This is a genomic window from Dyadobacter luteus, from assembly GCF_003383615.1.
GTDB classification, from domain to species: domain Bacteria; phylum Bacteroidota; class Bacteroidia; order Cytophagales; family Spirosomataceae; genus Dyadobacter; species Dyadobacter luteus.
Map to the genome: position 1 here is coordinate 1 of NZ_QNUL01000032.1, position 57,671 is coordinate 57,671.

Annotated in this window: 49 protein-coding genes and 1 tRNA gene (1 of these 50 running past the window's edge); 28 read left to right on the forward strand and 22 right to left on the reverse strand. The window is 41.9% G+C overall.

Going from position 1 to position 57,671, the window contains the following annotated elements; all coding sequences use genetic code 11:
- Positions 1 to 792 (forward strand): hypothetical protein (locus DSL64_RS29045; protein ID WP_199539499.1); only part of this gene is annotated, 792 nt, incomplete at its 5' end.
- An 85-nt stretch (positions 793 to 877) separates the two neighbouring features.
- On the opposite strand, the gene DSL64_RS25115 is transcribed toward DSL64_RS29045, so the two are convergent.
- From DSL64_RS25115 to rpoN, 4 genes are all read right to left on the reverse strand, one after another.
- The gene (locus DSL64_RS25115; protein ID WP_229217225.1) at positions 878 to 2,335 is read right to left on the reverse strand and encodes a hybrid sensor histidine kinase/response regulator; all 1,458 of its coding nucleotides are present in this window, start codon (positions 2,333 to 2,335) and stop codon (positions 878 to 880) included.
- A gap of 6 nt (positions 2,336 to 2,341) precedes the next feature.
- Positions 2,342 to 3,808, reverse strand: coding sequence for a sensor histidine kinase (locus DSL64_RS25120; protein ID WP_158547979.1), 1,467 nt, complete (start codon positions 3,806 to 3,808; stop codon positions 2,342 to 2,344).
- 82 nt (positions 3,809 to 3,890) lie between these two features.
- Positions 3,891 to 5,363, reverse strand: coding sequence for a sigma-54-dependent transcriptional regulator (locus DSL64_RS25125; protein ID WP_115833715.1), 1,473 nt, complete (start codon positions 5,361 to 5,363; stop codon positions 3,891 to 3,893).
- Positions 5,364 to 5,389: 26 nt separating this feature from the next.
- Entirely contained in the window at positions 5,390 to 6,838 is a 1,449-nt protein-coding gene (rpoN, locus tag DSL64_RS25130; RefSeq protein WP_115833716.1) for an RNA polymerase factor sigma-54, read from the reverse strand.
- A gap of 273 nt (positions 6,839 to 7,111) precedes the next feature.
- Here rpoN and DSL64_RS25135 point away from each other — a divergent pair, with 273 nt between their 5' ends.
- Both DSL64_RS25135 and DSL64_RS25140 read left to right on the forward strand, forming a co-directional pair.
- Positions 7,112 to 8,539, forward strand: coding sequence for an ATP-binding protein (locus DSL64_RS25135; RefSeq protein ID WP_115833717.1), 1,428 nt, complete (start codon positions 7,112 to 7,114; stop codon positions 8,537 to 8,539).
- A gap of 11 nt (positions 8,540 to 8,550) precedes the next feature.
- Positions 8,551 to 8,964 (forward strand): response regulator, encoded by a 414-nt coding sequence (locus DSL64_RS25140; RefSeq protein WP_115833718.1) that lies wholly within the window; start codon positions 8,551 to 8,553, stop codon positions 8,962 to 8,964.
- On the opposite strand, the gene DSL64_RS25145 is transcribed toward DSL64_RS25140, so the two are convergent.
- Together DSL64_RS25145 and DSL64_RS25150 are read right to left on the reverse strand one after the other, a co-directional pair.
- On the reverse strand, positions 8,948 to 9,259 hold the full coding sequence (locus DSL64_RS25145; protein WP_115833719.1) for a hypothetical protein: 312 nt from the start codon (positions 9,257 to 9,259) through the stop codon (positions 8,948 to 8,950). The genes DSL64_RS25140 and DSL64_RS25145 overlap by 17 nt on opposite strands.
- Before the next feature lie 49 nt (positions 9,260 to 9,308).
- The gene (locus DSL64_RS25150) at positions 9,309 to 9,596 is read right to left on the reverse strand and encodes a YtxH domain-containing protein (protein ID WP_115833720.1); all 288 of its coding nucleotides are present in this window, start codon (positions 9,594 to 9,596) and stop codon (positions 9,309 to 9,311) included.
- 361 nt (positions 9,597 to 9,957) lie between these two features.
- On the opposite strand from DSL64_RS25150, the gene DSL64_RS25155 reads away from it, so the two are divergent.
- Positions 9,958 to 10,329, forward strand: coding sequence for a response regulator (locus DSL64_RS25155; RefSeq protein WP_115833721.1), 372 nt, complete (start codon positions 9,958 to 9,960; stop codon positions 10,327 to 10,329).
- Positions 10,330 to 10,410: 81 nt separating this feature from the next.
- Here DSL64_RS25155 and DSL64_RS25160 read toward each other — a convergent pair whose 3' ends face one another.
- The 4 genes from DSL64_RS25160 to pgmB all read right to left on the reverse strand — a co-directional run bounded on the left by DSL64_RS25160 (position 10,411) and on the right by pgmB (position 16,634).
- On the reverse strand, positions 10,411 to 12,681 hold the full coding sequence (locus DSL64_RS25160) for a tetratricopeptide repeat protein (protein ID WP_115833722.1): 2,271 nt from the start codon (positions 12,679 to 12,681) through the stop codon (positions 10,411 to 10,413).
- Between the two features lie 120 nt (positions 12,682 to 12,801).
- Positions 12,802 to 13,527, reverse strand: coding sequence for a 3-keto-disaccharide hydrolase (locus DSL64_RS25165; RefSeq protein ID WP_115833723.1), 726 nt, complete (start codon positions 13,525 to 13,527; stop codon positions 12,802 to 12,804).
- Positions 13,528 to 13,566: 39 nt separating this feature from the next.
- The gene (locus tag DSL64_RS25170; RefSeq protein WP_115833724.1) at positions 13,567 to 15,888 is read right to left on the reverse strand and encodes a glycoside hydrolase family 65 protein; all 2,322 of its coding nucleotides are present in this window, start codon (positions 15,886 to 15,888) and stop codon (positions 13,567 to 13,569) included.
- 77 nt (positions 15,889 to 15,965) lie between these two features.
- A complete protein-coding gene (gene pgmB / locus DSL64_RS25175; protein WP_115833725.1) occupies positions 15,966 to 16,634 on the reverse strand; it encodes a beta-phosphoglucomutase in 669 nt (222 codons plus the stop codon).
- Positions 16,635 to 16,760: 126 nt separating this feature from the next.
- Between pgmB and DSL64_RS25180 the strand changes: the two genes are divergently transcribed.
- From DSL64_RS25180 to DSL64_RS25190, 3 genes are all read left to right on the forward strand, one after another.
- The gene (locus tag DSL64_RS25180; RefSeq protein WP_115833726.1) at positions 16,761 to 18,512 is read left to right on the forward strand and encodes an alpha-amylase family protein; all 1,752 of its coding nucleotides are present in this window, start codon (positions 16,761 to 16,763) and stop codon (positions 18,510 to 18,512) included.
- A gap of 172 nt (positions 18,513 to 18,684) precedes the next feature.
- Positions 18,685 to 19,503 (forward strand): N-acetylmuramoyl-L-alanine amidase-like domain-containing protein, encoded by an 819-nt coding sequence (locus DSL64_RS25185; RefSeq protein ID WP_115833768.1) that lies wholly within the window; start codon positions 18,685 to 18,687, stop codon positions 19,501 to 19,503.
- Positions 19,504 to 19,507: 4 nt separating this feature from the next.
- Complete coding sequence (locus DSL64_RS25190) at positions 19,508 to 20,581, forward strand: mechanosensitive ion channel family protein (RefSeq protein ID WP_115833727.1); 1,074 nt, start codon at positions 19,508 to 19,510, stop codon at positions 20,579 to 20,581.
- Positions 20,582 to 20,873: 292 nt separating this feature from the next.
- Here the strand turns inward: DSL64_RS25190 and DSL64_RS25195 are convergent, their stop codons facing one another.
- The 3 genes from DSL64_RS25195 to DSL64_RS25205 form a co-directional block, all read right to left on the reverse strand.
- Positions 20,874 to 22,241: a HAMP domain-containing sensor histidine kinase gene (locus DSL64_RS25195; protein WP_115833728.1), complete on the reverse strand. Its 1,368-nt coding sequence runs from the start codon at positions 22,239 to 22,241 to the stop codon at positions 20,874 to 20,876.
- On the reverse strand, positions 22,238 to 22,915 hold the full coding sequence (locus DSL64_RS25200; protein WP_115833729.1) for a response regulator: 678 nt from the start codon (positions 22,913 to 22,915) through the stop codon (positions 22,238 to 22,240). Before DSL64_RS25200 ends, DSL64_RS25195 begins: the two co-directional genes overlap by 4 nt.
- Positions 22,916 to 23,026: 111 nt before the next feature.
- Positions 23,027 to 23,587 (reverse strand): DinB family protein, encoded by a 561-nt coding sequence (locus tag DSL64_RS25205; protein ID WP_115833730.1) that lies wholly within the window; start codon positions 23,585 to 23,587, stop codon positions 23,027 to 23,029.
- A gap of 341 nt (positions 23,588 to 23,928) precedes the next feature.
- Between DSL64_RS25205 and DSL64_RS25210 the strand changes: the two genes are divergently transcribed.
- Positions 23,929 to 24,534, forward strand: coding sequence for a DUF4136 domain-containing protein (locus tag DSL64_RS25210; protein ID WP_115833731.1), 606 nt, complete (start codon positions 23,929 to 23,931; stop codon positions 24,532 to 24,534).
- Between the two features lie 6 nt (positions 24,535 to 24,540).
- Positions 24,541 to 25,200 (forward strand): hypothetical protein, encoded by a 660-nt coding sequence (locus DSL64_RS25215; protein ID WP_115833732.1) that lies wholly within the window; start codon positions 24,541 to 24,543, stop codon positions 25,198 to 25,200.
- A 74-nt stretch (positions 25,201 to 25,274) separates the two neighbouring features.
- Here DSL64_RS25215 and pheA read toward each other — a convergent pair whose 3' ends face one another.
- Complete coding sequence (gene pheA, locus DSL64_RS25220; protein WP_115833733.1) at positions 25,275 to 26,348, reverse strand: prephenate dehydratase; 1,074 nt, start codon at positions 26,346 to 26,348, stop codon at positions 25,275 to 25,277.
- A 61-nt stretch (positions 26,349 to 26,409) separates the two neighbouring features.
- Positions 26,410 to 28,284, reverse strand: a complete 1,875-nt coding sequence (locus tag DSL64_RS25225) for a DNA topoisomerase IV subunit B (protein ID WP_115833734.1) — start codon at positions 28,282 to 28,284, stop codon at positions 26,410 to 26,412.
- A 272-nt stretch (positions 28,285 to 28,556) separates the two neighbouring features.
- On the opposite strand from DSL64_RS25225, the gene DSL64_RS25230 reads away from it, so the two are divergent.
- From DSL64_RS25230 to nagA, 18 genes are all read left to right on the forward strand, one after another.
- Positions 28,557 to 31,067, forward strand: a complete 2,511-nt coding sequence (locus tag DSL64_RS25230) for an SLBB domain-containing protein (protein WP_115833735.1) — start codon at positions 28,557 to 28,559, stop codon at positions 31,065 to 31,067.
- Between the two features lie 5 nt (positions 31,068 to 31,072).
- On the forward strand, positions 31,073 to 32,143 hold the full coding sequence (locus DSL64_RS25235; protein ID WP_115833736.1) for a hypothetical protein: 1,071 nt from the start codon (positions 31,073 to 31,075) through the stop codon (positions 32,141 to 32,143).
- 9 nt (positions 32,144 to 32,152) lie between these two features.
- On the forward strand, positions 32,153 to 32,980 hold the full coding sequence (locus DSL64_RS25240) for an ABC transporter permease (protein WP_115833737.1): 828 nt from the start codon (positions 32,153 to 32,155) through the stop codon (positions 32,978 to 32,980).
- Between the two features lie 17 nt (positions 32,981 to 32,997).
- Complete coding sequence (locus tag DSL64_RS25245) at positions 32,998 to 34,257, forward strand: ABC transporter ATP-binding protein (protein WP_115833738.1); 1,260 nt, start codon at positions 32,998 to 33,000, stop codon at positions 34,255 to 34,257.
- The gene (locus tag DSL64_RS25250; protein WP_115833739.1) at positions 34,250 to 35,335 is read left to right on the forward strand and encodes a DegT/DnrJ/EryC1/StrS family aminotransferase; all 1,086 of its coding nucleotides are present in this window, start codon (positions 34,250 to 34,252) and stop codon (positions 35,333 to 35,335) included. The genes DSL64_RS25245 and DSL64_RS25250 overlap by 8 nt, the downstream gene beginning before the upstream one ends.
- 4 nt (positions 35,336 to 35,339) lie before the next feature.
- Positions 35,340 to 37,388, forward strand: a complete 2,049-nt coding sequence (locus DSL64_RS25255) for an ArnT family glycosyltransferase (protein ID WP_115833740.1) — start codon at positions 35,340 to 35,342, stop codon at positions 37,386 to 37,388.
- Positions 37,389 to 37,456: 68 nt separating this feature from the next.
- Positions 37,457 to 38,155 carry a WbqC family protein gene (locus DSL64_RS25260; protein WP_115833741.1) on the forward strand — a complete coding sequence of 233 codons (699 nt, stop codon included), beginning with the start codon at positions 37,457 to 37,459 and terminating at the stop codon, positions 38,153 to 38,155.
- A 1-nt stretch (position 38,156) separates the two neighbouring features.
- Entirely contained in the window at positions 38,157 to 38,816 is a 660-nt protein-coding gene (locus tag DSL64_RS25265) for an acetyltransferase (protein ID WP_115833742.1), read from the forward strand.
- Between the two features lie 56 nt (positions 38,817 to 38,872).
- Positions 38,873 to 40,093: a glycosyltransferase family 4 protein gene (locus DSL64_RS25270; RefSeq protein WP_115833743.1), complete on the forward strand. Its 1,221-nt coding sequence runs from the start codon at positions 38,873 to 38,875 to the stop codon at positions 40,091 to 40,093.
- Positions 40,093 to 41,076 carry a glycosyl transferase gene (locus tag DSL64_RS25275; protein ID WP_115833744.1) on the forward strand — a complete coding sequence of 328 codons (984 nt, stop codon included), beginning with the start codon at positions 40,093 to 40,095 and terminating at the stop codon, positions 41,074 to 41,076. Before DSL64_RS25270 ends, DSL64_RS25275 begins: the two co-directional genes overlap by 1 nt.
- Positions 41,077 to 41,844 carry a DUF5672 family protein gene (locus DSL64_RS25280; protein ID WP_115833745.1) on the forward strand — a complete coding sequence of 256 codons (768 nt, stop codon included), beginning with the start codon at positions 41,077 to 41,079 and terminating at the stop codon, positions 41,842 to 41,844. It begins immediately after the preceding gene.
- A 5-nt stretch (positions 41,845 to 41,849) separates the two neighbouring features.
- Positions 41,850 to 42,797: a hypothetical protein gene (locus DSL64_RS25285; protein ID WP_115833746.1), complete on the forward strand. Its 948-nt coding sequence runs from the start codon at positions 41,850 to 41,852 to the stop codon at positions 42,795 to 42,797.
- Between the two features lie 14 nt (positions 42,798 to 42,811).
- Positions 42,812 to 43,687, forward strand: coding sequence for a glycosyltransferase family 2 protein (locus DSL64_RS25290; protein ID WP_115833747.1), 876 nt, complete (start codon positions 42,812 to 42,814; stop codon positions 43,685 to 43,687).
- An 83-nt stretch (positions 43,688 to 43,770) separates the two neighbouring features.
- Complete coding sequence (locus DSL64_RS25295) at positions 43,771 to 45,018, forward strand: hypothetical protein (protein ID WP_229217226.1); 1,248 nt, start codon at positions 43,771 to 43,773, stop codon at positions 45,016 to 45,018.
- A 44-nt stretch (positions 45,019 to 45,062) separates the two neighbouring features.
- Complete coding sequence (locus tag DSL64_RS25300; RefSeq protein ID WP_115833749.1) at positions 45,063 to 46,109, forward strand: acyltransferase family protein; 1,047 nt, start codon at positions 45,063 to 45,065, stop codon at positions 46,107 to 46,109.
- A gap of 167 nt (positions 46,110 to 46,276) precedes the next feature.
- Positions 46,277 to 46,573: a thioredoxin gene (gene trxA, locus DSL64_RS25305; protein WP_115833750.1), complete on the forward strand. Its 297-nt coding sequence runs from the start codon at positions 46,277 to 46,279 to the stop codon at positions 46,571 to 46,573.
- A 31-nt stretch (positions 46,574 to 46,604) separates the two neighbouring features.
- A complete protein-coding gene (locus DSL64_RS25310; RefSeq protein ID WP_115833751.1) occupies positions 46,605 to 47,168 on the forward strand; it encodes a pentapeptide repeat-containing protein in 564 nt (187 codons plus the stop codon).
- A 51-nt stretch (positions 47,169 to 47,219) separates the two neighbouring features.
- On the forward strand, positions 47,220 to 48,329 hold the full coding sequence (nagA, locus tag DSL64_RS25315) for an N-acetylglucosamine-6-phosphate deacetylase (RefSeq protein ID WP_115833752.1): 1,110 nt from the start codon (positions 47,220 to 47,222) through the stop codon (positions 48,327 to 48,329).
- Positions 48,330 to 48,337: 8 nt separating this feature from the next.
- Here nagA and DSL64_RS25320 read toward each other — a convergent pair whose 3' ends face one another.
- The 7 genes from DSL64_RS25320 to DSL64_RS25350 all read right to left on the reverse strand — a co-directional run bounded on the left by DSL64_RS25320 (position 48,338) and on the right by DSL64_RS25350 (position 56,474).
- Positions 48,338 to 50,536 (reverse strand): B12-binding domain-containing radical SAM protein, encoded by a 2,199-nt coding sequence (locus tag DSL64_RS25320; RefSeq protein WP_115833753.1) that lies wholly within the window; start codon positions 50,534 to 50,536, stop codon positions 48,338 to 48,340.
- Between the two features lie 163 nt (positions 50,537 to 50,699).
- A complete protein-coding gene (locus DSL64_RS25325) occupies positions 50,700 to 52,571 on the reverse strand; it encodes a CocE/NonD family hydrolase (RefSeq protein ID WP_115833754.1) in 1,872 nt (623 codons plus the stop codon).
- A 98-nt stretch (positions 52,572 to 52,669) separates the two neighbouring features.
- Positions 52,670 to 53,032, reverse strand: coding sequence for a hypothetical protein (locus DSL64_RS25330; protein ID WP_115833755.1), 363 nt, complete (start codon positions 53,030 to 53,032; stop codon positions 52,670 to 52,672).
- A gap of 455 nt (positions 53,033 to 53,487) precedes the next feature.
- Entirely contained in the window at positions 53,488 to 54,267 is a 780-nt protein-coding gene (locus DSL64_RS25335; RefSeq protein WP_115833756.1) for a hypothetical protein, read from the reverse strand.
- Positions 54,268 to 54,589: 322 nt separating this feature from the next.
- Positions 54,590 to 55,366, reverse strand: a complete 777-nt coding sequence (locus DSL64_RS25340) for a hypothetical protein (protein WP_115833757.1) — start codon at positions 55,364 to 55,366, stop codon at positions 54,590 to 54,592.
- A 41-nt stretch (positions 55,367 to 55,407) separates the two neighbouring features.
- Positions 55,408 to 56,022, reverse strand: a complete 615-nt coding sequence (locus tag DSL64_RS25345) for a hypothetical protein (RefSeq protein ID WP_147300417.1) — start codon at positions 56,020 to 56,022, stop codon at positions 55,408 to 55,410.
- Positions 56,023 to 56,399: 377 nt separating this feature from the next.
- Positions 56,400 to 56,474 (reverse strand) — tRNA-Glu (locus DSL64_RS25350).
- Between the two features lie 262 nt (positions 56,475 to 56,736).
- On the opposite strand from DSL64_RS25350, the gene DSL64_RS25355 reads away from it, so the two are divergent.
- A protein-coding gene (locus DSL64_RS25355; RefSeq protein WP_115833759.1) for a M14 metallopeptidase family protein crosses the window boundary here: on the forward strand, positions 56,737 to 57,671 show its 5' end (the start). The gene runs 1,555 nt beyond the window's last position; 935 of the gene's 2,490 nt are visible here — the first part of the coding sequence; the start codon lies at positions 56,737 to 56,739; its stop codon lies beyond the right edge, outside the window.

A 57,671-nucleotide genomic window follows, 5' to 3' on the forward strand; every position in this document is an offset into this window, starting at 1 on the left:
GCAAGTTCCATAATCAAAATAGTTAACCTTCCCACCGAAAAGATCAGCTACACAATATGGGTTCGTCGGACGCATACGGATGGTTTCAAACAGTATTTATTATCTAGCCAAGCTGAACAGGATTTTTCTAGACGAGAAACTTGGTTTGCGAACAATATTTTTTATCCCTATTTAAACGAGAAAAGAACACAAATTAAGTATGATGAAAATTTATACTACTTTGCTATTTCTTTATTATGGAGAGTTTTGATTGGCCAATTAGATCATCCAAGTATTCAAGATGAGCCATACCTAGAAAAATTAAAGGAAGTGGCTACTGACTGGAAATTATTTTTACGATGTGAAAGAAAAGTCCCAAAGTTTAATAAAGTGTATATTTTCCTAACAGACAGGGCATTATCGCATGATATAGCCTCAGATGATGTAGATTATTATCTAACTAGAATTATTGATGCAACAATTGTCACAAACTCGCCACCTTCGTTTGTATCTGTCTACGCTAAATTTAACAAGTTTATATTTTGGGCCACAGTTCAAGGAGGAAATGCGACTGGCTTAGGTAGTTTAAAGATAAATCCTATGGGTGGCTCTATTAATTTACCTCAAAATTTTAGAGACCAATATATGAATAGTTTTTTCAGGAATAGGATTCTGCAATTGAGCCAATTTCCAGATATTTCAGAGAAACAAAAAAAGATAATAGAGGATGACTTTGAAAGAAACAAGGAATCGTTTCTACAATCTGACGCGGCAGATTCAATGAGAAACGATCTGCTATTATCCAGAAAGTAAACAAAGCCAAGGTGAGGTTACAAATCGCTAATTTTTAATCTCACCTTGACTCAAAAGAGAAAAATAGTCACTCAATTTCCCAAAGCTACTTCCCCGAAAAGCTAATCGTAAAAGTAGTACCTACACCTATTTCAGATTTGACGTCAATGCGGCCATGGTGGGCGTGAATAATACTCATGGTCGTAGCCAGACCAATACCCATTCCGTTATTTTTGCCAGTGAAATAAGGTTCGAAGATTTTGTCAATATTCTCTTCGCTGATACCTGATCCGTTATCGGCAAACAGCACCTGAAAAGTATCCCCTACACTTCTTGAACTGATCTGCAATACACCCTTATCTTCTTCCATCGCCTCAATTGCATTCGTAATCAGGTTGAGAAACGCCATCTGGAGCGAAACTGCATTGAGAGGCAATACAAAATCTGCATCATTATACTGACTTACCACCTGAATCCTTTTCAGCTGAACCCGGTCATAAGCGGTGGTAATGGCATCATCAAGCACCTTATTGACAGAGCTTTCAACCAGCTCTATTTCGGCAGAACTTGAAGGTTGGAGTAATTGTGTAATCAGGTCATTGATCCTCGTACAATTACGTTTGATAATCTGGGTATAAAATTTCTGATCTTCATCTACCAATTCCATTTCCAGTTGCTCTGCAGAAAGATTCACATTCGTAAGCGGATTACGTACTTCATGTGCAAGCATGCGGACAAGCCTTCCTGTCACAGCCATTTTCTCTGAAAACAACCGCTCTCGTTCTGACTGCTTTCGTGCAGTCATATCATATATCCTCCCTTGCACATATAGATTCCCATCATCCACTTCTACAGAGGCAGAGAAGAGACAATATCTTTTTTCGTTGTCCCTGGCCATCAGCCGCACCTCAAAATCGTGAATGGTCTGTTGTTCAATGGTATCCCATTGTTTTCGAAAATCCGGCTCTTCAATCAGATCTAGTATATTGAAACCGCGAAGTTCCTTCATTGTATAACCTGTTAGCTCACAGGCAGAAGTATTAAAATCCAGTATATTTCCTTCCAGATCGCTGATGAAGAGAAAATCTTTGGACTCTTCAAAGACCCTTCTATAGCGACGCTCGCTGTGTTTCAGTGCTTTCAGAACGGATGTTCGTTCCAATGCGTAACGAATGCTGCGTTCCAGCTTTTCCGAATCCAGTTCACTTTTGATGAGATAATCGGCAGCTCCAAGTCTTAATGCTTCTACGGCAATTTTGGTATCTCCCTTGCCGGTAAGCAAAATCATCGGCTCCTCACATTCCATCCCACAAGCTTCCTCAATGAGGTCTATGCCCGTATTTTCACCCAGCAAATAATCAAACAAATACAAATCATATTTGTTTGATCTGATGTGTTCTAACGCATTTTTGTAAGTTGAACACCAAGTAATATTGAACTTCCAGTTAACAAGATCCTGAAAATAGGCTCTGGTCAGGAAATAATCGTCCTCATCATCATCTACCAATAAAACCGTAATCAGCTTGCTATTCATTTCTATAATTGAAGGAGTAATCCTTTCCATAAGCTATTAATTCTGCCGCAGTGGCAACGTAACTTCAAAACTTGCACCTCCATCGGGTACTCCGGAGGCTTGTATGGATCCATGGTGAACCTCCGCTACTTTTTTACAAATGGAGAGACCAATTCCGGCTCCTTCATATTCTGAACGTCCTCTAAGTCTTTGAAATAGTGTAAAAATCCGTTCGGCACTTTCCTTTTCAAAACCAATTCCATTATCCTCAAAAGTTAATCTGAGCATTTCTCTTCTTCCGGGTGAAGGATCAGTATAGATGGTTCCGCTGATTGTGATACGGGGAATAATTCCCTGTTTCACGAATTTTAACGAATTGGAAATCAGGTTAACAAAAAGCTGAGAGATTTGGCTGGGAATAGCCTCAATAACGGGCAGCTCAGCATATTGAACCTGTGCTTGTTTTCCCTGAATAAGTAAATCCAGATCACCCAGCGCATTACGCAAAACCATATTCAGATCCGTCGGGATGTACTCGCGGGTAACGTTAGCAATTTTCGAAAATTCCAATAAATCCGTCACCATTCCCTGCATCCGACGGGTTGCGTTCAGTATTCTGTCCAGATACAAATGCTGTTCATCATCCATTTGAGAACTTGCCCTGAGAACCATTCTTTCTCCAAAAGAGGCGATTTTACGCAGTGGTTCCTGCAAGTCGTGCGATGCTACGTAGGCGAATTGTTCCAGATCCGAGTTAGATTTATTCAGTGCATCCACCTTTGTCTCCAGTTTTCCCTGAATATTCTTCAGGACGGAAACATCGAAAACAGTACCGATGGCAATAATACTTCCTGATTGCTTGCCGGGAACGTTAATTCCTTTCAGATAAAGACTTATTTCTTTACCGTGTGCATTGATTACGCGAAATTCAAGTATGTAATTATCTACAAATGTGGGAATTGAGCTGATCTGGTTTTGAAACAATTCCCTGTCGTCAGGATGTATATGCCTGCTCCAAAAATTCATGTCGAGACTCTGCCCCTCCAGCTCATTCTCGTCGTAGCCCATCAAATGGTACATGCCATGGCTCCACTCTATAAGCGAGCTGGACGGATCCCAGATCCACCCGCCAAATTGCATTGTATCCTCCGCGTCTCTCCAAAGTCGGGTACCATATTCAGGCAAAAAACTTTCCTTTGGAGCCGACTTTTCTTCGATGGTATATAAAACAAACCCTTCTGCAAGAACCGACCCGGAAACGGAACAGTATTTACCCGAATCAGTAAAGAAAATCCTGTCTTCCTTAAATCCGACCTGATGCGATCCTTGCGAAAAAACTGCAGAATGTAGTGAACCCATCGCCGGCGAAAGGCCGATAAAGCGTTCAGAGGCCTGGTTAGAAAACACACACACATGATCTTTCTCAGACGGACCTGTCGACTCAGGCCTGCCGAAAACCATGTAGCCTGTGGAGGAATCAGCAAAAAGCTGATCCCAGGCAAAAGATGTTTTCTGATTTTCCAAAACCATTATAATAGATATCTCACTAATAATAAAGCGGAACCCACCTTACTATTTCTCAATTCACAGAAACGCCGTAATCTCCTTAAATATCAAACTGCTTCATTTTATTATAAAGCGTTTTTCTATCGATATTCAGTAAACGAGCCGCTTTGCTCTTATTAAAATTCACGTCTCTCAGCACCTGCATGATCATGTCATATTCAGCTTCGTTTGCCACCGTTTTAAGGCTTGGCTTGCTATCGTCGGTTTCCACATCCGCTGCTACTCCAGCCGGAACCACGAAGGAAGAAGAGGAAGATACTGTGGGCTCATCGCCCATATCTTTCAACTTGCGGTAATTGACGATTTCAAATGGCAATGCCTTCTCTTCGATCAAGTCCCCGTCCGACAAAAGTGTTGAACGCTTGATCACATTTTTAAGCTCGCGAAGGTTTCCTGGCCAGGAGTAGTTAAGAAAATCGTCCACTACTTCGTCAGAAAACCCTTGTACATTTTTACTCAGCTCAATGTTGGTAGACTGAAGGAATGTATTGGCAAAGAGCATCAGATCGTCTTTTCTATTGCGCAGTGCGGGAACTTCAATGGTAAATTCATTGAAACGGTAATAAAGATCTTCACGGAACTTCCCATTTTTCGCAGCATCAAGAAGCCGTTCGTTACTTGCTACGATGATTCTTACATCCAGATCAATCTCTTTCGATCCGCCGATCCTCCGCATTTTTCTTTCCTGCACCACTCTTAGCAATGCAACCTGAATCTCATAAGAAAGATTGGATACTTCGTCCAGAAACAAAGTTCCGCCATTGGCCATTTCAAAGTGACCAATTTTGGTTTGTAGTGCTCCTGTAAATGATCCCTTTTCGTGCCCGAAAAGCTCACTACCCGCCAATTCTTTGGATATAGCTCCGCAGTCCATTGCTACAAATGGCATGTCTTTCCGTTTCGAACGATTATGAATTTCCTGTGCAATTGCTTCTTTCCCCGATCCGCTTTCACCATAAATAATCACACTGAAATTGGTTGGTGCGACAAGATCCACCTGTTTGAAAAGGTTGTCAGAAACTTCACTGTTACCCAATACGTATCCTGACTTGGATTTGGAATATCCTCTGCGTGCAGGCTTAGTATTACCTGCAGGCGCATCCGGGGCAGATTCTACAACCACATATTCCTGCTGTTCATTCTTCGCATTTTCAGCATCAGCGATCGCTTTCTTTACTGTTACCAGAATCTCATCCGGGAAAAGTGGCTTTGTAATATAATCGTAAGCACCCAGCTTCATTACATTCACCGCTACTTTTATATCAGAATACCCCGTAATGATCAGAACAGGAACATGAGGTCGTTTGGACTTGATAGCCGTAAGCAGGTCGGTTCCGGTTATATCTCCCAGTCTGAAATCCGTCATGACCAGATCCGGAGAAACCGACTCTATCAAAGCCAGACCATCCTTACCATTTTGGGCCGTTTCAACTATAAAATCATTTTTAGACAAAAACCTCTTCAAAAGGAAGCAAATATCCGCCTCATCGTCAACAACAACAATTTTTTTCATGCCAGGTGTAAGGGCTTTGATTATAATTATATGGTTACTCTTAATCTTGCTGTCGGAATATTCAATTGCTCGCGGTATTTGGCCACAGTACGGCGGGCCACCGAGTAACCTTTCTCCGACAATAAATCAGTGATTTGCTGATCGTTATATGGATGTCTTTTATCTTCAGCTTCGGTAATTTCACGGATTGCCTCCTGGATTTCGCGGTTGGAAACCTCAGTACCGTCTTCATTGGTTACCCCTTCAGTAAACAAATCCTTCAGCAATACAATACCGAACGGAGTTTGTACATACTTGTTGGTAGTAACCCTTGAAACCGTGGAAATATCCATGAAAATGATTTCAGCTACATCTTTGAGAATCATAGGTCTCAGTTTCTTGATATCCCCTGTCTGGAAATAGTCATACTGAAGTTTCACGATGGCTCTCAAAGTGTTCAACATTGTATTTTCTCTCTGCTTAATGGCATCTATAAACCATTTAGCCGAGTTCATTTTATTCTTTAGAAACTGATTGGTCGCCTTATCGTTCTTTTGCTCCGCCATTTGAGTAAACAGCTTATTCAGTTTAAGCGCCGGACTATTCCCCCACGTAAGCTGAACTTCAATCTCACCATCCTCTGTATACCTCAGCATAAAGTCAGGCTTGATGCTCTCATTTACAAGCGCATCGTTACGAAGTCCGGAAGCAGGTTTAGGATTAAGGGTAGTAATGAGCTGAATGGCTTTTTTCAGAGACTCCTCGTCTATTCCCAACACCCGCATGATCTTATCATAGTTACGGGAACCAAGCTCATCAAACGTGTCAGTAACGATCCGGCAGGCAATTTTCCAGGTGCTATCCTGATTGTCAAGTCTTCCGAGTTGTATCTGCAGGCATTCTTTCAGATCACGTGCTGCAATACCCGGAGGATCAAGTTGTTGAATAATTCTCAGGATTTGCGCTACCTCTTCGCCGTCTATAAACATGCTATTGGCGAAAGAGATATCATCTGCGATTACATCACTTTCACGTCTCAAAAAGCCATCTTCATCAAGGGAATCAAGTACAAAATCTGCTATGAGTTGCTGACGTTCGTCCAGTCGTAAAAAGTGAACTTGTTGTTTCAGATCATCACGAAAACCAATTGACTCAACCATAGGTCGGGTGTACAATTCGTTATCGGGAGACTGGTTATTTGCATAGGTTTTATAGTCAGGAATGTCATCATCCCGGAACTCATCCCAGTCATAATAATCCTGAACTCCACCCGAATCATCATCACCACCACCTACATCATCCGAATCCGAAAACTCATCAGTCGTTTCCTCTGCGGTGCTTTCCTCTTTGCCTTCTTCCAGAACAGGGTTCTCTTCCAACTCCTCTTTTATTCTTTGCTCCAGCTCCATAGTAGTCAAATGCAATAAATTAAGCATTTGAATCTGCAATGGTGAATATTTCAGTGTCTGTCGTTGCGTCTGCGTTTGTCTTTGCATATTGCAGTCAAGGGTAAAATTTAAATTCTCTCGATCAGATCCTATCGAATCTGAAAGCATGTATCTTTAAAGGTAACTGTCACCTTCTGCTTAAGCTAACCGTTAAACAGAACGCCGTTATATCATTTAAATTTACTACTCTTTATTTTATCAATATTATAGCAAACGACTTTTTTGTCTGACATTGCGTACATATTTCCACACTCTGAGTATAAAAATTCAGGATATCATAGCTCTGCTGATCAAACGAAAAACCACTGAATCTGACCTTTAATGCGCCTGTTAAGATCTATCACAGAACAAAAGCTTTCCTGGTTTATCAGATCCCTGCTTGGTATATCCTTACTGTTAATAGTTGGATTGTCATACAGTTATCATAAGATCAACAAACAACTCATCTATTTCTCTGAAAAAGTAAATCACACACAGAGGGTTATTTCAGCAGTAAAAGAAACCTCATCAGGTCTCTATGAAATTACTTTCCTCACCAATAGTTTTTTATTTCTCAGAGACACGACATATATAAACAAATCCCTTGCCGCGCTTTCTGAATTTACCAGAATCACCAGCAATCTTGATACTTTGGTGTCTGACAATACAGTGCAAAAACAGAGAATTCACATACTACACAAGAGTGTAGACGTTTTCAGGGAACAGTCCATGGTTCTTCTCAACGCGGGAGAAGTATCCAATCAGTCCGATTCATTTTATATTACCTACAAACAGCTTGGAGTTGAAGCTACGTATATCCGTAAGCTTCTGTCGGATATGACGGATACTGAAAATATGTTATTACAAAACCGCTTACAAAGCAAAGAGAATTACAGCAAGCAGATTTTACGTTACAATTGGCTAATCATGCTGGTTGCTGTTATATTTCTTTCTTCTGCATTCCTGTTACTCGACCGGGAGTTGGGCCGGAATAAATTATACAGAATTGAGCTGGAAAATAAAATCGAAGCTCTTGCCAGGTCTAACAGCGAATTGGAGCAATTCGCCTATGTGGCATCGCATGATATGCAGGAGCCGCTGAGAAAGATACGCTCCTTTGCAGATCGTATCCGAATTAAATTCGGCGCTGAGCTTCCCGACGAAGTCAACATGATGCTAGGTAAAATTGATAGCTCCTCCCGCCGGTTGCAAAGTTTGATCCATGATTTGCTGTCTTTCTCAAGAACTGTTAATTCAGGTTCGGAAGCCATACGCCTTAACCTGTCCGTTCCTCTCGGTGAAGCCCGGAGCAACCTCTCTGAAATCATACGGGAGCGAAATGTAACAATTCACTGCGATACATTGCCAGATCTGGAGATGCATCCTGGCCAGATCACCCAACTTTTTCAGAATCTTCTTTCCAATGCGATCAAGTATCAGAAACCTGACCGAAAACCGGTCATCAGCATACATCATGAACTCGTCACAGGAGAAATTATTCCCGAAATTAAACCCGCCTATCAGGAACTACACTTTCATAAAATTCGGGTAATTGATAACGGCATCGGATTCAAAGAAGAATTTTCTAAAAAAATATTCGTCATTTTTCAGCGTCTCCACGACAGAAACCATTTTGAAGGCACCGGAATCGGCCTCGCCATTTGTAAGCGCGTTGTTTCCAACCATAATGGTTATATTTTTGCGGAGAGTGCGGAAGGAGAAGGAGCTTGCTTTACGGTCTACCTACCCGCAGATTCCTCACTTTCCTAAATCAGAAAACTATGAGCACCCGGCAAATCCTGATGGCAGACGATGATGCAGACGATCGTTTTCTTGTCCAGGCTGCATTTGAAGACAATGAAATTCCTAATCAGATTATTTTCCTGGAGGATGGAGAACAGCTAATAGATTATCTGGGCAGTAACGTCCAGGGGAGCAGCCCTCTCATTCTGCTCGATCTGAATATGCCCAGAAGAGACGGCAGAGAAGTTTTGAAAGCAGTACGGAGCAATAAGTCGTGGAATGCGATTCCTATTATTATTTTCAGTACATCCAATGCTCCCGATGACATCAACTCTGCTTATGAACTCGGAGCTAACTGTTATATCATAAAACCCTCCAGTTATGAGGGGTTGAGAGAAGCAGTTCTTAACATCCAGAAGTTTTGGTTAAATACCGCTACACTTCCGGCTTAACAAGCTCTTTTTCATCCGTCACTCTTTTTATCCATTTAAGTCCGGCAATCAGAGCATCGCGTCCTGCATCTACTCCGTGTTTCATAATTACTTTTTCAACTATTACAGGAGCAACAATATTAAGAGGCGGGGGCAACCTTTTTAACGCAGTTTTAGCCAGTATTGCCCCCACTCCAAGTTCTAATCCCTTACCGGCAATGCCGTCAGGACCAGATGCCATCAGTTCTTTCACATACTTACCGGCACTGTTAAATGGCCCGGTAACAAAATCCATGCTAACAGGTTTCTTTTTCATGACTTCAGAATGATATCATCTGGCTGGCTCGCCTAGTTGTATTTCTCGCCTAGTTGTATTTGTTGATTTCTTTTTTTGCATCATCAATATATTCATCAGCAGCATCTATTGCTTCATCTTTATATTGAGTACCATTTTCTTTCGCTTCGTCTGCTACTTTCACGGCCTTTTCCTTACTCTTTTCCAAAGCATCAAGAAGCTCTCCGGCCAGACTGTTGGTTTTCTTTTTAATTTTTTTTCTTGTTTTGTTTCCTTCATCCGGAGCGAAAAGTAAGCCTATTACCGCACCAACTGCTGCCGCAGTTACAATTCCCCAAAAAGCTTTGTTACTAGCCATAATCCTAATGTTTGTTAAAAAATAAGAAGTCAGCTATCGTTCGTTAAAAACCTGTTCCACACTGCGATCACATATCAACACTTTAAGAATCAACAGATTGTAACATTCAAGAATTTCACATGTTTTGATTTTTGTACACGTATTGTATCATAAATGCCCCTTGCTGAACATTATTTCAACAAACGGTTCGCTCTTGTCATGTATATCACCTTTTTATTCAACCGCAAAACCACTAGTCAGACGAGGCAGTCCGTTGTGCTGGTGGCAAGATTGTTTTAAAACAGATGCTTTGTTAGTGTTCCAAATTTTGCGGTCGATAATAATCCCTCAAAAAGATTTTAGTATTTTTTTAGCCAGTACCATGACAATTGTAATTATCGAAGATGAGAAAGATTTAGGGATACTCATGCGCAACTTCCTGGAGAAGCAACTAAGCTCGATTACACCATCTACCATCAAACTATTTACCACACTATCAGAAGGGTTGTTATGCATTCGCGAACTCAATCCTGATTGGATTTTTATTGATAACAATCTGCCTGACGGAAGAGGTATTAATGAAATCGAAGGAATTAAAGAAAGAGATACACAAGGCATTGGCACTAAGATTGTCATGATGAGTGCCATGACTAACCTCCGGGAAGAGGCATTCAAAAGGGGAGCTGACTATTTTCTTGACAAACCAATCAGTTTCATGGAAGTTCAAAACATACTGGCAAGCTTACACAAATAAGTACTCTAGTGGAAAATTAGCAACATGTGAGAAAAATATAACTCACATCATGGAAATTCATTCCCAATCTTGCTTCGTCCCTCAGAAAATCGGACATTTCGTACCTGAACGCCCCTTCCTTCCCGGCATCCTCACTTTCTGACTTTTATACCTCGCCGTCTTAACCTTCGCTGATTTGTTTTTCTTTTTGCTGTAAGGAACAAATTTGAAATCATACTCCGGAATGAAATAGTCTTCGTTGTATTCTGCTGCGGGTAAGGGCATGAAATGCCTGCCCGGAAAACTTAGCTTATCATACTCATAATCATACAGATAAATGGTCACAAATCCATCCCGACTGTATTTAATGGCTATATCAGAGAATGGGCTGTTATCATTGGAAGCGACCAGTTTCATCATTTCCTTCTGCTTTCCTTTCACCAGAATCGTCATGTTGTATTGAAACACCCTATGGAGTGAGTCAATTTGGATGGCAACACCGAGGTAATATTTTGCGTCCCTTAACATCTCGCGCCCTGCAAACATAATGGCGGTATTGTTCAGCGAACTTTTATCCTGATAGGTCTGATAGCTGAGTTTAGCCTCATCATATTGCTGCCAATATCGATAAACATTTCCCTGATTGACATTATAGAATTTTCTGGCGGGCGCAACTTCCATAGCCTTTTTGAAATCCGCAAACGCACCTTCGTACCTGCCGTTTGCTTCATTCACCTCATGTTTCTGCTCATGCCTGTTTCCGATATACGCCTGAATAATTCCATGATTATTATGCAGAAAAGGTAATTCAGGACGCTCTTTAATCAGACTGTCAAAAAGTGCCATCGAATTGTCCAACTGGTCGTTCTCAAGAAGAACCACCCCCCAGCCATTTTGTGCATTTACATTCTCCGGATTAAGAGCTACAGCTTTTTTAAAAACCTGATATCCTTTTTTAAACATGTCAAAATGCAACAGCAGATTTCCATAGTTGCTCCACATCTTGTCGTACGTCTGTTCATACTGCAGTGCCTTTGCGAGAAACTGCCCGGCATCGGAATACTTTTTCTGATCGATCATGATACTACTCATTCCGGCCAGTGCTTCATAGCGTGTCCCATCCAGACGAATTGCTCGTGCAAAATCCTGCTGTGCATCATTGCCTTTATTGAGGTAATAGGATGCGAAGCCACGAGTCACGAACAAATCTGCATGAAACTTATTATTTTCATCCATGGCTTTTTCAGCTTTTTTGAAATCTTTCAAAGCCATGTCATATTTCCCCATTCCATAATAAGCAACAGCCCTGCCCAGGTAAGCAGGCAGATAGCTCGTATCTTTTTTCAAAACACGATCAAACTGATTAAAGGCAAACTGATACTCATGCCGGGACAAATGGACATTTCCTATTCCGGACAACAGTGCGGGTGTTTCACGCTTCATGGTAGACGCCAATCTGTAATAGCGTAAGGCTTCACCGATATTATTCAGTCCATAATTGGCATGTGCCATGCCCAGATATGCCTCTCCGCGAAAGGTTCTTTCGCTGGTTTCCAGATATTTTTCAAAAACTGCTCTTGCTTCTGCAAACTGATTGATTGATAACAAGGCGTTTGCATAACGAATCTGCGCTTTGGAATGTTTACGGGCAACTTTTTCAAAATCTTTTACTGCTTTCTTCTCGTTGCCGTTCTTCATGAGCATGTCACCACGTTGCAAGCGATAGGCCATCACTTCATCTTTTTGTCTGATGGCCGACGTCATCTCGTCTACACCTTCTGCCAGATTACCATTGAATTTATGGATCATGCCAAGGTTATAATTCCACTTCCCTCCCGGGTGTTTGCCTGACGAAGAATTACCGAAGTCACTGGCCTCGACGTACTGCTTTTGTTTCGCATAGGCAACCAGCATGTTAAGTCTTGCACCGCTAAGAGAGGATGTAGAAAAATCGTTTCTGGCAGCAGGATAACGTCTGGATAATAAATTGAACAGCCCCCGATTGTATTGCAACTGAGGTTCCGCCTCAGACAGACTAAGACTTTCCATAATATGCAACGCCTTGGAGTAGTTTCCGGATAGCGCCAATATTACGGCCTCGTTGTTCATTCTCTGAACCGAATCTTCAACAGAATAAGCTTCTTTGTTAAATTTCAGATAAGCAGCCTGAAGTTTGTGGAGTGTACGCTGATAGTCCTCAGCCTTCAGTAATTGAGGATTATTATCTTCAAAAGACTGATTGAATACAGGTAGCAATTCTTTCAGCAGCTTCTGACATTCCCCAAAATCCTGAGCTGCTGCTTTCTGACAAAAAAAGGCAGAAAACAGCAGCAATAGTATTAAAGAACGAAATTTGTAACTGTGAATTACCATATCCAATTCGGCTCCTGAAACACTAACTTACTTTAAATCAGTTTAAAAACCTATTTTCAGTTATTTAGTGGAGCCAGAAACCGTTGTTACATATAAATTCAAAATATAACCTTTTTAAGGTCAAATTTTTCTAAGTTTAATATTCCTGAACCAAACAGTGCTTCCCCAGTCCTGTAAACCGATACGCCCCTTGTAAATTCCCTTCCCGATTGGCGCTTTTGCCAGCCCACTTTCTGCCACTCTTTTTTTCCAGTCTGCTCCTGCCAGATCATGCTCCTGTACAATGAAGCCATTCAGTGTAACGGTCAATTTATTTTTCTTTACCACGAAATGAACCTGATTCCATTCCTCTACCGGATTAATCTCTCTCAAACGTGCATTCGCAATCCCGAAGAAATCACCGGCGCGATGCGTATTTTCCTTCGCACCTTCATAAATCGTATTGTCAATCACTTGCAGTTCCAGGCCAGTACTATGCATTTTCGGATTTTGAGCAGACTCGTTCACAAAAAAGAAAATCCCGCTATTGGCATATTTGCTCACCCTCCAGTCGGCCTTGAATTCAAAGTCCCCGGAAATCTCTTCGTCTGTTACAATATCTCCACCATTTTTAGCCTTATTGCCAGCACGTTCGGGCACATCAAGTTTCAAGGCACCCTGTTCTATTTTCCAGGCAGATCCTGTTTCCTTTCCGCCATAGGCATGCCAACCTTTCAAGTCCTTTCCTGTAAAAAGTAACTTCCATCCTTCCTGTTTTTCTTTGGCAGAAAGGGTGTTGGGCGATTGCGCCGCGAGGCTTCCTACGATCAGAAGGAGGAAGATAAAAGTAACCAGGGACTTGAACATGAATACTGAGGGTTTAGTTAACAGGATAAATAATTAAATTCAGTTGTCTTTTTGGATCATAGCATTGCTACCCAAATACATGCGCTCTCCAAGTACATACAGAGTCAAATCATGATCAGAGATATTCTGAATCACTACAGCATCCTGATTTACTTCAACATGAAGTAATGCCTGCTGAAAGCCTATACGAAAACTGTAAGAATTCCATTCCGATGGCAAATAGGGGTTCAGATGCAGAAAACCATCTTTTACACGCTGCCCTGCAAAACCTTTGACCACGCTCATCCAGGTACCAGCCATGGAAGTGATGTGAAGACCATCTTCTGTATCGTTGTTGTAATCGTCAAGATCCAGGCGAGCCGTTCTTACATACATCTCGTAGGCCTTTTCTTTCATTCCCAGCTGAGCAGCCAGGATCGAATGAACGCAAGGAGACAATGACGATTCATGAACGGTCATTGGCTCATAAAACTCAAAATTCCTTCGAATATCATCTGGCGTAAAATCGTCTTCAAAGAAATACAGCCCCTGCAGAACATCAGCCTGCTTAATAAAACATGACCTTAAAATACGATCCCATGACCATTTCTGATTTATCGGACGGTGTTTTGTAATGTCGTTTACAGTGAGTAATTCCTTATCAAGGAAACCTTGCTGCTGCAAATAGACTCTCTTTTCTTCGTCGTACGGTAAATACATATGTTCAATAATGTGTTTCCAATCCGCCATTTCGCCATTCAGGTTGAAATTCGTGGCAAGGATAATCTCATTGAGTCTGCTGGAATTGGTAGTCCAGAGTTTTCCGATTACGTCAAGTGTATACTGCAACGTCCATCTGGCGACGTAATTGGTATACCAGTTGTTGTTAACATTGTTTTCGTATTCGTTCGGTCCGGTCACCCCCAGCATCACGTACTTCGATTTGTCAGCCGACCAGTTCACACGTTGCTTCCAGAACCTGGAAATTCCAATCAACACTTCCAGGCCATATTGCTCCAGATAACTTTCATCTCCCGTGTACCGAACATAATCCCAGATTGCATAAGCAATCGCTCCGTTACGGTGAATTTCTTCGAAAGTAATTTCCCATTCATTATGGCACTCCTCTCCATTCATGGTTACCATCGGGTACAATGCAGCACCGTCGGTAAAGCCAAGCTTTTCCGCATTCTCGATGGCCTTTTCCAGATGTTTGTATCGGTACACAAGCAAATTTCTTGCAACTTTCTGATCAGCCGTAGCGAGATAAAAAGGAATGCAATATGCTTCGGTATCCCAATAGGTACTTCCTCCGTACTTCTCTCCCGTAAAGCCTTTAGGACCGATGTTCAGTCTTTCATCCTCGCCCGTATAGGTTTGCCCCAAATGGAATATATTAAAGCGAATTCCCTGCTGCGCTGCCACATCACCAGTAATCGTGATATCATTCCGCTCCCATTTTTCTGCCCATGCCTGTATATGATCTTCAAGAAGTTGATCAAATCCCTTCTGATAAATTCTTCCAAGATATTCCTTTGCCGACTCGAGTATAGTTTCTGCTGAATAATTAGCTGAAGACAGATTCACACCATACTTGTAAACGACCAGCTCCTTTCCTTCCGGAACATCAATCGTAACTGTTCCGGCTACATATTTTTCCTGGCGTACCGGCAGAGACTGATAATCCGTTTTCAGATCGTTGATCTTAATATCAAATGCCATTCCCGTCGCAACCTGAAAGAGCTCCACACCATAAGGATTTTCTTTGGTTTCCATAACCAGATACCCTTCCGAAAAGCTGGTTTCACGGTGTATTTCGTTCCAGAAAGTCTCATCGTAATTAGAATCCCTGTTGCGTATGTTTCCGTCCAGATATGGCGTTATGGTGATATGATCTGAAAAATTGAGGGGTGTTACGCTATACCGGATCGCACCAGCCTGATCGTCCGCCATGCTACAAAAGCGTTTGGAATGGATCCTGACTTTTTTCCCGCTTTGCAATACCACAGTTGCAGTGCGCTCCAGCACGCCCTCCTTCATGTTTAGCACACGCCGAAAATCCTCCACCAGACAAGTATTTATATCCAGTATCTCCTCTCCTATCTTCACGTCAATACCAATCCAGTTGCAGGCGTTAAGTACTTTGGCGAAATAATTGGGATACCCATTTTTCCACCAGCCAACTCTTGTTTTGTCAGGGAAGTACACTCCCGCAACATAATTTCCCTGGAGCGTTTTTCCAGTGTAGGTCTCTTCAAAATTACCACGCTGCCCCATGCGCCCGTTTCCAAGGCTCATCAGGCTTTCGGTAATCTCGTTATTTGCTTCGTGGAAACCATTTTCCACTATATTCCATTCGTCGTGAGTGATGTAATTCTTCATCTTTTTGGGGCTATCAGCAATTGGCAATCAGCCAGCAGCTTTCATTAAAATCATATAATCCGGAGTTCCGACTCCGGCTAAGTACCGGTTTGTTTAAATTGCTGTTGCAGATCCTCTAAACCAAAATTGGCAAAACCAGGAACGACTATATCAGCCTCAGTTAAAACGGCTCTATCTCCTATACCTACCGCAAACATACCCGCTGCTTTTGCAGACTGAACGCCGGCAACTGCATCCTCAAATACAACACAATCAGCAGGATTGACTTGTAAATCGGCTGCTCCTAAATTGAATACCTGCGGATCCGGCTTCCCTTTGGTCACCCGGTTACCATCTACAAGCGTTTCAAAATAAGACAACATATCAATTCTTTCAAGAATCACTTTCGCGTTTTTGCTTGCCGATCCCAAGCCTATGCCTATCGAAGCTTTTTCTAATTCTTCAAGGAATGCCCTCACCCCCGGCAGGGTGTCATCAGGAGTCATCTGCTGACATAATTCCAGATACCGTACATTTTTTTTCGCCGCTCTTTCCAGTTTATCTTCTTCACTTAACGTAATGCCCCCTAAGCTCAGGATAATTTCAAGCGATTCCATACGGCTGATTCCCTTCAGCTGTTCATTTTGCTCTTCACTCAAATCAAAACCCAGATCATTCGCAAGTTCTTTCCAGGCTATGTAATGGAATCGGGCTGTATCTACAATTACTCCGTCAAGATCAAAAAGGCAGGCTTTTATTTCGGGCATATCATTTCAAATTTAATATCTTGCAAAATAGTAAAAATAATAAGAACCAAAGAAACGGGCCATTTGGCAGCTCCGGCTGCTCCGCGAAATTGGCAATTTATCATCCTGCAACTACCAGAAGTCGAAATGAGCGTCGAAGCGATTAATAAAGATAAATTCATTGTATACCAGATTTTCACCCGACTATTTGGCAACCAGAATACCACAAATCAATTTTCCGGAACGATTGAAGAAAACGGCTGTGGAAAATTTAATGACATTACCGATACGGCACTTGATGCGCTTAAAGATTTCGGACTGACCCACCTTTGGTATACCGGTATCATAAAACATGCAACGCTGACTGACTATACCGCTTATGGTATTCCTAATGACCATCCCCTGGTTGTGAAAGGAATTGCGGGCTCACCATATGCAATCAAAGATTACTATGATGTAGATCCCGACCTGGCGGTGGACGTAAATAACCGAATGGCTGAATTTGAAGCGCTGGTAACCAGAACGCATCAGCATGGTATGAAGGTGATCATCGACTTTATTCCCAACCACGTTGCACGTCAGTATCATTCTATTGTCCGGTCAACCGGGGTTAAAGACTTTGGGGAAGATGATGATACTTCCGTTGCTTTTAGCCCCGATAATAACTTCTATTATATTCCCAATCATGATTTCGTGGTTCCGGAACATCATCAGCCTCCGATTCAATTTGCATCTCCTTACCACGAGCGCCCGGCGAAGGCTACCGGCAATGATGTATTTCAGCCACAACCCAGCCAATACGACTGGTATGAGACCATCAAACTCAATTATGGTGTAGATTACCTCAGTGGCAGAACCACCCATTTTGATCCTATTCCCTCTACATGGACTAAAATGTATGAAATCCTGACATTCTGGGTAGGAAAAGGAGTGGATGGTTTCAGATGTGATATGGCCGAAATGGTACCGGCTGAATTTTGGGGATGGGTGATTCCTAAGATCAAAACGCTGAATCCGGAAGTAATCTTTATTGCTGAAATTTATAATCCTTACGAATACCACAACTACATTTTCAAAGGAAAATTTGATTACCTGTACGACAAAGTAGGGCTGTACAATTCCTTGCGCGAGCTGATTGAAGGTCGTGGGACGGTAGAAAGCATTACACGTTTATGGCAGGTTGAATCCGGGGATATCAGTGAAAAAATGCTACGTTTCCTGGAAAACCATGATGAACAGCGTATTGCATCCAGATATTTTGCAGGCGATCCGTTTATAGCAATCCCGGCCATGACTTTGAGTGCCACGATGAATACGGGCCCGCTGATGATTTATTTCGGTCAGGAGCTGGGTGTAAATCCTACACAATCAGAAGGCTTCCAGGGCGAAGATGGCCGCACCACCATTTTTGATTATTGGGGTGTACCAGAGTTTCAGCAATGGATAAACAAGGGGGCTTATAACCTGGAAAAGCTTACGGAAAGCCAGAAAGAGCTAAGGCATTTTTATGAGAATCTGAATCATTTTGTAAAGGAAAATGAGGCAGTATATGCCGGAGATTTCTATGATTTGCAGTTCTTCAATATTAATGGACAAAGCTATAACTACGACCAAACAAGAGTATACAGTTACATCCGCCACACTCAAAATCAAAAACTTCTTTTTGTCTACAATTTTGACAGAGAACGCCATTTTGATACGAGAATAAAAATTCCGCAAGAGGCATGGGCTCAGACTTTCAAACTGGGCAGAACCATAGATTATAAGCTGGTTCCGGTATTTCCGGAAAACTGTCCGTCTCCAACAGTACCTGCTTCGGAGATTACTTCATCGGGAGTTCCTGTTGACTTACGGCCTGTATCCGTTGCGGTGTATGAAATTGTAAAGATATCATCGTAAAAATGCCACAATCATCGTTAAGCTGGAAATTGTAAATCATTATCCAGCTTAGCTATATTGTAAATAGATGGATTCATCCCTATTTTTACGTAGAAGACTTCGTTACTTTCAGATACAGATTGCTCAGGTTATGACATATACGGCCAGTAAGGCTGTAGAACCAGATACATTCATGATAAGATTTTTAGTATTTTTTATATTTCTCATTCTCTCTACAAACGTTTTTTCCCAGCCCGGACTGCAAAAGACTTTTACCCAGAAAATGGAATTGCCTGCCACGGTGGGCATTGGTACGCAAGTACTGCGAATGAGTGAATCATTCCTCGGCACACCTTACGTAGCCGGAACGCTAGAAGGAAATCCGACGGAAAAACTTGTGTGTAAGTTTGACGGGCTTGATTGTACAACGCTTGTAGAAACTGCCATTTCACTGGCTATTGCCAAATCTGAAAATCCCACTTTGGATGGCTACAAATCTGAATTGGCTAAACTTCGCTATCGAAACGGAGAAATTGACGGCTATGCTTCCCGCCTCCATTATACCTTGGACTGGCTTTATGAAAATGAAAAAAGGGGCAGGATTGAAAACATCACCGCTAAAATCGGCGGAGTCCCACTCAGGAAGGAAATTAATTTCATGACCAATCATGCCAACCTCTATCCTTCATTGGCAGAAAGCCAGGTTTGGGAAAGTGTGCGTGAACAGGAAAGCCAGATTAACTCCAGAGAACATTACTACATTCCCAAGGCAGGCATACGCAAAACTGAAGCGATGCTTCACGACGGGGATGTGGTAGCATTCACTTCTTCTGTGGAAGGGCTGGACTGTAACCATATGGGAATTATTACCAAGGTAGGTAGTCGAGCTTATTTAATCCATGCTTCATCGACAGGTAAAAAGGTGATTCTTTCCCACGTTCCTCTTGCAGAATATGTAGCCTCTGTACCTAAGCACACAGGTATGATTGTAGCCAGGCTAACAGACCTATAAGCTCATGAATTATCTTCTTGACAAGCTGGATTACAACAATACCCCCTGGCTGATTATCCTGCTTGCATGTGCAATCGGATTGATTATCAGTGGCGTTTTTATTAAGGTAATTAAAATTACAGCACATAAAAAAGACTGGTCTGTTGCAAAAGCAATCAGTAATAACCTCACCAACGTTCTTTATTTTTTTGTTCCGCTTGTGCTCATTACAAGTACAACCAAAGCGTATATCAGTACCAATGCCGACTATCAATGGACTCATGCAATCAGTAAGATTCTGCTGATTGGCGTAAGTACGTGGCTGATGACGCGCGTTGTTATCATCATTGAAAAAATACTGATCGAAAAGCTCGATTTTGATACGGAGGACAACAACTACGCCCGCCGTATGTTCACCAAAATCAAGTTCATCAAGCGGATTATTATCATCATGATTATCGTGATTGGTGTTTCTATACTGCTACTAAGCTTTGATAGTGTGCGGCAATACGGTGTTGGTATACTTACCTCAGCCGGGATATTCAGTGTTATTATAGGTTTCGCTGCCCAAAAATCACTTGGAAACCTTCTTGCAGGTATTCAGATCGCATTTACCCAACCTATCAAAATTGACGATGTGGTGATTGTGGAAGGAGAATGGGGGCGGATAGAGGAAATTAATCTGACGTACGTGGTTGTTAATATCTGGGATTTACGAAGACTTGTACTGCCCATCACCTACTTTATAGAGAAGCCTTTTCAGAACTGGACGCGTAACGAAAGTAACCTGATTGGTGCTGCATTTTTACATCTGAACTATAATACGCCGGTTCAGAAATTACGAGACAAGCTGGAAGAAATCCTTGCCAGCACTCCCCTTTGGGACGGGAGGTCGTGGGCTTTACAGGTGACCGACACACAGGAACAGATCATGATCGTGCGGGCAATTATGTCGGCACGCAGCTCTTCTCAGGCATTTGACCTTCGTTGTCTGGTCAGAGAAAAATTAATTGAATATATTGTAGCAGAATGCCCCGAGGCTCTGCCGGGTTATCGTATTGAAAGCGCCAGCAAGGATTTCCCTGCTGAAAGAAAATAAAAAACTGGCCTCCGAAGATTCGAAGGCCAGTTTCCTCACTACTCATCTAACTAAATCTAATTTAACTCCTTTGAGTCAGCATAGTTTTTCTTTTAATGACTTTGTAACCGGATTGGCTACGCCATTTATATTTTATATAATTCCGGTTTGCTTCACTTAACAAACTCGTTATAAATCACTTATTGTAATTTATCAGGCTCACTAAATCCGTTTCCTGATCCCTGATCACCTTTTCGTCAACAAAGGACACTCAAAATTGTTAAATTCTGATTAACTAAAAATTAAAATGGGATTAAAAAGGAGGAAATTTCAACGTGAACGTTGTCCCTTTGCCCAATTCTGAAGCAATATCAATGCTGGCACCCTGCATGGTAATAATTCTCTTTGTAAGCGCGAGACCGATCCCATACCCCGCTTTACTCATTGTGGTGGCACTCCTGTAAAAGGTATCAAATATATATGGAAATTCCGACTCCGCTATTCCGACTCCATGATCTTTGAACTCAATCGTAATCATATCATTCGTTGCCTGAAGATAAACGTGGACCGTTTTATCATCCGAATACTTACAAGCATTGTCCATCAGGTTAAGGAACGCCGTACGCAATAAACTTTCATCTCCGTATCTTTTGAGATCTTCTTCGTTTTCAGAGATATTCCCGTAGTGAATATGCACCTCGTAAGCCTGGTTTTTCTGTTGAACTGCCGTTTTAGCCTGCCACAAAACCTCATCAACCCTAATCCTGGAAAAAGTTACTTTAAATGCATTTTCTTCAGTTCTTGCCAATTCCAGAAGCCTGTTAACCAGTTCATTCATACCTTTTGCTTCTGACATGATTCCCTGCAATGCCTCCTGATAATATTGCGAAGTTCTTTCTTTCATCAAAGTAACCTCTACCTCGCTCATAATAAGTGCCAGCGGGGTACGTAATTCATGTGAAGCATGTCCGACAAAGTTCTTCTGAGCCACAAAGGCGATTTCAAGCCTGTTCAGCATCAGATTAAACGTCTGAGCAAGCAGCGCAAGTTCATCTTTCTCTCTTCCTACTGTTACCTTATCATGCAGATTGCCTGCTGATATATTGTTCACCTGGTCGATAATATCCGCAACAGGTTTGATAGCATCGTTGGAAAACTGCCAGCCAGCCACCGCAACAAGCACCAGAGAAAGCAGCCATCCCACCAGCAAAATATCTCTTAATCTTGCCAACTGACTCATTCCGGGAACATCCCGTGCCACAGTGGCAATGACCCACGGTTTACTATGATCCTGTAGAATGTGCCGAATCACCACAACTTCCTTTTCTTCCAGTTTGTAATGAACATCTTTACCCTCCCTTGCCTCCTGAAGTACATCAGCAGTGAGGAAATAAACCTGTCCACTTGCAAAAATCACCGAATCGGAGCCGTCATAGATGGTGATTTCTTCATTTAATAAAACCGAGCTGTTTTCTTTTTCCCGCTTTACAATTTCCTCTTTACTAATACTGCTTGCACCCTCAACCAACTGCGCGATGGTCTGGCTTCTTTCATGAAGAAAAGAATGAAATTGCTTTTCTCTGTACTGATCATAAAAGAAATAAATAGCCAGACAGAAAAGAGCCATGATAGACCCTACCAGCATTGTAAACAAGAGCGTAAGGCGAGACTTGATATTCATTCTTCCTTAAAAATATAACCCATTCCTACTACGGTATGAATAAGTTTCGGACTGTAGTCTTTATCGACTTTCTTACGCAGGAAATTAATATATACATCGATTACATTCGTCCCTGTATCGAACCTTATATCCCAAACCTGTTCAGCAATATCCACACGCGATACAACCCGCCCCCTGTTTCTCATCAGATATTCCAACAGCGCAAATTCCTTGGCTGTAAGATCAATACGGTTCCCTCCTCTGCGGGCTACCTTTTCATCCAGATTCAGTTCCAGATCTGCCAGACTCAGAATCTGACTGGATTGCTCTCTCGCCGTATTTCGGTTCGCGAGCACTTTTAGCCGCGCAATAAGTTCTCTGAATTCAAAAGGTTTCACCAGGTAATCATCGGCACCTGCTTCAAACCCATCCAGCTTATCATCAATTGTTCCCAGCGCCGTAAGAAATAGAATAGGTGTAGACAGACCGTCTGAACGAAGTTGCCTGGCAACATCGTAACCATTAAGTCCCGGCAGATTTACATCAAGAATAATGACATCAAAACGGTAATTAGATGCCATTTTTTTACCTACCTGTCCGTCATAAGCAAGTTCTACTTCCCAAGACTGTTCTTCCAGTCCTCTTTTAAGAAATCCCGCTAATTTGGGTTCATCTTCTACTACAAGTATCTTCATAAATTGTAATTAAAGCATTTTATGAGTATTGAACCAAGATTTTTTTACAAAAATGGCTACCCTCAACGGATAGCCATACGTGTTTATGAATATTGATAAGACAGCAATGGATCAATAATAATCATTGTCTTTGTCAAAATCAGATCCACCGTCATAGGCTCCGAAATCATCATCTTCCTCAAGACGCATACTTTTTACTGCCTTTTTAATCAGCCCTATTTGTCCTGTATGGTACACATCATGCTGAACCACACCGTGTATCAATGTATAATAAGAATAGTCTCTTCCCGGAACAAACTCTTCCAGCAATGCATCACTTTCAATTTTTTCGAGCTCAGATATCAGTTCTTCCTGTGAAAGGCTCAGTTCCATCTGGATCGCTTCCCATTCGAACTCGTCCACAACAGGAAATTTCTTCCAGTCCTTGTCCTTTGTCTTAATATCAAATTCAGCATCTCCCTGCAGCTTACGAACCGCAAAAATACGCCATGTTGTCATGTGATATACAATTTCAGCAATAGAGTGCGTATTGCTGCTCAGCCTTGCTTCTGCCACTTTCGGAGAAACATCGCGCAACGCCTCTACCAGTGACGGTCCGTACCATGCTTCTTCACTTTCATAAGTATCGTTGAGTACGTCGATTATTCTTAAAATTTCTTCTTTTGCCTCCATATTTATATTCTGAACGGGGTGTCCGAAATGTTTTTTCTAAAACAGAATGTTGGATATTAAAACTTTACCTGATTTTGAATTTTTGCAATAGTACTACGTCTTTTACAAATTGCCTTGCCTATACCCTATTTTTTTTCAAATCCGGCACTTGCAAACACGCTCGCAGGCATACCCTTTGCTAAATCGTAGAATAACTCATCCCAGGTTTAATAAATTCATTTTCCAACCAATTTACTCATCCATCGGTCATTTAGTCTAAAGCTCGGAGACAGAGAAATGCCCTCCGATAAAATCTTCAATTTTAAATTTCGTTTCATTAACGTATTAAAAGTAAAACCAGAATGTATAAGATAACCTCACTCATCGCATTGGTAACCCTGCTGGGATTGTCCTCCTGCACCAAGGACCCTATCAATGATTTATCCTCGGAAGAATCCCTTGTATATGTAACTAACCGGGACACACAAGCGGATTACAAGCAATACAAAACTTTCAGTATTGTGGATTCGGTACTTGTTATGGAAAACAATCGCACAGGAACAACATTGGATGATCTGGACAAAGCTGTTTTAATCCGGATCATCGACAACATGAAGGATCTTGGCTATGTAATGGTGGCTCCTGCGCAAAAGCCGGATATCGGGATTAATGTTGCCTGGATTACCAACTCACAACTGAACGTAACCAGCATGCCTCTTTACTACGGTAACTACTGGGGTGGTATGGGCGGCTGGGGCTGGGGATACCCGAGCTACTATCAGTACTATGAAACCAGCGAAAGCTACTGGCACATTTCCATGGTCGATTTCAAAAACCCGAACACGGTTGATAAAACTTATAAGGTTGTCTGGGACGCACAAATCCGGGGATCAGATATCGGTAACCGCAATTTGGCTAATACTATGATTGACGCCATTTACTCCCAATCGACCTACCTTAAAAAATAGAACGTCATGAAAAAAATACTTTTTGCCCTTTTGCTGATTTCATTTTCATCAGTTGTAAGGGCGCAGGAAGCACCAAGGCTGTATACCTTGCCATCTCCTTTTGAGCGGTATACGCACTTTTTGGTAACAGGAAGAATTGCAGGAGCAGTTCCGATGGGCTCTTTCTCTGATTCATATATTGACAAAGCTTCATTCCGTAACTATTCTATTTCACTTGAATGGGTCCTGCGTAACAGTCCACTTTCGGTAGGTGGAGAAATCGGGAGCTCCCATTTCCAGAAGCGGTTACCACGGGCGTTATATCAAAGTGGCAATGAGACAGTGTCCGCAGTACAAACACGGACCCTAAGCCAAACCCCGCTTCAGGTATTTGTCAATTATCATTTTCTTAACAAATCTTCTGTAGTACAACCTTATGCTCAGGTAAGTGCCGGTATCAGTTTTGCTGATTACTCATTGTATTACGGTAGCCTGGTCCAACAGCAGCAGAAAATACCATTTGCATATGGGGTTGGCCTGGGATCAAGATTTCTGTTTAAGAAAGATGGTTCCTTCGGTGCCGACGTTCGTGTCAAATACGAAGGTACAAGCTTGAAATCCGGTTATCTCGAAAAAGGGACATCCACAGTGAATGGTTCTGTCGGACTATTTTACAGATGGTGGTAGGCGAGTAAAAACAAAAAAATGGCCTGTTCCGGATTATCGGAGCAGGCCATTTTTTTATATCAATATGATTGTCATCAGGAAACCTTCACGTAGCTACCCAGCCACTTCAGGTGTGTTCCATATTTATGCATTACCTCTTTCACCTGAGGATCTTCTACATGTCCCAAAAATTCAACCAGAAACCATGCTCTGAAACTGGCTTCTCCACGTTGGGGACGGCTTTCTATTTTTGTCAGGTTAATTCCACGATCATTAAATTCTTTCAGGAACTCATAGAGTACGCCAGGCCTGTTGGTATTGGGAAGGTTGGCAATGATCGTTGTTTTATCTTCCTCGCTCTTAGCATTCACAATATCTTTTGACAGAATCAAAAATCTCGTTCTGTTCTGATCGCTGTCTTCAATGTTATCAAAGAAAACGGGAACCCCGAACAGACGCGCGGAAATAGAAGAACAGATCGCGGCTGAATCGGGCTCCTGAGATGCCAGTTTTGCAGCCTTGGCAGTGGATTCCACCGGAACCAATTCTACATCCAACCCATCCAGATACTCACTGATGAATTTACCGCATTGCCTGAAAGCAATGTCTTTTGAATAAATCCTTTTGATATCTTTTAATGAATCCGACTGAGAAGCAAAAGTAAAATGGATCGGCAACAACACCTCTGCTACAATCGTCAGGTTTTTCTCTCTTAAAAAATCAACTGTTTCAACAACAATACCTTCCTGGTTATTTTCGATAGGTACCACACCAAATTTGGCACGCCCGGTTTCCACACTTTCAAATACAGAATGAATGGTAGGTAGCACCAGGTATTCGCTCATCGCGCCAAAGCGGCTTTCTGCAGCCTGATGTGTAAAACTTCCTTCCGGTCCAAGATAGGATATACGCTCCGGCAATTCGAGGTTACGGGAAACGGCAAAGATTTCAAAAAAAATCGCATCTATAGCCTGCCTTGTAAGTAGTCCCTGGTTGCGTTTTTCCAGCCGATCGAGTATCTGTTTTTCTCTTTCGGGCCGGTAAATGATTGAATTGGAAGAACGCTTCAGTTCTCCAACTTTATGAACAAGCTCCATTCGCTCATTCAATATCGCCAGCATCTGGTCGTCGAGCGTATCTATCCTGTTTCTTAAATCCTGTAAATCCACAATTTTTATATTCTAATGAAAGGGTATCAGCGGTAACCGTATTTTAAATCGGGTCGTGAAGTTAAACAGCAACCGCCAGTTCTTCGATATTCTTTTCAATTTTCAGATTGTCAATAATGAAACGCTGGCGTTCCGGCGTATTCTTACCCATGTAATAAGTAAGCAGCTTCAATATTGAAGTTTCCTTTTGTAATATGACAGGTTCGAGATGCATATCTTCACCAATAAACTTCCCGAACTCTTCAGGAGAAATCTCTCCCAATCCCTTAAATCGCGTTATCTCAGGCTTGCTGCCCAATTTTCCAATAGCCGCCTGTTTTTCTTCCTGGGAATAGCAATAGATGGTCTCCTTTTTATTTCGTACCCTGAACAACGGCGTTTCCAGTACATACAAATGACCATTACGCACTATATCCGGAAAGAACTGCAAAAAGAATGTCATCAGCAGTAATCGGATATGCATTCCATCCACGTCTGCATCTGTAGCGATCACGATCCTGTGGAAGCGTAAATTCTCAATTCCGTTTTCAATATCAAGAGCATGCTGAAGCAGGTTGAACTCTTCGTTTTCATAGACGATCTTCTTATTAAGACCAAAGCAGTTCAAAGGCTTTCCTCTCAAACTGAATACAGCCTGAGTCTGGATATTACGTGACTTGGTGATTGAACCACTTGCAGAATCCCCTTCCGTGATAAAAAGAGTTGTTTCGTACCGTGAATCGTGTTTCAGGTCTGTGAGATGAACACGGCAATCTCTCAACTTCTTGTTATGCAAATTTGCTTTTTTGGCGCGCTCATTTGCCAGCTTTTTAATTCCGGCCAATTCCTTACGTTCCCGCTCCGACTGCTCAATACGTTTTTTCAGTGCATCTCTCGATTCCGGATGCATGTGCAGAAAGTTATCCAAACGCTCCTTCACAAAGTCGTTTACAAAAGTCCGTACTGTAGTACTATTTGCATCAGGCGTAATCGTATTGGAACCTAGCTTTGTTTTTGTCTGAGATTCGAATACCGGCTCCTGAACCCGGATAGCTACGGCTGCAATAATTGAAGACCGGATATCTTCCGGCGCATAATCTTTTCCAAAATGCTCTCTGATCGCTCTTACAACGGCCTCTCTGAATGCAGCCAGGTGTGTTCCTCCCTGAGTTGTATACTGTCCGTTAACAAAAGAATAATACTCCTCACCATACTGGTTTCCGTGGGTCATGGCGAATTCTATATCCTCCCCTTTCAGGTGGATAATCGGATAGCGTATGGATTCGGCGTCGGATTTACTTTGTAACAAATCCAGCAAACCATTTTGAGAGATATATTTCTGACCATTGAAATTGATCGTCAATCCAGCGTTCAGATAGCAATAATTCCAGATCATATTATTCAGATATTGAGGTATATACCTGAAATTTTTGAAGATATTCCCATCCGGCTCAAAAGCCATGTGCGTTCCGTTTCGTTGTGAAGTAGGCTCCTCTCCCGTTTCATTAATCAGCTCTCCCTGCTGAAACTCAGCCATTTTGAACTTCCCGTCTCTGTAGGACTGAACCTTAAAATAATTAGAAAGCGCATTCACCGCCTTGGTACCCACACCATTCAGTCCCACAGATTTCTGAAATGCCCCGGAATCGTACTTCCCTCCTGTATTAATTTTAGAAACGCAATCCACAACTTTTCCCAAAGGAATTCCTCTTCCATAGTCGCGCACTTCTACACGATGCTCCGAAATTTTAATTTCAATCGTTCTTCCGTTCCCCATCATGTGCTCATCAATGGAGTTATCTACGATCTCCTTTACAAGCACATAGATACCGTCATCAATAGAAGAGCCATCTCCCAGTTTCCCGATATACATACCTGGCCTGAGACGGATATGCTCCTTCCAGTCCAGTGACTTTATACTATCTTCGTCGTATTGAACATTAACTTTATTTTCCATATAAATAAGGGCTCACAGTCGGCCTGCAGGTCCGATTTAATTATTGTATTTTAATAATCTTGGTCTTTTATCGTTAGGCTATTGTAACTTTGCCGCAAATGGGTAAACCAACCAGATACTAGAAATTCTTTAAAAATAGAAAAAATCTAATTTACTTTGCGATATATGAAAAATCAAATATTTCGTTTTCCGTTCTTAAAAATGCAAAATTACTAAGTTCAGACGACAGTTATATTGAATTTTAAGTATTTCCTAGCACAACAACACTACGTATGACCAGATTCAAGTTGGGTAAAAAATGCAAATATTTCCTCCCTTATTTGCTAAGTTTTATCATCTCTTTGCCAACATTTTCACAAGTAACTGCACCTACTCCATCAGCACCTTCACCCGCGGGTCAACCACAGGGAACTCAGCAACCGGGCAATACAGGAACCAACAATTCACCTACCAGTCCGCGTGGAGCTCAGGGGAATACTCCTGCTAATACGAATCAGCTACCGGGAACTGACTCAAAAGCAAATACTGGTGATAAAGGTAAGGCAGCAAATGCTGTTGACGGCGCTGACAGCAAGGACGCTCAAAACTCGGATCAAAGTAAACTGAATCAGGAGAAGGCAACAACACTCACTCCTGAAGAACAAGCTAAGGAAGAGTTAAGAAGGAAAATCTACGGATATTCCATATTTGCAGATAAAAATCTGAACACAATCCCTGATTTTCAGATCGCAACACCTACTAACTACGTAGTTGGTCCTGGCGACGTTTTAAAGATATTCTATTACAATTTTGCAGAAGCCACGTACGAACTGGAAGTAAACCGCGATGGTTTCATTCAGATCCAGCCACGCGTTGGTAATGTGTATGTTGCAGGCCATACGATTGATGAAATCCGCAAAATTCTTATCGACAGGTTTTCTAAAGTTGGAGTTCCGGGACTTATCGGTGCAGGCGGGCAACCCGCACGAACCAAATTAATGGTTACCCTTGGAGAGCTGAGAACTGTTAAAGTACTGGTTACGGGTGAAGTTATTAATCCCGGGACATATGAATTATCTTCTCTGGCATCTGCTTTCAATGCGCTGTACCTAGCCGGAGGCCCTAATGAAATAGGATCTTTCCGTGATGTCAAAGTTGTTCGTAATGGCAAGGTTATCAGCCACATGGATATCTATGACTTCCTCACTAAAGGAACCAGAGACGGCGATGTAAGAATTCAGGACAACGACAATATACAGGTTGGCTACTATTTCAAGAGAGTTGAAATGGACGGACTAGTAAAGCGTCCCGGATTGTATGAACTTCTGCCCGATGAAAAGCTTAGTGATGTACTTGCTTACGCCGGCGGATTTGACGACAAGGCATACAGAGGCCGTGTGAAAGTAGAAAGAATCACCTCTCTGGAACGTAAAATGTTTGATGTTTCTGAAAGTGAATACAGCTCTTTTGACATGGCAACCGGTGACCTGGTTACAGTGGAAACTGTATTGGATCGTTTTGAAAACATTGTAACAATTGAAGGTGCGGTATTCAGACCGGGCAATTATTCGCTGGACAACAGCCCTTCACTCAAGAAATTGGTTGAAAACGCACAAGGTTTAAGAGAAGATGCGTTCATCGGACGTATTAATGTGCTCAGAACTCGTCAGGATCTTACTATTGAAAATATTTCACTTAACTATGCTGATATAGTTAACAACAAAACTCCTGACCTGATGCTTACACGTCTGGATCAGGTTGTGATACCTTCTAAATTCACAATGGCTGAAGTTGCCTTCATTAAGGTAGATGGTGAAGTAAATAATCCGCAGTTCCCTGAAAACGAAGGTAAATTCCCTTTCACTTCCAACACTACACTGGAGGATGCAATTCTCAAAGCAGGTGGATTTAAAGAATCTGCCTATACTGCCGAAGTTGAGGTAATCAGACGGAAACGTGACGGAGTTGCCGGCGCTGCTAACGCACAAATTGCTGAGATTTATAAATTCAATGTAAATCGCGATCTTTCACTGGGTGCCAACCAGAGCAACTTTGTTCTGATGCCATTTGACCATATCATTATCCGTAAATCACCAAACTATGTAGTACAGCAGTCTGTCTTCATTGAAGGAGAAGTGCTTGTGCCAGGTGAATACAGTATCGTTAACAAAAACGATAAGATCAGCGATGTAATCAAGAGAGCAGGTAATCTAACAGAACTTGCTAACGCCGAAGGAGCAACTTTACTTAGAAGAACCATTGCCAAAAGCATGACAGAGGCTACCAATTATGAAGAAACCGACATTGCTGAAAAAAGCATCAAAACCGGAACTATCATGGGAGATATGGCTAATGTGAAAGAAGAATCGATAGGTATCCAGTTGCGCAGCATTTTGAAACAACCTGGTTCTTTTGAAGATCTGATCGTTCAGGAAGGTGATATTATCCGTATTCCAAAACGTCTGGAAACGGTACAGGTAATTGGGCAAGTGCTTTATCCAACGACGGTTAAATACGGAAAAGGGATGAACTTTACAGACTATATTTCCCGCTCAGGTGGGTTTACACCTCAGTCATTGAGAAAAAGCTCGTATATCAAATATCCTAATGGAAATGTTGACAGAACAAGAAGATTCCTTGTTTTCAATGTGTATCCTAAAGTACAGCCGGGATCTGAGATATACGTTCCTCAAAGATCTGCACCAGCACTTAATGCACAGCAAACCATTACAACCGCTACAACTGTGTTAGGTTCTATTATGACCTTAGTTGTAACTATTCTTGCCTTCCGCACTATTAACTAAAAACTATGTCAACAACAGCTCGACAAGTTCCCGAGGATGAATTAACCCCTCAGGATGTAATTGAAAAAATTCAGGTAATCAAGAGGGCGTTAATCAAGAACTGGATTGTTCTTGTGCTTTTGCCAGGTCTTGGATTTGGTATCGGATATGTTCTGGATTTAGTACTGAAAACACCTAATGAATATGAAGCTGATGTAGTTTTTAACCTTGGGGGAAGTCAGAGTTCGGGAGGTCTGGGCGACATGGCGGGGCTGCTCGGACTGGGCAATGCGCCGGATGCTAATATTTTTACGGGTGAAAACTTCTTTTATTTCGTAAAATCACGACCTGTTATCGAACGGAATCTGCTAAAAGAAGTAGATATCCACGGAAAAAAAATGATCCTTGCCAATTTCTTCATTGATTCGAGCGGAATCAAGCAGAAAGAATGGGAAGAAACACCTGACTTGCACAACTTCCGTTTCACAAGTTCGGATGTCAAAAAACTGGATATGCCATCAAGAGTGGTATTAAATCAGCTTGTTCGTAAAGCGACGGACCTGACGGACATAGGACCATTGGAAAGAAAATCTTCATTCTCTAAATTGTCTGCCAAGGCGGAAAATGAAACACTTGCCGGCTTATGGGTTACTTCACTTCTTACTACTGTAGAAGAGATGTATACTGAAAACCAGACACAAAAATCACGGAAGCAGCTTCGTTTGCTTGAATCCAGACGTGACTCATTAGGGAGAGTATTGGGAGTGGCAGAGAGTCGCCTTGCACGTGAAGTGGATTTGAGTACTCAGGTATTCGACCCGATGGTTAAAGTATCGGCGTCCCGCTCAGAAAAAAAATCAGCTTTCCTTCAAAGTATGTACTACGAAGCGATGGCAAGTGCGGAAAAAATGAGGGTTTCCCTGGTACGGGAAGCTCCATTGTTTACGGAGATTGAAGGTATAAAAGTACCTTTGGACATGAAGGCAACAGACAAAACAAGAGCAAAAATCGGGTTACTGATCGGTTTGTTCCTTGCTCTAATATTTACTTACCTTCGTACTGCGCTGGCGCCTGCACCCAAACCAGTTCAGGCTTAATTAACAATCATGAAGCATACTATTACCATAAAGGCTGGAGGTTCGGAAAAGGACTACTGGAAAGATCTTTGGCTTAACAGACAATTGCTCTGGATCCTCTCGAAACGGGATATTTCTGTTAGATATAAACAAACTTTACTAGGTTTGGCGTGGAGCGTGCTCCGCCCGCTTATGACCATGGGAATCATGGTTTTTGTATTCAGCCTGGTTGCAAAGCTCGAAGGAGACCCGGGAATTCCTTATCCGCTCATGGTATTGAGTGGTATTACGATCTGGACATTTTTCTCCAATACTTTTACACAGATCAGCAGTAGTATACTGATCAATTCCAACTTGGTATCGAAAGTCTATTTCCCAAGACTGCTCATGCCTCTCAGTTCTGTTGCTGTAGGCTTTGTCGACTTTCTGATTACATTCGTAATATTCCTGGTTTTTACGGTGGTATCTGGTTACGGACTCAGCTGGAACATTATTTTTGTACCTGCTTTCGTTATCCTGACCTTTTTTATTTCTCTTGGTTTTGGATTGTTTTTTGCTGTATTAAATGTTCGTTTCCGTGATATTGGTCAGCTGATACCATTTATTGTACAGGTAGGTTTTTACATCTGCCCTATTGCTTACACGAGCAGGTTGGTAGAAGGTCAGTGGTTCGAAAGCATCTATAAACTCAACCCTATCGTAGGTATCATTGATGGATTCAGATGGTGTCTGCTTGGAGATAAAGCTTATTTTGATCCGCAGAGCCTTATTTCAACCACTATATTATCATTGATTACGCTTGTGTTGTCAATTGTGTATTTCCGCAAAAAGGAAAATACATTCGTTGATCATATTTGAAATAGCTATTTTTGTTTATGTCTGTAATTGTAGCTGAAAACATCAGCAAAAAATATATCATTGATCATCAGAGAAAATCCGGCACGCCCAGCCTGCGTGATGTGGTATCTGATACATTAGGTAAAGTTTTTCCCGGAAAGAACAAACAGGATGACTTTGCCGAAAAGGAAGAGTTCTGGGCGCTGAAAGATGTGAGTTTTCGCATTGAACAAGGCGACAGGATTGGCATTGTCGGTCATAACGGCGCAGGTAAATCAACCCTATTGAAAATCCTCAGCCGTATTACAGAGCCTTCTACCGGTCAGATTAAGATTAACGGACGTATTGCCAGCTTGCTGGAAGTCGGAACAGGGTTTCACCCTGAGCTTACCGGTCGTGAAAATATTTTCCTGAACGGAGCTATTCTGGGCATGTCTAAAACTGAAATCAAACAATCATTTGATGCCATTGTTGACTTTGCCGGCGTAGAAAAATTCTTGGATACACCTGTAAAAAGATATTCTTCCGGTATGTATGTAAGGCTAGGGTTCGCCATCGCAGCCCACCTGAATCCAGAAATTCTTATTGTAGATGAGGTACTGGCAGTTGGTGATACGGAATTTCAAAAGAAGTCTCTAGGCAAGATGAGAGATGTATCTGAAAGTGGACGTACTTTGATTTTCGTCAGTCATAATCTAACGGCTATTCAGGCCTTGTGTAATAAGTCTTTCTATTTTGAAAAAGGCAGGCTGGTCGACCAGGGTGATACCACACATATTGTTACCAACTACCTCAGCCAAGTTTCTCATAAATCGCTTGAAAAACATTGGGATGATATAAATCACGCTCCCGGAAACGATCAGGTAAGAATTAAGAGCTTTAAAGTTGTTCCTGAATTTCAGGACAACCTTTCTCACATTGATGTGCGCACGCCTATTGATTTCAGATTTGAGTTCTGGAACATGGAAGAAGGTGCTAATCTTAACCTGAGTTTACACTTATACACCTTTACAGGTGAGTGTATATTCAACGTAGGTACACAATCAGAATCATTTGGTAAAGGACTGGTAACAGGTACTTGCCATATTCCGGGAAACTTCCTGAACGACGGATCCTACGTTGTTTCCATGATGATAGTAAAAGATACCAGTACGGTGCTTTACAACATGGAAGAGGCACTTGTTTTCGATATAGAAGACTATCGTGAAAATGTAACCTGGTACGGAAAATGGCCTGGTTATATTCGCCCTCAACTTAATTTCTCCATTAGACAAACTGAACACCTAGTGAATGATTAACGTCACTAAAACTTTTTTACCAGATCAGGAAAAATACCTTCAATATGTTCGTGAAATATGGGACCGTGGGTATCTGACAAACAACGGACCTTTACTGCAGGAGCTGGAATCCAAATTAAAGGAATATCTTAACGTTGATCATCTTTACTTCTGCGGGAACGGGACTATCGTTCTTCAGATCGCCATAAAAGCGCTTGAAATAACAGGAGACGTCATTACTACGCCTTTCTCTTATTGTGCAACTTCGAATGCGATCCTGTGGGAAAAATGTACGCCTGTATTCGTTGATATAGATCGTTCTACTTTTAACATTAATCCGGATCTGATAGAAGAATCTATTACACCGGACACTACCGCTATCCTTGCAACGCATGTTTACGGAAACCCGTGTGATGTGGAGAAAATTGAGGCTATTGCTAAAAAGCATAATCTCAAGGTGATCTATGACGCGGCGCATGCTTTCGGTGTGAAGTATAAGAACAGATCACTTTTATCCTACGGAGATATCAGTACATGCAGTTTCCATGCTACAAAAGTATTCCACACCATAGAGGGCGGAGCGCTGATATCCAATCATCCGGAACTTCACGAGAAACTGAGCTTACTGCGTGCATTCGGACACAGAGGAGATGAATCTTATTATTTTGCCGGAATCAATGGTAAAAACTCTGAATTCCATGCGGCTATGGGGCTTTGCAATCTGCCACACGTGGGAGAAATCATTGCTTCAAGAAAAGATATTTTCGATGCTTATGACAGCAGGCTGAATTGGGATATTCTTGAAAGACCTGAACGCAGTGCTGATATTGAATATAACTACGCCTATTATCCGGTAGTTTTCCCTTCGGAGGGAGTAATGAAAAAAGTGATGGAAGACCTTGCTGAAAATGAAATTATTCCACGCAGGTATTTTTATCCGTCGCTGAACACGCTGCCATTTATGCCCAAAGCAATAGCTTGCCCGGTATCTGAAAATATAGCGGAGCGTGTACTTTGTTTACCTCTGTATATGGGTCTTCCTATTGAGGATGTTGAACGTATTGCTGCCATCATTAACAAAAGTCTCTTGTCACCATAGCATTATGGTTATAGTATACCTGCTTTCCTTTTTTGCGTTTATATATAGTGTTGGGTACGTCGCTAAAAAAATAGCCCAACCATCACTGACAGAATGGATACTCACCACTTTTGTCCTGTCAGTGGGATGTATTATCCCAAGTGGATTTATACTTTCAGCAATTGATCAGACAGCAAATGTTTTTTCGTGGATAGCAGCTACTTTCATCATTCTGGCCATTCAGTACGGACTCTGGTCTGCGCTGATTCCGGAAAAGCAACACTATTCTGTACGGTCGATTATTAAAAACCGTGCGCAGAGTCTCACCATATGGACAAGAGAATTGTCGCCCTATCTGAAATTCATTTTCGGATTACTTTTCGGAACGTTCTTCATTGTCTGTATCACCAATCTCATTCTTGTGATTTCGACAGTACCCAACGAATGGGACAGTATGACCGGGCATTTGAACCGCGCTATACGCTACATTCAGCGCGGAACGATGGAACATTTCGGAGGAACAAACTGGAACATGGATACCTATCCTAAAAGCCTGACCAGCATTCAGATATACAGCTATCTGATCAGCGGAAAGGTGGAGAATGCTTTTAAGGTAATTCACCACCTCTCCTACTACATCACAATTCTGGCGGTTTTCGGGATTGCGCAGCGTATTGGCAGAAATCTTTCCGCAAGTCTTTTCTGTGCATTGGCGTATGCGATGTTCCTGGATTTCCTGATGCAGGCTATCACCACAGAGACGGACATCGTACTGGCTGCCTATTTGAGCACATTGTTGTATTTCCTTTTTACCTATTACAACAGTCGCGACAACCGCTATTTATATCTGGCCGGACTCACATTCGGAATCGTATTCGGGCACAAGGCAACGTTTGCGCTTTTGCTTCCATCCGTGTTCGTGGTCATGATTTACACTGTATTTCTTGCTCCTGATTTCAAAATTTTCTTTAACAGAACATTACGTCTGGGTATCGCGATTGCACTGGCCGTTTGTGTATATATGCTTCCTTCGGGATATGTTAAAAACATACAGGTTTTCGGACACCCGATTGGCCCCCCTACTGCGCTGAAACATCAATCCATTGAACGTTTTGGGAGTGTAAAAAATGGTTTGAAACAAGGAACACGTAATGTGATCAGATATAGCTACGACTTTTTCAATCTGGATGGTATACGGAATGCGCAATGGGGATACGATTTAAACACGACTATTCGCAAACCCATCGTATATCTGGAAGACAAACTTAACATGGGGCTTGATGAGGAAAAAGAATACGCTATTGTCCCTTTTACCTTCCAAAGAAGATTTGACTTCTATAATGCCAATCCTTATTGGGGAGTTTTCGGGTTTGCACTTATCTTACCTATCATTCTTCTTGTCTTTTTCAGAGTAATCTGGTCGCGGGTACATTGGTTTCTGGCATTGGCATTCCTGCTTCACCTTATCGGAATTTCCTTTTCAGCAGTTTATGATCCCTTCAAAGGTCGTTACTTTATAGAAACGGGTCTGTTTGGTGTACTTTTCCTGTTGCTTCTTTTTTCACATCACCGGCTATCGATCATCAAACCGAGACGTCAGTTGTGGAAAGGATATGTAGCTTTGGTGGTGGTGATGGCCTGTATATCCGCGATCATGTCAGTATATCTCAATGTACGTTGCCTGCCCTTTCCGGCGTATGGACACGAATCAGCCCTGACAATGGATCGCATTACTTACCAGACTTTTGCCAGACCGGATATAACCGCAGCGTATCAAAGATTTGATTCTATTGTACCTGCAAATGCCACAGTAGCTCTCGCGACAATCAACGACGATTTCGAATATCCACTGTACGGGCAGGATTTGAGCCGAAAACTTATATCCATAAATCCTTTTGAGCAAGGCCTCAGACCTATTCCACAAAACGCCGACTATCTGTTTTATGCAAGAAGCGTAATTAATGATACAAGCAAAATCAAAGCTTTGAAGAGCGATATCAGGTTAGGCAGCGACACTACAATGACCGGCCTGATCGTGAAAGGCGAAGACTATTATCTCCGCAAACTCCGGTAAGGAAGTTTTATTACCGGTATCGCCATTATTTTAAACCACGGTACTTTGTGCCGGTAATTCGAATGCCCATGACCATTGCCATCATGCAGCCCTATATTTTTCCTTATATAGGGTATTTTCAACTCATCAACGCGGTCGATAAATTTATTATCTATGACGATGTGAACTTTATCAACAAAGGATGGATCAACCGAAATAATATTCTTGTTGGTGGCAAGCCACATATGTTTACGATTCCGCTTAAAGATGCCAGTCAGAATAAACTGATTAATGAAGTGTTGATGCTAAAATCAGATCCCTGGCGTAAGAAATTCCTCAAAACGTTACAACAATCCTATCAGAAAGCGCCGAATTATCAAAAGGTTTTTATCCTGATAGAAGAAATCGTAAATTTCGATCCTGAAACAATTCATGAGTTCACCCTTCATGCACTGCAAAAAACCTGCGCATTCATGGGTATAGAAACAGAAATTGTTCCCTCCTCCCGAATTTACGACAATACCAACCTTAAAGGTCCGGATCGGATACTTGATATTTGCAGGCAGGAAAAGGCCACGCATTATATCAATCCGGTTGGTGGCATGGAATTGTACGACAAAAATGTATTCGAGAATGAAGGAATCAGGCTCAACTTTTTGAAAAGTGTGCTCAGTCCTTATTCCCAATTCCAAAATGCTTTCGTACCTTGGTTGTCTGTATTAGATATTTTGATGTTTAACGACACAGAAAAGGTCACCACACTTCTAAAAGATTACGAACTGATTTAAAATGGCTAAGGTTATTATTTTTGGTGTTTTAGATACCGCAGAACTTGCACACTATTACCTGCAGCACGATTCCGAACATGAAGTTGTGGCTTTTGCCGTCAACCGTGAGTACATCAGGGACAACAGCTTTCACGGCTTACCAGTTGTGGCTTTTGAAGATGTAGAAACCCTGTTTTCTCCTTCGGAGTATTCATTTTTCGCTCCTATGACAGGACGTAACATGAACCGTAACAGAGAAGCCATTTACAATCAGGCAAAAGCAAAAGGTTATTCATTTATATCTTATATCAGTTCACATGCTACCATTTTTGACAAAAGTGTAGTGGGTGAAAATTGCTTTATTCTGGAAGACAACACGATTCAGCCATTCACAACAATTGGCAACAATGTGGTGATGTGGAGTGGCAATCATATCGGCCATCACGGACGTATCAACGACCATGTGTTTTTTACCTCACACGTTGTGATGTCAGGACACTGTGAAATAGGACCTTATTCTTTCTTTGGTGTGAACAGCACAATCCGCGATTATACAACTATCGCACAGGGAACTCTTGTAGGTATGGCTTCCGCCATTACAAAAGAGACAGAAGAATGGGGAATATATATTGGAAATCCCGCGAAAAAAGTTCCTGGAAAGAAGAGCTACGAAGCGTATTAACGTGAGCTCTGATCCGGCATTACCATGTGATTACTATCCTGGAAACTTTTGAAGTAATGGAACACAAGAAAATATTATTCGTAAGTCACGATGCGAACAGAGCAGGAAGTCAGCTACTTCTGCTCCAGCTTCTGCGATTGCTGAAGGAACGTGGCATACCCATGCATTTGCTGTTATGCAGCGGTGGTGTATTGGAAGATGAATTTGCCGAGGTAACCACTATTACCAGGCTATATCAGGATAATCAGACTTCTCCGGGTTTCATTTCAGGACGTATTCTAAGGAAAATAAAACTGCAGAAGTTATACGCCGAGCATTCAGCTCAGCGGGAAAATGATAGAATTATCGGTGAACTGGAAGCACAGAACATTGGATTGGTATTTGTCAATTCTATTGCCAACGCTGAGGTTTACTATGAGACACTGCGCTTCCTGCATCATCTGCCGATGGTATTGTTTGTGCATGAGCTTGCCATGTCTGCAAGAATATACACGCATGAGAAACATCTCAATTTTCTGCTCAAAAAGACAGACCATCTGATCGCTGTTTCAAAGGCTGTAGCGAATTTCTATGTAAAAAAATATGATTTCCCTTCTCAGCATGTAAGCACATTTACACTGATAGACCACGATCATATTGATGAGAGAGTAACGCAGGTACAAACCAATCTTCTGGAAAGAACCTACAAGATTCCTGATGATGCGATTGTGATTGGTGGATGCGGAAATGCCGAATGGAGAAAAGGAAATGATATTTTCAACTGGATCGCCCGTAATGTAATCAGCAAGACAGGCCCTTTACCAGTCTATTTCGTTTGGGTAGGTGCAGGTCCTCAGCATGAAATCTATGAACTGATAGAAAGTGATATCCGTGTCATGGGGCTTTCTGACCGGATCATTCTCATTCCTCCTACCCCACAGGCGCTTGACTATATCAATCGCTTTGATATTTTGTTGCTCAGTTCCCGTGAGGATCCGTATCCGCTTGTGGTACTGGAAGCTGCATTACTGGAGATTCCGGTGGTTTGCTTTGAAGATGCAGGAGGTTCTCCTGAACTGATCGAAACCGATGCTGGCTTTGTGGTTCCCTATCTTGATATCAACGCTGCTTCAGAGGCAGTTATCAAACTCGTTCTCGATCCCGGACTTCGCCAGCTCATGGGCGAGAAGGGAAGAAAAAAAGTATTGGAACGCCACAATGCCGAGAAAAGTGTAGGAAACATTGAAGCCATCATTCAAAAGTACTTACCTTTGATCGTTTCGGAACAGCATAACTAATGACCATTGCTTTTACAATTTGTTCAATAAATTACCTGGCTCAGGCACGCACACTCGGAGATTCACTGAAGAATACCAATCCGGATGTGAAGTTCTTTATAGGGCTTGTTGATATTCTGGAAGGTGTCAGTTTTGACCCTGCATTTACGCCCGAATACCCTATGATTGAGATTGATAAAATCGATATTCAGGGATTTCAGGAAATGGCAGACCGGTACGATATTACCGAACTCAACACTGCGGTCAAGCCTTTCTATTTCACCTATTTTTTCAAGAAATACCCTGAGGCAAAGAATGTCATTTATTTCGATCCTGACATTATCGTCTTTCAGCCTATCACAGCACTGAAAGAATCTCTGACTCAATATCCTGCAGTCGTTACTCCACATATCAATACAGCTATTGATGACAGATTAACGCCTAATGAATTACATCATCTCAATACAGGCATTTATAACCTTGGTTTTGTAGCATTCGCAAGAAGCAATGAAACGCTGGAATATATTAAGTGGTGGGAAGAAAAACTCAGATATGAATGCCTGATTGATCTGTGCAATGGTCTGTTCACAGATCAGAACTGGATGAATTTTCTGCCCGTTTTTGTTAAAGAAACATTTATTCAGCGTAACCCCGGATACAACGCAGCTTACTGGAACCTTCATGAACGTACTTTCACACAGTTGGGCGAGACCCACTATGTGAATGGCGATAATCCACTGATTTTTTTCCATTACAGCGGTTATGACCCGGCGAAACCGGATGTGCTTTCTAAATATCAGGATCGCTTTGAGCTGTCGGATCGGGCAGACCTGACTACCCTTTTCAGGTTGTATAAAGATAGCCTTATAAACAACGGGAATGCTTATTACCGCCAGTTCCCATGCTATTACATTAAACCTAAGCGTGTATTGCGTTATCAGCGTGTTAGAAAATGGATTAAAATGCCTTTCCAATACGTTATAGATCAGCTTGAAACGATATAAATGAAAGAACTAGTTTCGGTTATAATCCCCATTCCTGATCCAGAGCTGACTCCAACGCAAGAAAAATCTCTTCATCGCTGTCTGGAAGCTCTGGCCCGCTATCCGGTTATGTTCATCACAGCGGAAGGCGCTGACCTGGCTATCGTAAAGGAGCACAAAGCAGACGCTGATATCATTTATTTCCCGAAAGAATATTTTCAATCGCGACAAGCTCTGGCAAAGTTATTCCTGCTTGATGAATTCTACGACAGGTTCAGCTGGACGGACTTTTTGCTGATTCATGAACTTAACAGCTGGATTGTCAAAGATGAGCTGCATTACTGGTGCAAACAAGGTTACGATTACCTGAAAGCCAAACCAGATAGCAGTGATTCGAAAAAGTTACCCGGCCAGGTGTCCCTGATACTGGGACTGAATCAAAATGAGAAACTAAATATTGACAAGGCTTTTGAAAACAACGGACTCATTCTGTGCAATGTTCAGCGAATGATCAAAGCGCTGAGAAAAAAAGCAAAAACAGCCTATCAATATCGTCACGATGAAATTTTGAAGCATCGGGATGCTGTGTTTTGGGAAGTGGAGGCCAACAGAATCTGGCCGACAGTCAGAAAGCCAACGGAAATAGTGCGCAATTTCTTTTGCATAGCACTTTCAACTAAGAAAACGTCCAGCCAATACACAGGAAGGGCATTACCTTTCGCCTTCACCGGTGTAAGTAAGGATAATATAGACGATCTTCCGATACAGGAAGTGCAAGGAAGAAATTAAACACCATGAACATTATTTTTACAGTCTGCAACCGAACTAGTCTGGCTCATGCACTCGCATTGGCTAAGTCTGTGATGCAGTATCCTGGAAATCTTTTTTATCTTGGCTGGGTCGATTATACGGAACTAACCGACCTTCCTGCCTATATCAAACTCATCAGGCCTGACGAAGTTGCCATTCCGAAATGGCAACACATGACTGAGCAGTATTATGATTTTGAGCTTGTGAATGCCTGTCGCCCATGGTTCCTCAAACATTTGCTTCAACTTCACCCGGATCACTCCGGCTTTACTTTTTTCGCACCTACGGTGTTTTTGTATAATTCTTTTGAAGAGATTATCTCAACACCGTCGGGCATGCAGGTTACACCGCATATCACAAAGGCTTTGGCAAAATCTGCCGTCCTCGATGACAAAAGGATTCTCAATGTAGGTATGTTTCATGCCGGAAGCTGGACTTTCAACCGAAGTGAAGAAAGCCTTCGCTTCCTTGACTGGTGGGCTGAGCGAACACTCGACAGAGCTAAATTTGATTTATGCAATGGCATGTGTATGGATCAGTTGTGGCTCAACTTTGTACTGGTCCGAATTCCGGATGCGATCCAGATTTCGAATCCCGGCTGGCATTACGGTCTGCATTCTGTTTTGAACAAAGCACTGGAATTAAAAGACCAGACCTACCTTGTTGAAGGAGAGAAACTCATCTCGGCAGACTTTGCAGGATTGGATTTTTTCGACCCTATCTGGTCTGATCATGCTCCATTGCTGAAAAACAGTGGCTTATACAAAACACTGTACAGTGACTATAAGAAAATTGTAAATTCTTTTAAACAGTTTGTCCCTGGCGGCAAACCCGGCTTTGGGAAAAACCCTGACATCAAACCCGACCGACTCTTCAGAAAAAGATGGCGGACCAATCTGAAATCAATAACCCAATTTATTGATCAGTTTTAAAATTTTATCAATACATGAAATCCCTCGAACAATACACAAAGGAATTACGCACACTGGTCTCTGCACCTGATTTCCGTCAGGAAAGCGGAACAGGCTTTCCAAAACTAACGATTATTACACCTTCCTATAACCAGGCTGATTTTCTGGAACGTACCATTCTGAGTGTACTAAACCAAAACTATCCGAATCTGGAATATATCATCATTGATGGCGGTTCTACCGACCATAGTGTGGAGATAATCAAAAAATATGAAAAGCATCTTACCTATTGGGTTTCTGAAAAGGACCGTGGCCAGGTACATGCCATCAACAAAGCGCTAGCTTTGGCAACAGGAGACTACATCAGCTTCCAAAATTCGGACGATGTATATTTCCCGGGCACTTTTCTCCGTTTTGGAGAAGCGGCCAGACAAACACCTGCAGATATATTGTTTGGTGATTTGTTTATGATTTCTACAGACGATGAAGTGACTGAGATTCTCAAAACAACGTCTTACAGCTTTACATGTCAGGTTTTGGAAGGAATGCAGATTCACAATCAGTCTTTATTTTTCAAAAGAGAGTTGGTAACGAAATACGGCCCGTTTGATGAATCATACCACTTTGCGTTTGACTATGAGTTCATTACAAGATATACATCCGATGGTACGGCTACAACCAAAAAAATAGACGGTTTAGGCGGAGCATTGCGGGTACATGCGGATGCAAAATCCTCCAATATAGCCCCTCTTGGTAAAAAGGAGCACGCAAAAATCAAGGGATTGTACATTTCCGCGGTAGGCAATCCATCTCTCAACAAATTGAGGTATCTTTGGTGCAGGTTTCGGAAAGTGGCCTACTTCATATTCAAGTTCGACTTTAAATACATTAGTTTTAGGTTATCCAGATGAATTGGAGTCTGTTAAATATATTTTCAAATTTCACTTATCTCAGATACTCTGTCGGTATCGCTATGATATTTAATGGATTTCCATTGATATTCTTCATACGGGATACACTGAAAATAGGACCTGCCAACAGTATTTTCACAGCAGTTTTCTTTGCATTGGGGCTGGTTTTGATGCTTCCGTTGACTCTCTTCAAGCGTCTTTATAAGCCCAACACGATCCTGTTTAATCTGGGATTAGGCTTTTTGCTGATCATGTTATACTACTTCCTTTTTCTGAATTATACAGGAAAAGCCGTCGCCGATGTAGGTAATTTCGTATTCATGTTTGGCTTTCTGATACTGTTGCTGCACGTTCCCAATGATGTGTCTGATACGTTGGTAACGGTTCTTTTTATACTATCGCTTTTCGCTAATGTTACTCTGGTTTACTCTCTGCTTACGGATCCGAACTGGTCGCCGGGAATGCGGGCAGCTGTAAGTTTCTCTAATGATGGAGCACAACCTGGTGGAAATCCGCACATTACTGCTCGTAATGGGGTTATATGTATTGTAACGGCACTCGTATTAATGAGCCGTTCGACGGGTATCATTAATAAGGCATTTTTATTCTTTTCTGTTCTGTTTAGTCTTGGTGTTGTGGTTTTATCCCTCGCCAAATCCAGCTATATCGGAATCGGACTGATGACCACAGCTTACTTTATCTTTCAGTTCAAAGTTTCGAGTATCTTCAAAGCTGCGCTGAATATATTTAAGTTCCGGAGTATGGTGCTGGTAGTTGTCATTATCATTGGCATACGGTATTTCCTGAACCGGTATGGTGATATCTTCAACCTGTTGCTTGGTTATTGGGATGTGTTCCAGGATCGTATCATGGACGTAATCTTTACTTCTTTTGGTGTAAAATTAACGGAATCTGCGGATGTAGATTATTCAGCCATGGGTCGGGTTGGTGGTTTTGAAACCTTCCTGAATACCTTCTTTTCCTGGGATGCTTTCATGGGCAAAGGATTCAAGAGCGATTATCTGGACGTACCTATTCTGGAATCATTTGTTGCCTATGGTGTCATAGGTTTTCTGTTCTTTGCATCTTTTAACCTGTTTCTATTCCTTTTTGCGATACGTGAAATCCGACGACCTACAGCAGCTATATCCACTGTGCTCGGTTACTTCTACATTTCTCTTACGATACTTCTGATCACAGGCGGACGCCCCTCTGATATTGCATTCTGGTTCCCCTATATCGCAATGATACGTTTTCTGGGTGTGAGATATTTTGAGAAACGGGAAGAACTGCCGGTTAATGAAAACCCATTATCTGCAGTTCCCGCTTAACCGGTTTCTTATTCGTACAGCAGGATTATCCACACAACCATTAAATGAAAGGAAGAGTAGAACAGCTCGACGGTTTACGCGGCATTTTTGCAGTTCTTGTTGTTGCACACCACCACAATGCCTTCAAAGATTCGGTATTTTATAATAACTTCTTCGTAATTAACTCTGATCTCTTCGTTGATTTTTTCTTCGTTCTGAGTGGCTTTGTAATCGCGCTGAACTATTACAACCGTCTGGAAACCAAGGATGATTTCGTCCCTTTCCTGAAGAAAAGGTTTGTACGATTGTATCCACTGCTCTTTTACACTGAGATTGTGTTCCTGGTTTTTAACATTATAGGAGATTTCAGTGCCTATAAGCATGCCGATAACCTGAGCCTCTCCTACTATTTCGAAACAGCTTTCGATACACTCACATTTATGGGTTCCACCCCTGTATTCGGAGACTGGATCGGCCTCAATTACCCTGCCTGGTCAATATCAGCGGAAATGATCGCCTATGTTGTTTTCGGACTGGTGCTGATTTTATTTTCGAAGTATAAATTCATTGCATTTGTGATCATTACAACTCTTTGCGGTGCCTTTATCATCTGGCATGGCGATTACCTGCTTGCTTACGATTATGGATTTATACGAGGTATTTTCTGTTTTACCCTCGGTGTGTTCACTTACAACTTTATCCGAAACAAAACTTTTCAACTTTCCGCGTTCGAAATCCCATTCCTGCTAGCCGTCGTTTCAGGCATGTACATCGTACACCATTACGATCTTAATTTATGGAAACTTGTATTCCCGTTTCTGTTCTCGGGAGGGGTAATTATTTTCTGTAATTCTACCGGTGTGGTAACCAAGCTGCTGCTCACGAAACCTTTTCAATACCTGGGTAAGATCTCCTATTCTATCTACCTCAACCATGCAATCGTGCTGATCGCCATGAACGTGATCCTTTTCAGGGTATTGAAATCCCCACAAACCGAAACCATGATTGGTATTTCCTTACTTATTTCAATCCTGCTTACCATCATTTATTCCCATTTCACCTACGAGTGGATTGAAAAAAAATTCGGTCAGTTTCTCAAATCCAAAATTTGATTTCACTTCGGGCAGGGAATCATTTTTCCCATTTTGAAGTCGTTTATTGTAAACCAATTTCCATCTGGTTTGGTTATTTCTACGGGCACTTATTTTGCAGTAAATTGACTAATCGGTGATATGAACTGGTTTATTTTCTGTTGTTTCACGATCTCAACTATACTGATATGTCATCTTTCAAAGAACTCATCAACGGCAATAAGCCCGTTCTTGTCGATTTCTCCGCTGAGTGGTGCGGACCATGTAAAATGATGAAGCCAATCCTGGAAACGCTTAAAGCTGATTTGGGAGAAACGGCCACCATCATTAAGGTAGATGTGGATAAAAACCCATCGGCTGCACAGGCTTACAAAATACAGGGAGTACCAACACTCATCGTTTTCAAACATGGCAAACCGATGTGGAGACAATCGGGTGTAGTGCAGGCAGATCAACTTAAATCTGTGATCAAAAAGTATATTTAGTTCTTAATTCATAAGCTCTTACTTTCATTTCATGTCATTTTCAGAAGACAAACCCTATTTTCACAATATAGATTTCTCAACCGAGCCATTACCATCCGACGACTTTGAACAGGCAAATTTTGTCAACTGTAGCTTTGCTGAACTGATGGGTATCACACTCACAGATTGTATTTTTACTGATTGTAATCTCAGTAACGTGTCGTTCAGGAATAGTAAACTTGATAACGTGACGTTTCTTGACTGTAAGCTGACGGGTATTGATATCTCGGTGGCGAAGGATTTCGCACTTCAGGTAAAGTTTGAAAACTGCATTCTCGACTATGCGATTTTCGAACAGAAGAAACTGAATAAGAGTATTTTCTCAAATTGCCGGATTCAGGGAGCAGATTTTACTCAGGCCGATCTCTCCAAATCTAAGTTTCATAACTGCGATTTCAGCGAGGCTGTATTTTCAAATACCAATGTGTCCGGGGTCGATTTCACGACGAGCAAATACTTCACCATTGATCCTACGATCAATAATGTAAAAAAAGCAAAGTTTCTTTCGTCTGATCTGGCTGGATTGCTTACTCGATTTGATATTATTATAAAATAAAAAGGATATAATCGTTCATATATTCCCTAACATCCTAAACACACCAAAGAAATGTCTGAGCAAATTTTCGCAAAGCGGGTTTTTACCGGAAATGATATTTTGAAAGATCAGTTGATCACAATGGAGAATGGCAGGATTAGCGCTATTGACCATCAAAATCAGGCAAATGGTGCTGCCGCTGTGGAAAACCTTGCTCCCGGTTTCTTTGACAGTCACATCAATGGTGGGGAAAAATATTATTTTACGCAAAAAGCGGACGAGGAAACGATTGAGGACATCTACCAGAGCAGTGTAGGTACGGGCTCTGCTTATGTATTACCCACACTGATTACTTCGCCTCAGGATAATATTTTGAAAGGTATAGAGGCTGTACGGAATTATCAGGAAAAAAATCCGGATTCCGGTGTACTCGGTATGCACCTGGAAGGTCCTTTTCTGAATCCCGTAAAACGTGGTGCACATCTTACAGAATATGTCCGGAAGCCAACTAACTCGGATCTGGAAGAAATTATACGCCATGGAAAAAATGTAATTAAACTGATCACCATTGCACCCGAAATGTTCACAGAAGAGCAGATTCAGATGCTGCTGGATTCTGGAATTACTGTCTCTGCCGGGCATTCTAATGCTACTTACCAGCAGGCGACTGCAGCTTTTGCAAAGGGGATCAATGTGGTTACGCATTTGTATAATGCGATGTCGTCGTTTGGTCATCGTGAACCGGGTCTTGTAGGCGCTACATTTGACAGTAAAGATACCTATGCACCCATTATTATAGACGGCACTCATTGCAGCTATGCCGCAGCAAGGATCGCTTACAAACAGAAAAAGGAAAAATTATTCCTGATTTCAGATGCTCTGTTCCTGAACGAAAAAGTGACGGAATTCAAATGGGGAGAATTTGATGCTTATCTGAAAGAGGGCAAGTATATAAACTCAGATGGCAATCTGGCAGGAGCCACTATTTCACTACCCGATGCCGTCCGAAATGCAGTAAACGAAGTAGGTATTCCATTGCTGGAAGCTGTTGAGATGGCCACTATCAGGCCTGCGAAAGCAACCGGGCTTTCGTCTCAAATCGGAACAATAGCAGTTGGGTACCCGGCTACTTTTACCACATTTGATGATGAACTGAAAAAGTTTTCTGTATTGAAATTGTAGTTTATAACTTACACAATCAAAAGTCCGCGCTGTCTTAATGCTTTCCAGGTATTAGAAGAGGTAAACCCGTCGAAGCTGCCTAGTCCGGCTTCGTCGTAATCCCTTTTGAGCTGATCCAAAGCATAAGCTGCCGGATTACTAATTAATAACCTGGGCATGATTTCAGTCAGCCATTCCGCGACCGGAACATCAGCTTCTACTGCCCATTCCTTTTTCTTATCAAAGAATACAAGCTCAGCAATTTCAACTTTTTTCTTTCCCTGCTTTTCCTCGAATACGGAAAGCTCAGGCAAGCTGCCCGTCCAGGTTACCAAAGCATTTGGCCTCGTTGTAGCATCCTGAATTTCGCGAATACTTTTTTCGATGTAGCGAGGTGAGATGGACGGTGCGGGTACTTTGAAATCGAACCATTCGGACAATGGGAAATCCAGACAAACACCATGCATGTAGTTGAACAGCGATTTGCTGAGCCCTTCGGCAAACAGATCGTGATTGGCTCCCAACGGATCATTATGTTCCAGATCGTTGTAAGCAAATTTTCCTAAATCAGGCCCGATACGCATCACATCGAACTCCTCGGGATGCAGGCCTACCGGACTATGTGCTGTCATCGCAAACCGGTGCCAGAATCCTGATTGTACTATGCCCTGCTCAAAAAGCTGACGTACCATTTCAAGCGCATCTATGGTTTCTTGTGTAGTCTGCGTCGGAAAACCGTACATCAGATAGGCATGTACCATAATACCTGCCTGTGTGAAAGCGTCGGCAACTCTGGCTACCTGAGCTACAGTGACACCTTTTTTCATTCTTTCCAAAAGCCTGTCAGATGCCACTTCTAGCCCACCCGAAATGGCGATACACCCGGAAGCCTTCAATAGAAGACAAAGGTCATGTGTAAAGTTCTTTTCAAAGCGGATATTCGTCCACCAAACTACTGTCAGTTTACGTCTGATCATTTCCAACGCCACGTCACGCAACAAGGCAGGCGGCGCAGCTTCGTCAACAAAATGGAAACCATTCTGTCCCGTTTGAGCGATGATCTCTTCAATCCTGTCGCAAAGCAAAGCTGCCGTCATCGGTTCGTACCGACGGATATAATCCAGCGAAATATCACAAAAGGAGCATTTCCCCCAATAGCAGCCATGTGCGAGCGTGAGCTTATTCCACCGCCCGTCGCTCCAGAGCCGATGCATAGGGTTTACAATTTCAATCACAGAGAGGTAATCGAAAAGAGGCAGATCGCTGTAATCCGGCGTGCCTGTATCCCGTTGTGGTACGTCCTTTTCCTTTGCTCCGTTATGATAGACCACCTCTCCCTTCACACACGAATACACTCTTTTCAGCTGTTCCAATGGTCTGTCACCATCAAGATATTCGAGGAGCGATAGCAACGGTGCTTCGCCGTCGTCCAGACAAACGAAATTAATATAGTTGAAAACCCGTGGTTCTTTTAATGATCTTAACTCGGTGTTGGCAAAACCTCCACCCATTACCACCTGTATATGCGGGTAATGTTTGCGGATATACTGCCCGCATTTGAATCCTCCGTATAAATTACCCGGAAACGGAACCGTGATACAAACGATATCAGGTTCAGAAGTCTTTATTTTATCATTCAGGATGGAGGTCAGTATCGAAGAAACGATCGTATCAGGTCTCTCCAATGCCTCTTCCATTTCATCAAAACTCGTAGCTGAACGGCCCAGTCTTTCCGCATACCGACTGAAACCGAAATGTGGATCCACCGCCTCCTGAATCAGATCGCCCAGATCTTCCAGATACAAAGTAGCCAGGTGCCGGGCTTTATCGTGTATTCCCATTGTGCCAAAAGCCCAGTCCATATCTTCCAATTGCTGAAAACGGCTTGCCTCGGGCAGGTAAGTTCTGTCACAAATGCTATGTGCCAGGGTTGGATTCTGGTTTTTCAGGAAACGTATTACAGGATCAATAGTAGCGATATATTCGCTTCTGAGTGCGTAAATGCGGAAACTGTTTTCTGTAAGTTCTGCATCCGATTCATCAAGTTCGGTAAAAAGGCGTGTAAGTCCTTTGGAAGAAAACAAAGACAAAATCACTTCTATCCCCAGATCCGCCTGGTAAGATTCCCGCCCCAAGGTATTCAAAAAGCCTTTGAGATAAGCAGTTGCAGGATACGGCGTATTCAGCTGGGTAAACGGGGGAGTAATAAATAGTGTCTTCTTTTTCAATGCGCAGCTGCTTCAAATTTCTATCCACAAAGGTACGCAACTTTTGGAAGGATAAAATTTTGATGGCTGACAGGATTTGCCACGGATACACAGATGACCACGAAGATGTTTTTACATAAGGATAAAAATCCGTGATTATTCGTGCATCCGTGGCTAAGAAAAATCAGTTCATCACCGGCAACACCACATGGCTGCTGTTTTTAGCATCGTGGTGAATCGTGATTTTTTGCTTTTGGAAGTCTTCCTCATTGGCTTCAAATATATTCATGAATTTCTGAGGGTTACGATCCACCAGCGGAAACCATGAACTTTGAATCTGTATCATTACTTTATGCCCTTTTTTGAAAGTATGCGCCACTTCATTCAGCTTTACGGTCACTTTTTCAATTTTATCTTTTGTAAATGGCTCCGGCTGACTGAAACTGTTACGAAACTTACCACGCAAAACTTCCGCCCTTACCATTTGCTGATAACCTCCCATTTGCACAGAGCGTTGCCCATTTTCTGCAGGCAAAGAAGAACCAGCTGGCCATACATCAATAACTTTCACAATAAAATCCGCATCCGTTCCCGACATTGACACAAAAAGATGCGCGGCAATTTCACCAGTTAAAGTCAGATCTCTTTCCAGTGAATCTGTTTGAAACACAATTACGTCCGGTCTCATCGCAGCAAAACGCTGGTCTTCTGCCATGTATTCGTTGTTACGGCGACCGGAAATTACACTTGTGTACGGTACAGGTTTGGCAGGATCACTGTCATAAGCAGTAGCACCCTTTTGCACTGTTGGTTTGCCAGTCGTCAGTTTGCCCTTATTTCCCAAATAAAACGCGGTTGGTTTGCTTTCCTTTGGCGGCCATACATTGTAATTCTTCCACTGATTGGAACCCGTCTCAAAAACTGTCACCTCCGGCTGATCGAAAGTGCCTTTGTCTTTAAGATAAAAACTGAAAAATTGCGTTTCAATTTCATCCTGATAATATTTGTTCACATCGGCTCCAAACTGGTATTGCGCAAAAGATTTCCATGAAGGCGCCGCCCAGCCACCATGCGTCCAGGGACCCATCACCAGTCGGGCATTGTTACCCGGCGATTGCTTTTCAATAGCAGCATATGTTTTTAAAGCACCATACAAATCCTCGGCATCAAACCAACCACCAACTACCAAAACAGCCGGTTTAACATTTTTTAAATTCGGTTTGATATTTCTGGATTTCCAGAACTCATCGTAGGTAGGATGCGCAACGACCTGTCGCCACACGCTGTTCGGGTCGGAGAAATAAGCACTTGTATTGGCTTTTTTCAGAGGGCCAAAATCAAGAAAGTACTGATAGGCATCTGCATACGAAGCGTTGAAAAATCTTTTATAACTTTCTCCGTTCGCACTTTTCGGGCCATCAAATCCGCTGTAAAAGCCAAAATTATCCATCAGAAAAAACGCACCGTTATGGTAACAATCATCTCCGATAAACTCATCCGACATAGGTGCCTGAGGCGAAACCGCTTTTAGCGCAGGGTGCGCATCGGGCAAGGCTGCCGAAGAATAGTAGCCCGGAAAAGAAATACCATACTGCCCTACCCTGCCATTGTTTTTGGTGTTTTTCAAAAGCCACTCAATCGTGTCGTACGTATCACTCGACTCATCCACATCCTGATTGCTCTTTTTATCAGGAATGGCCGGTGTCATTTCACGGAAGTTACCTTCACTTTTGTACCTGCCACGGGCATCCTGGTAGACAAAAATATATTTGTCCTGCATCAGCGAAGTGTTGGGACCCAACCGGCGACGGTAATTGGCCTCGCCATACGGTCCTGCCGAATAAGGCGTGCGTTGCATCAATATCGGATACGACTGCCCATCTTTGGGAGTGTATAGTACCGTGTGCAATTTCACACCATCACGCATAGGAATGCTGTGTTCCGTTTTGATGAAGTTGTTACGCACCCAGGCAGTATCCTGCACAACGCTGGTTTGCGCCAGGGACGAAAATGAGATGAAGATAAAAAGGCAGTAGAGTAGACGAAGCACGTACATGAGGCTGGGATAAAAATAAAAAAGGCGGTGAATATCACCGCCCAAAATAACTATAAAATTCCGAAATCGGCGTTACAGCCACTCCTTGTGCACTTCTCTTATTTTTGTTTCACCGCTACAATAGGAAATTCGCCATACTGAGAAGACATATTTCCTTTTAATGTATCGCCGGTTTGCGTCAGACTTACCCCGATGGAGCCGCCGTCAAAATCGAATTTGAAATTCACCTTACCATCCGCGGCGGTAAGTTCTTTCATCTGCACAGACTTATCTGCGCCGATATAACCCACTGTGGCATTTTCCTTCTCTTCAAAAAGGAAGACACCATTCTGGTATTCCGCCGGAACATCGGCAATCACATAAGCCCAGGAACCCACCAGGTCATTCGCAAAGCGCACCGACCGCGCCGCCACCAACACAGTACACAACAAGATTGCAGTAAACAAGTACTTCATTTTCATAGTAACAACCAGATTAAGTGATGTTTGAGATGAATTATCGCGGTAATATCAGAAATAACCTGAACATTTCAGCGGGGCAAGGTGGAGAAAGTGCTATTTATTAATGAAAGGTTTACATGGGGGTGCTTTAAGGGTAGGAAATGATTATCTGAATGAAGGATCTAATCACTATCGAATACATCGCTCTTGAAAAAGCGACTAACATTCTAATTCCGGTGAGCCTTCGAGCTTTTTGACTCGAGGGGCTTTGCATATATTCGAAAATCCATTTTTAGGAAATTTCCAAAATGTCAAAGGGCGTGCAACATGTCCAAACTTTCAAGGTGAAAAATGTACTGAACCGAAAAGTATTAACTGATTATCAGTTAATTGCAAAAATTCATTAAGCGAAAAAATATAACTATTCAAAAAGCCCAATTTTAGCTTTGTAATTATCTCATTTCCAATGATGTTTACTAATACATGGATCTCGGAAATTCCTGCTTCTTTTCCTCCCAGGGTAATTCAGGGCAAATTGCCTTATGGTCGAAGTTGTTCTGTTCCAAAAAAGCTATCAACGTAAAAAATTTCTTCTTGTAGAGATTATAAACAGATTCATACTTCTGTCGAATGGCGATATCTGACACAGTGTCGATATTATGTTTTACATATTTCAGGAATTTGACATCTAGATCGAGCATAACTGGACCATCCAGCAAGTACCAAACCACTGGAAAATCAGATACTTGTGCATCCTGAAGGATATTGAAATCGCTGTTGGGATAAACAAAATCAAAGTCATCAGTGTAAGGAATAGTACGGAATATATTGTATTTATTAGATACCCGTTTGTCTACAAACAAACCAATGCTTTTTATTTCTTTCTCCTTATCATGTGCAAATATTAAAGCTTTACCAAAATACGAATTGAAATACTTCTGCTCTTTAAATTCAAACTCTCCATAGGTCAGAATAGCTCGATAAACTATATCTAATTGTACGCAGTGATAAAAAAGAGCTTCGCAAGCCTCACAGAGATACATCAACATTGTTTCAACCCCATCTTTCGAGTTTGGAGTTTGCTTCAAATAGCACACAATGGTATCTGAAAAGACAATGGTTCTTATATCGCGGTCAGTAAAAACAGGGAGTTTTTCAATCCGATCAAACAATTCAATGACTTTCTCTTTACTATCTTTTACTAAATTCCGAAAGTTTAATATGTCTATATAAAGCAAAAATTTGTCTGTTGACATGATTACATATTGTTAAGTTATCAACCGTAAACCTGGTTAACCAAATCATCATTTTCCGATCAGGTGGATGAGTTCAAAAATCTGTTTTTACTGAAACTGAACTGTGATCTAATGTATCAGAGACCGCGTATACGTTACCAGTTTTTTTATTTGCAATATCAGTGAAGCTATGCCTGGCTACAAGCATGCTGATATTTCCTATTCCAATCTTTTCTAAAATTTCCTTTAAATACCTAATAATCAGAGAATTGACCCCTGAAAATCACATAGTCATTTTGTACACTAAATTTTTCACACTGCCCCACAAAATTGATATATTTCCCTAGTCGCAGTTGCATTCACTTCTGTCAACATATGTTTTGTTTCCGTTTTTGTTAATATAATAACAACCACCTCTCTCTCCAGTTATAAGTGTATTACCTGCATGTGTGCCACATGGCCACTCTTCCGGCTCTTTAACATCATGAGTTACCGCTTTGCTCTTTACAGAGGTTTTGGAGGTAATGCGTCCAAACGCTGCGTTTGTAGACTTGGTATAAGTTAAATTGCCTGTGAGTGTTGTCCGAACCGATAGGCTACCTTTTACTTTCTGCTTCTCCGCTGTCACGATTACATCTTCGGGTGCTTTCTTATAGTAAATGGATCTGGGTAAAGTAACACCTTTCAAACTATCAGCCTTCCCGGTTTCAGGATTTAAAAAAAAGATGTTTACCAAAAGTACATCTCCGGAAAAATAAAATTCCGCTTCATTTAAATATGCATTCAACTCATAAATCTTTCCAGTATTATCAATAGTCACCTGAGTTTGAAGCAATGGATTCTTAGTTTTTATCATTGGAGAAATCCCAGACTCACTCCCGACCTTCACCATGACTTTTCCTTTTGGCAACAGCAAGATCTCAGGATAATTTTCTTTTGGTTTTTTGGGATCATTATTGAACGTTACTAATGTGTCGGATGAAACGTTCACCAACATATACTGATAGGTAATTTCTTCAACAGGTGGTGTTGCCACTGGCACGGGACTATCTGGAGAATCTTTAGAACATCCGACAAGCAGAAGCCCAGCTGACAATGCAGAAAGAATAAACTTTTTCATAAAATGGATAGAGGCAAAATTGTTTGAGGTAATAAAAATTATTAAGGAATGTTGATGCTAGGATACACAGATGTCTCTTGGGAATAGTCACCTTTTAATTTGATCTCTAATTTGTAAGGCCTTTTTTGAACAGGACCTATCCACACTGTATCAATCTCACCATGCCGGGAAATATATATGGTACTAAATCCGGTAAATTTCGCAGTTGGATATATGATCGAGCCGTTCATTTCGTAAAATGCCCATTCATTCCTGTAATTACCATACAAGCCATACGGATTTGCATTTGCAACATCCTCTACCGGGAATGCATCTGATTTCGAGAGTTCCGCAAGCCTAATGTTATTTATTGCAGCCTTAATGTAATACGCATCTTCACGATTGAATGGATAAGTGTTTCTACTCTCAAAACTCCCAATGTGCTGAAAGTTATATTTCGATACTTTACTCCTAAGTGAATCTGGCAGTGTATTCCAGTTGTATAAAACTATAGAGGAAATCACATCATCTTCTTCATTCTCAACTTCGTCCGTTTCATCAGCAACTGTTGAATTGGAACTACTTATAACTTCTTGTTCCTTTTTCCCTCCTGTTGTATCATTTGAACAGGCATAAAAAAAAATGCTGGTAACTAAACACATAGTCACCCATCTCATAACAGACATAATAATTTAATAGAGGGTAAAATTTAACTATACACTAAAAGATTTGTAACTAATGGTAATTAATAAGTATCACTAGTTTGTTTGAACCGCCCACACATATCATGGCTGGCTATTTTTCAGTTTCTGGATCTCAGTTTTATAATCTGATAGAAATATCTGCACCTAAAAAACCGCAAGTTACAAAAATAGACTTCCGTTCAAAGTAGAAATGAGCGAACGGCAAATTAAAGAAAAGTATGACTACACAGTATAGCCAAAATTAGAATCTGCCCCGCCCGCCGCCAGATCACCGAACCCCCAAAACGCAAAAAAACCGCCTCATTGCTGAGGCGGTTTAAAAAGTGTTGAAAGTGCGTAAAACCGCAACTTGGTGACCCATAGGGGAATCGAACCCCTGTTTCAACCGTGAAAGGGTCGTGTCCTAACCGCTAGACGAATGGGCCGACTGGTCTCCTACTTCGTGGCGTTTTCAGCACTTTCTTTCACTTTTTCGTTCTCGTTTCCGTTAACGTGGTGCAAATATGCAGGGTTGCTTTTTAATATCCAAATGTCCAGGTAAAATAAATTTAATAATTTTTTCACATTACTCATTATCAGCACGTTTCAAATAAAAGTTTTTTTTAGCATCTCCCGCGTTCACGTAAATTCTACGATATTTCTAAATTTGAGTAGTCCTAATTTCTTTTTAACACCACAGGCCCAATTATGACCAGATATCTTTATTCACTTCTTCTTTTACTATTCATCCTGCCCGCGAAGGCGCAACAACAAACTCCCGATCAATATCTCGGCTATCCGCTGGGATCTAAGTTTACCTACCACCATCAGATCATCGATTATATAAAGCTTCTGGCGGCTCAGAATCCGGATCGCGTGAAGATCATCCAGTATGGTTCTACTAACGAAGGCAGACCGCTTCTTACGGCCTTTATATCTTCTGCCGAAAACATGTCCAATCTGGAAACAATCAGAACCAATCACCTGAAGAGTATCCGGATGATGGATGGCAAGCCCGAAGGAAAGGTGATTCCTATCACCTGGCTTAGCTACAACGTACATGGCAACGAGGCTGTTTCGGCAAATTCCAGCATGAAGGTGGTTTATGAATTGCTGAACAAACAAAACACGGTGACACAGGAAATCCTGAAAAACACCGTCGTGATTATTGATCCATGCCAGAATCCTGATGGTTACGAAAGATATACGCAGTGGTACAACCGCTACCAGAATGCCGTTCCTGATGTGACACCGTTCGCATTGGAGCATGATGAACCGTGGCCGGGCGGGCGTTTCAACCATTACCTGTTCGACCTGAACCGCGACTGGGCATGGCAAACACAAAAGGAAACGAAAGCGCGTATTGAGCTATACAATCAGTGGATGCCACATCTGCATGCCGATTTCCATGAAATGGGCTCCAACAGAAGTTATTATTTCCCTCCAGCTGCCAAGCCTTTCCACAAGGACATTACGTCTTGGCAGCGTGAGTTTAATGAGCTCGTAGGCGAAAACTGCCGCCGTTATTTTGACAAAAACAACTGGGCCTATTTTACCCGTTACAACTACGATTTGTTTTACCCAAGCTATGGCGACACCTGGCCATCATTCAACGGCGCTATCGGTATCACTTATGAACAAGC

Bases quoted from the DNA above. Each gene is read 5' to 3' on its own strand.
- DSL64_RS25180 (WP_115833726.1), top strand. From the start codon at position 16,761: ATGAGCGTCGAAGCGATTAATAAAGATAAATTCATTGTATACCAGATT.
- DSL64_RS25230 (WP_115833735.1), top strand. From the start codon at position 28,557: ATGACCAGATTCAAGTTGGGTAAAAAATGCAAATATTTCCTCCCTTAT.
- DSL64_RS25245 (WP_115833738.1), top strand. From the start codon at position 32,998: ATGTCTGTAATTGTAGCTGAAAACATCAGCAAAAAATATATCATTGAT.
- DSL64_RS25205 (WP_115833730.1), bottom strand. From the start codon at position 23,587: ATGGAGGCAAAAGAAGAAATTTTAAGAATAATCGACGTACTCAACGAT.
- DSL64_RS25310 (WP_115833751.1), top strand. From the start codon at position 46,605: ATGTCATTTTCAGAAGACAAACCCTATTTTCACAATATAGATTTCTCA.
- DSL64_RS25160 (WP_115833722.1), bottom strand. From the start codon at position 12,681: ATGGTAATTCACAGTTACAAATTTCGTTCTTTAATACTATTGCTGCTG.
- DSL64_RS25235 (WP_115833736.1), top strand. From the start codon at position 31,073: ATGTCAACAACAGCTCGACAAGTTCCCGAGGATGAATTAACCCCTCAG.
- DSL64_RS25140 (WP_115833718.1), top strand. From the start codon at position 8,551: ATGAGCACCCGGCAAATCCTGATGGCAGACGATGATGCAGACGATCGT.
- DSL64_RS25250 (WP_115833739.1), top strand. From the start codon at position 34,250: ATGATTAACGTCACTAAAACTTTTTTACCAGATCAGGAAAAATACCTT.
- DSL64_RS25215 (WP_115833732.1), top strand. From the start codon at position 24,541: ATGAAAAAAATACTTTTTGCCCTTTTGCTGATTTCATTTTCATCAGTT.
- DSL64_RS25210 (WP_115833731.1), top strand. From the start codon at position 23,929: ATGTATAAGATAACCTCACTCATCGCATTGGTAACCCTGCTGGGATTG.
- DSL64_RS25260 (WP_115833741.1), top strand. From the start codon at position 37,457: ATGACCATTGCCATCATGCAGCCCTATATTTTTCCTTATATAGGGTAT.
- DSL64_RS25255 (WP_115833740.1), top strand. From the start codon at position 35,340: ATGGTTATAGTATACCTGCTTTCCTTTTTTGCGTTTATATATAGTGTT.
- DSL64_RS25290 (WP_115833747.1), top strand. From the start codon at position 42,812: ATGAAATCCCTCGAACAATACACAAAGGAATTACGCACACTGGTCTCT.
- nagA (WP_115833752.1), top strand. From the start codon at position 47,220: ATGTCTGAGCAAATTTTCGCAAAGCGGGTTTTTACCGGAAATGATATT.
- DSL64_RS25150 (WP_115833720.1), bottom strand. From the start codon at position 9,596: ATGGCTAGTAACAAAGCTTTTTGGGGAATTGTAACTGCGGCAGCAGTT.
- DSL64_RS25340 (WP_115833757.1), bottom strand. From the start codon at position 55,366: ATGAAAAAGTTTATTCTTTCTGCATTGTCAGCTGGGCTTCTGCTTGTC.
- DSL64_RS25165 (WP_115833723.1), bottom strand. From the start codon at position 13,527: ATGTTCAAGTCCCTGGTTACTTTTATCTTCCTCCTTCTGATCGTAGGA.
- DSL64_RS25330 (WP_115833755.1), bottom strand. From the start codon at position 53,032: ATGAAAATGAAGTACTTGTTTACTGCAATCTTGTTGTGTACTGTGTTG.
- DSL64_RS25345 (WP_147300417.1), bottom strand. From the start codon at position 56,022: ATGAGATGGGTGACTATGTGTTTAGTTACCAGCATTTTTTTTTATGCC.
- DSL64_RS25325 (WP_115833754.1), bottom strand. From the start codon at position 52,571: ATGTACGTGCTTCGTCTACTCTACTGCCTTTTTATCTTCATCTCATTT.
- DSL64_RS25300 (WP_115833749.1), top strand. From the start codon at position 45,063: ATGAAAGGAAGAGTAGAACAGCTCGACGGTTTACGCGGCATTTTTGCA.
- DSL64_RS25155 (WP_115833721.1), top strand. From the start codon at position 9,958: ATGACAATTGTAATTATCGAAGATGAGAAAGATTTAGGGATACTCATG.
- pgmB (WP_115833725.1), bottom strand. From the start codon at position 16,634: ATGCCCGAAATAAAAGCCTGCCTTTTTGATCTTGACGGAGTAATTGTA.
- DSL64_RS25335 (WP_115833756.1), bottom strand. From the start codon at position 54,267: ATGTCAACAGACAAATTTTTGCTTTATATAGACATATTAAACTTTCGG.
- DSL64_RS25225 (WP_115833734.1), bottom strand. From the start codon at position 28,284: ATGGAAAATAAAGTTAATGTTCAATACGACGAAGATAGTATAAAGTCA.
- DSL64_RS25285 (WP_115833746.1), top strand. From the start codon at position 41,850: ATGAACATTATTTTTACAGTCTGCAACCGAACTAGTCTGGCTCATGCA.
- DSL64_RS25200 (WP_115833729.1), bottom strand. From the start codon at position 22,915: ATGAAGATACTTGTAGTAGAAGATGAACCCAAATTAGCGGGATTTCTT.
- DSL64_RS25195 (WP_115833728.1), bottom strand. From the start codon at position 22,241: ATGAATATCAAGTCTCGCCTTACGCTCTTGTTTACAATGCTGGTAGGG.
- trxA (WP_115833750.1), top strand. From the start codon at position 46,277: ATGTCATCTTTCAAAGAACTCATCAACGGCAATAAGCCCGTTCTTGTC.
- DSL64_RS25240 (WP_115833737.1), top strand. From the start codon at position 32,153: ATGAAGCATACTATTACCATAAAGGCTGGAGGTTCGGAAAAGGACTAC.
- DSL64_RS25270 (WP_115833743.1), top strand. From the start codon at position 38,873: ATGGAACACAAGAAAATATTATTCGTAAGTCACGATGCGAACAGAGCA.
- DSL64_RS25280 (WP_115833745.1), top strand. From the start codon at position 41,077: ATGAAAGAACTAGTTTCGGTTATAATCCCCATTCCTGATCCAGAGCTG.
- DSL64_RS25190 (WP_115833727.1), top strand. From the start codon at position 19,508: ATGAATTATCTTCTTGACAAGCTGGATTACAACAATACCCCCTGGCTG.
- DSL64_RS25125 (WP_115833715.1), bottom strand. From the start codon at position 5,363: ATGAAAAAAATTGTTGTTGTTGACGATGAGGCGGATATTTGCTTCCTT.
- DSL64_RS25170 (WP_115833724.1), bottom strand. From the start codon at position 15,888: ATGAAGAATTACATCACTCACGACGAATGGAATATAGTGGAAAATGGT.
- DSL64_RS25185 (WP_115833768.1), top strand. From the start codon at position 18,685: ATGATAAGATTTTTAGTATTTTTTATATTTCTCATTCTCTCTACAAAC.
- DSL64_RS25275 (WP_115833744.1), top strand. From the start codon at position 40,093: ATGACCATTGCTTTTACAATTTGTTCAATAAATTACCTGGCTCAGGCA.
- DSL64_RS25115 (WP_229217225.1), bottom strand. From the start codon at position 2,335: ATGGAAAGGATTACTCCTTCAATTATAGAAATGAATAGCAAGCTGATT.
- DSL64_RS25135 (WP_115833717.1), top strand. From the start codon at position 7,112: ATGCGCCTGTTAAGATCTATCACAGAACAAAAGCTTTCCTGGTTTATC.
- rpoN (WP_115833716.1), bottom strand. From the start codon at position 6,838: ATGCAAAGACAAACGCAGACGCAACGACAGACACTGAAATATTCACCA.
- DSL64_RS25145 (WP_115833719.1), bottom strand. From the start codon at position 9,259: ATGAAAAAGAAACCTGTTAGCATGGATTTTGTTACCGGGCCATTTAAC.
- DSL64_RS25265 (WP_115833742.1), top strand. From the start codon at position 38,157: ATGGCTAAGGTTATTATTTTTGGTGTTTTAGATACCGCAGAACTTGCA.